This is a genomic window from Ruminococcus sp. 1001713B170207_170306_F1 (assembly GCF_015668065.1).
In the GTDB taxonomy this organism is placed as follows: domain Bacteria; phylum Bacillota; class Clostridia; order Lachnospirales; family Lachnospiraceae; genus Blautia_A; species Blautia_A faecis.
This window is the reverse complement of sequence record NZ_JADPEX010000023.1, coordinates 1-57,531: the sequence shown is the minus strand read 5'-3', so window position 1 is coordinate 57,531 and position 57,531 is coordinate 1. Positions and strand designations below refer to the sequence as shown.

57 protein-coding genes, 1 tRNA gene, 3 pseudogenes and 1 riboswitch (1 of these 62 only partly in view) are annotated in these 57,531 nt (G+C 42.9%); of the genes and pseudogenes, 44 read left to right on the top strand and 17 right to left on the bottom strand.

The window, feature by feature from the left end; translation table 11 throughout:
* The 7 genes from I4V84_RS13970 to I4V84_RS13940 all read left to right on the top strand — a co-directional run.
* Positions 1-150 carry the end of a carbohydrate ABC transporter permease gene (locus I4V84_RS13970; RefSeq protein ID WP_173736465.1) on the top strand. 690 nt of this gene lie to the left of the window's left edge, so only the last 150 of its 840 coding nucleotides appear in the window; its start codon lies off the left edge, out of view; its stop codon occupies positions 148-150.
* A 22-nt stretch (positions 151-172) separates the two neighbouring features.
* Positions 173-1,387 carry an enolase C-terminal domain-like protein gene (locus I4V84_RS13965; RefSeq protein ID WP_173736466.1) on the top strand — a complete coding sequence of 405 codons (1,215 nt, stop codon included), beginning with the start codon at positions 173-175 and terminating at the stop codon, positions 1,385-1,387.
* A 118-nt stretch (positions 1,388-1,505) separates the two neighbouring features.
* Positions 1,506-1,970, top strand: coding sequence for a RidA family protein (locus tag I4V84_RS13960; RefSeq protein ID WP_173736467.1), 465 nt, complete (start codon positions 1,506-1,508; stop codon positions 1,968-1,970).
* Between the two features lie 36 nt (positions 1,971-2,006).
* On the top strand, positions 2,007-3,596 hold the full coding sequence (locus I4V84_RS13955) for an amidohydrolase family protein (RefSeq protein WP_173736468.1): 1,590 nt from the start codon (positions 2,007-2,009) through the stop codon (positions 3,594-3,596).
* Positions 3,597-3,598: 2 nt separating this feature from the next.
* Complete coding sequence (locus I4V84_RS13950) at positions 3,599-4,738, top strand: aminotransferase class V-fold PLP-dependent enzyme (RefSeq protein ID WP_173736469.1); 1,140 nt, start codon at positions 3,599-3,601, stop codon at positions 4,736-4,738.
* A gap of 219 nt (positions 4,739-4,957) precedes the next feature.
* A complete protein-coding gene (locus tag I4V84_RS13945) occupies positions 4,958-5,308 on the top strand; it encodes a GGDEF domain-containing protein (protein WP_207748679.1) in 351 nt (116 codons plus the stop codon).
* 201 nt (positions 5,309-5,509) lie between these two features.
* Positions 5,510-7,195, top strand: a complete 1,686-nt coding sequence (locus I4V84_RS13940; RefSeq protein WP_195391713.1) for an AAA family ATPase — start codon at positions 5,510-5,512, stop codon at positions 7,193-7,195.
* A gap of 62 nt (positions 7,196-7,257) precedes the next feature.
* Here the strand turns inward: I4V84_RS13940 and I4V84_RS13935 are convergent, their stop codons facing one another.
* Complete coding sequence (locus tag I4V84_RS13935; RefSeq protein ID WP_195391712.1) at positions 7,258-8,385, bottom strand: glycerate kinase; 1,128 nt, start codon at positions 8,383-8,385, stop codon at positions 7,258-7,260.
* Positions 8,386-8,584: 199 nt separating this feature from the next.
* On the opposite strand from I4V84_RS13935, the gene I4V84_RS13930 reads away from it, so the two are divergent.
* From I4V84_RS13930 to I4V84_RS13890, 9 genes are all read left to right on the top strand, one after another.
* The gene (locus tag I4V84_RS13930; RefSeq protein ID WP_118583213.1) at positions 8,585-9,541 is read left to right on the top strand and encodes a 2-dehydropantoate 2-reductase; all 957 of its coding nucleotides are present in this window, start codon (positions 8,585-8,587) and stop codon (positions 9,539-9,541) included.
* A 327-nt stretch (positions 9,542-9,868) separates the two neighbouring features.
* Positions 9,869-10,333 (top strand): DUF3990 domain-containing protein, encoded by a 465-nt coding sequence (locus tag I4V84_RS13925; protein WP_243284110.1) that lies wholly within the window; start codon positions 9,869-9,871, stop codon positions 10,331-10,333.
* Positions 10,334-10,340: 7 nt separating this feature from the next.
* Positions 10,341-10,952 carry a helix-turn-helix transcriptional regulator gene (locus I4V84_RS13920; protein WP_243284109.1) on the top strand — a complete coding sequence of 204 codons (612 nt, stop codon included), beginning with the start codon at positions 10,341-10,343 and terminating at the stop codon, positions 10,950-10,952.
* A 496-nt stretch (positions 10,953-11,448) separates the two neighbouring features.
* Positions 11,449-12,837: an alanine/glycine:cation symporter family protein gene (locus I4V84_RS13915; RefSeq protein WP_055174131.1), complete on the top strand. Its 1,389-nt coding sequence runs from the start codon at positions 11,449-11,451 to the stop codon at positions 12,835-12,837.
* Positions 12,834-13,256 (top strand): hypothetical protein, encoded by a 423-nt coding sequence (locus I4V84_RS13910; protein WP_195590890.1) that lies wholly within the window; start codon positions 12,834-12,836, stop codon positions 13,254-13,256. The genes I4V84_RS13915 and I4V84_RS13910 overlap by 4 nt, the downstream gene beginning before the upstream one ends.
* A complete protein-coding gene (locus tag I4V84_RS13905; protein WP_118583219.1) occupies positions 13,253-13,714 on the top strand; it encodes a hypothetical protein in 462 nt (153 codons plus the stop codon). Before I4V84_RS13910 ends, I4V84_RS13905 begins: the two co-directional genes overlap by 4 nt.
* Before the next feature lie 220 nt (positions 13,715-13,934).
* Entirely contained in the window at positions 13,935-14,120 is a 186-nt protein-coding gene (locus I4V84_RS13900) for a hypothetical protein (protein WP_195992624.1), read from the top strand.
* A 429-nt stretch (positions 14,121-14,549) separates the two neighbouring features.
* Positions 14,550-14,828: a type II toxin-antitoxin system Phd/YefM family antitoxin gene (locus I4V84_RS13895; RefSeq protein WP_118583221.1), complete on the top strand. Its 279-nt coding sequence runs from the start codon at positions 14,550-14,552 to the stop codon at positions 14,826-14,828.
* A 2-nt stretch (positions 14,829-14,830) separates the two neighbouring features.
* Complete coding sequence (locus I4V84_RS13890; protein ID WP_118583223.1) at positions 14,831-15,148, top strand: type II toxin-antitoxin system RelE/ParE family toxin; 318 nt, start codon at positions 14,831-14,833, stop codon at positions 15,146-15,148.
* A gap of 329 nt (positions 15,149-15,477) precedes the next feature.
* Here the strand turns inward: I4V84_RS13890 and I4V84_RS13885 are convergent.
* Positions 15,478-15,549: transfer RNA gene (locus I4V84_RS13885), tRNA-Gln, on the bottom strand.
* A 430-nt stretch (positions 15,550-15,979) separates the two neighbouring features.
* Here I4V84_RS13885 and I4V84_RS13880 point away from each other — a divergent pair.
* The 4 genes from I4V84_RS13880 to I4V84_RS13865 all read left to right on the top strand — a co-directional run bounded on the left by I4V84_RS13880 (position 15,980) and on the right by I4V84_RS13865 (position 20,185).
* Complete coding sequence (locus I4V84_RS13880; protein WP_118583227.1) at positions 15,980-17,455, top strand: nicotinate phosphoribosyltransferase; 1,476 nt, start codon at positions 15,980-15,982, stop codon at positions 17,453-17,455.
* A gap of 156 nt (positions 17,456-17,611) precedes the next feature.
* The gene (locus I4V84_RS13875) at positions 17,612-19,039 is read left to right on the top strand and encodes a hypothetical protein (RefSeq protein ID WP_195992622.1); all 1,428 of its coding nucleotides are present in this window, start codon (positions 17,612-17,614) and stop codon (positions 19,037-19,039) included.
* 1 nt (position 19,040) lies between these two features.
* Complete coding sequence (locus tag I4V84_RS19995) at positions 19,041-19,544, top strand: leucine-rich repeat domain-containing protein (RefSeq protein ID WP_195992620.1); 504 nt, start codon at positions 19,041-19,043, stop codon at positions 19,542-19,544.
* Between the two features lie 29 nt (positions 19,545-19,573).
* Positions 19,574-20,185 (top strand): type II secretion system protein, encoded by a 612-nt coding sequence (locus tag I4V84_RS13865; RefSeq protein WP_195992618.1) that lies wholly within the window; start codon positions 19,574-19,576, stop codon positions 20,183-20,185.
* A gap of 149 nt (positions 20,186-20,334) precedes the next feature.
* On the opposite strand, the pseudogene I4V84_RS20760 reads toward I4V84_RS13865, so the two are convergent.
* Positions 20,335-20,541: pseudogene (locus I4V84_RS20760) on the bottom strand (DUF6783 domain-containing protein); the annotation flags it as partial.
* Between I4V84_RS20760 and I4V84_RS20755 the strand changes: the two are divergent.
* From I4V84_RS20755 to I4V84_RS20750, 4 genes and pseudogenes are all read left to right on the top strand, one after another.
* A complete protein-coding gene (locus I4V84_RS20755) occupies positions 20,479-20,628 on the top strand; it encodes a DUF6783 domain-containing protein (protein ID WP_319017297.1) in 150 nt (49 codons plus the stop codon). The pseudogene I4V84_RS20760 and the gene I4V84_RS20755 sit on opposite strands and share 63 nt — an antisense overlap.
* A 101-nt stretch (positions 20,629-20,729) precedes the next feature.
* On the top strand, positions 20,730-22,136 hold the full coding sequence (locus tag I4V84_RS13860; protein WP_195992616.1) for an MATE family efflux transporter: 1,407 nt from the start codon (positions 20,730-20,732) through the stop codon (positions 22,134-22,136).
* Positions 22,137-22,142: 6 nt separating this feature from the next.
* Positions 22,143-23,411: an ATP-binding protein gene (locus I4V84_RS13855; RefSeq protein WP_195992614.1), complete on the top strand. Its 1,269-nt coding sequence runs from the start codon at positions 22,143-22,145 to the stop codon at positions 23,409-23,411.
* Positions 23,412-23,414: 3 nt separating this feature from the next.
* Positions 23,415-23,933 (top strand): annotated as a pseudogene (locus tag I4V84_RS20750) (GTP-binding protein); the annotation flags it as partial.
* Positions 23,934-24,268: 335 nt separating this feature from the next.
* Here the strand turns inward: I4V84_RS20750 and I4V84_RS20745 are convergent.
* Positions 24,269-24,577: a DUF6783 domain-containing protein gene (locus tag I4V84_RS20745; protein WP_334285139.1), complete on the bottom strand. Its 309-nt coding sequence runs from the start codon at positions 24,575-24,577 to the stop codon at positions 24,269-24,271.
* On the opposite strand from I4V84_RS20745, the gene I4V84_RS20740 reads away from it, so the two are divergent.
* Positions 24,476-24,793 carry a DUF6783 domain-containing protein gene (locus I4V84_RS20740; RefSeq protein WP_334285138.1) on the top strand — a complete coding sequence of 106 codons (318 nt, stop codon included), beginning with the start codon at positions 24,476-24,478 and terminating at the stop codon, positions 24,791-24,793. The two genes, I4V84_RS20745 and I4V84_RS20740, sit on opposite strands and share 102 nt — an antisense overlap.
* Here the strand turns inward: I4V84_RS20740 and I4V84_RS13845 are convergent.
* Positions 24,678-25,826, bottom strand: a pseudogene (locus I4V84_RS13845) (amidohydrolase family protein); the annotation flags it as partial. The gene I4V84_RS20740 and the pseudogene I4V84_RS13845 overlap by 116 nt on opposite strands.
* Positions 25,827-26,134: 308 nt before the next feature.
* A riboswitch (purine riboswitch) is annotated at positions 26,135-26,231 on the bottom strand.
* A gap of 229 nt (positions 26,232-26,460) precedes the next feature.
* On the opposite strand from I4V84_RS13845, the gene I4V84_RS13840 reads away from it, so the two are divergent.
* The 3 genes from I4V84_RS13840 (at position 26,461) to I4V84_RS13830 (ending at position 29,042) form a co-directional block, all read left to right on the top strand.
* Positions 26,461-27,171 carry an acyl-ACP thioesterase domain-containing protein gene (locus I4V84_RS13840; protein ID WP_195992601.1) on the top strand — a complete coding sequence of 237 codons (711 nt, stop codon included), beginning with the start codon at positions 26,461-26,463 and terminating at the stop codon, positions 27,169-27,171.
* 122 nt (positions 27,172-27,293) lie between these two features.
* Entirely contained in the window at positions 27,294-28,262 is a 969-nt protein-coding gene (locus tag I4V84_RS13835; protein WP_173716963.1) for a Gfo/Idh/MocA family oxidoreductase, read from the top strand.
* Positions 28,263-28,343: 81 nt separating this feature from the next.
* Positions 28,344-29,042 (top strand): L-ribulose-5-phosphate 4-epimerase, encoded by a 699-nt coding sequence (locus tag I4V84_RS13830; RefSeq protein WP_118583558.1) that lies wholly within the window; start codon positions 28,344-28,346, stop codon positions 29,040-29,042.
* A gap of 133 nt (positions 29,043-29,175) precedes the next feature.
* Here I4V84_RS13830 and I4V84_RS13825 read toward each other — a convergent pair whose 3' ends face one another.
* From I4V84_RS13825 to I4V84_RS13810, 4 genes are all read right to left on the bottom strand, one after another.
* On the bottom strand, positions 29,176-31,347 hold the full coding sequence (locus I4V84_RS13825; protein ID WP_195992599.1) for a glycoside hydrolase family 3 C-terminal domain-containing protein: 2,172 nt from the start codon (positions 31,345-31,347) through the stop codon (positions 29,176-29,178).
* Between the two features lie 134 nt (positions 31,348-31,481).
* Positions 31,482-32,336, bottom strand: a complete 855-nt coding sequence (locus tag I4V84_RS13820; RefSeq protein WP_173769643.1) for a carbohydrate ABC transporter permease — start codon at positions 32,334-32,336, stop codon at positions 31,482-31,484.
* Between the two features lie 12 nt (positions 32,337-32,348).
* Positions 32,349-33,236: a sugar ABC transporter permease gene (locus I4V84_RS13815; RefSeq protein WP_195992597.1), complete on the bottom strand. Its 888-nt coding sequence runs from the start codon at positions 33,234-33,236 to the stop codon at positions 32,349-32,351.
* A gap of 217 nt (positions 33,237-33,453) precedes the next feature.
* The gene (locus I4V84_RS13810) at positions 33,454-34,746 is read right to left on the bottom strand and encodes an extracellular solute-binding protein (RefSeq protein ID WP_195992595.1); all 1,293 of its coding nucleotides are present in this window, start codon (positions 34,744-34,746) and stop codon (positions 33,454-33,456) included.
* A 420-nt stretch (positions 34,747-35,166) separates the two neighbouring features.
* On the opposite strand from I4V84_RS13810, the gene I4V84_RS13805 reads away from it, so the two are divergent.
* The 3 genes from I4V84_RS13805 (at position 35,167) to I4V84_RS13795 (ending at position 38,075) form a co-directional block, all read left to right on the top strand.
* Complete coding sequence (locus tag I4V84_RS13805) at positions 35,167-36,051, top strand: AraC family transcriptional regulator (RefSeq protein ID WP_148463309.1); 885 nt, start codon at positions 35,167-35,169, stop codon at positions 36,049-36,051.
* A 436-nt stretch (positions 36,052-36,487) separates the two neighbouring features.
* Positions 36,488-37,342, top strand: coding sequence for an alpha/beta hydrolase (locus tag I4V84_RS13800; protein WP_118583547.1), 855 nt, complete (start codon positions 36,488-36,490; stop codon positions 37,340-37,342).
* A gap of 259 nt (positions 37,343-37,601) precedes the next feature.
* Entirely contained in the window at positions 37,602-38,075 is a 474-nt protein-coding gene (locus tag I4V84_RS13795) for a hypothetical protein (protein WP_118583545.1), read from the top strand.
* Between the two features lie 421 nt (positions 38,076-38,496).
* Here I4V84_RS13795 and I4V84_RS13790 read toward each other — a convergent pair whose 3' ends face one another.
* The 3 genes from I4V84_RS13790 to I4V84_RS20735 form a co-directional block, all read right to left on the bottom strand.
* Positions 38,497-38,703 (bottom strand): PTS ascorbate transporter subunit IIC, encoded by a 207-nt coding sequence (locus I4V84_RS13790; RefSeq protein ID WP_195992586.1) that lies wholly within the window; start codon positions 38,701-38,703, stop codon positions 38,497-38,499.
* Complete coding sequence (locus I4V84_RS13785; RefSeq protein ID WP_195992584.1) at positions 38,703-39,722, bottom strand: SPFH domain-containing protein; 1,020 nt, start codon at positions 39,720-39,722, stop codon at positions 38,703-38,705. Before I4V84_RS13785 ends, I4V84_RS13790 begins: the two co-directional genes overlap by 1 nt.
* Positions 39,723-40,064: 342 nt before the next feature.
* Positions 40,065-40,223 (bottom strand): DUF6783 domain-containing protein, encoded by a 159-nt coding sequence (locus I4V84_RS20735; RefSeq protein WP_334286111.1) that lies wholly within the window; start codon positions 40,221-40,223, stop codon positions 40,065-40,067.
* Between I4V84_RS20735 and I4V84_RS20730 the strand changes: the two genes are divergently transcribed.
* The 11 genes from I4V84_RS20730 (at position 40,170) to I4V84_RS13735 (ending at position 49,758) form a co-directional block, all read left to right on the top strand.
* Entirely contained in the window at positions 40,170-40,292 is a 123-nt protein-coding gene (locus I4V84_RS20730; RefSeq protein ID WP_334286106.1) for a DUF6783 domain-containing protein, read from the top strand. The two genes, I4V84_RS20735 and I4V84_RS20730, sit on opposite strands and share 54 nt — an antisense overlap.
* Before the next feature lie 11 nt (positions 40,293-40,303).
* On the top strand, positions 40,304-41,632 hold the full coding sequence (locus I4V84_RS13780) for a glycoside hydrolase family 3 protein (protein WP_195992582.1): 1,329 nt from the start codon (positions 40,304-40,306) through the stop codon (positions 41,630-41,632).
* Positions 41,629-42,441, top strand: a complete 813-nt coding sequence (locus I4V84_RS20175) for a glycoside hydrolase family 3 C-terminal domain-containing protein (protein ID WP_195992580.1) — start codon at positions 41,629-41,631, stop codon at positions 42,439-42,441. Before I4V84_RS13780 ends, I4V84_RS20175 begins: the two co-directional genes overlap by 4 nt.
* Positions 42,438-43,616, top strand: coding sequence for a glycerate kinase (locus I4V84_RS13770; protein WP_195992579.1), 1,179 nt, complete (start codon positions 42,438-42,440; stop codon positions 43,614-43,616). The genes I4V84_RS20175 and I4V84_RS13770 overlap by 4 nt, the downstream gene beginning before the upstream one ends.
* A 67-nt stretch (positions 43,617-43,683) precedes the next feature.
* Positions 43,684-44,622, top strand: a complete 939-nt coding sequence (locus tag I4V84_RS13765) for a carbohydrate kinase family protein (RefSeq protein WP_195992578.1) — start codon at positions 43,684-43,686, stop codon at positions 44,620-44,622.
* A complete protein-coding gene (locus I4V84_RS13760) occupies positions 44,619-45,098 on the top strand; it encodes an ureidoglycolate lyase (RefSeq protein WP_195992577.1) in 480 nt (159 codons plus the stop codon). Before I4V84_RS13765 ends, I4V84_RS13760 begins: the two co-directional genes overlap by 4 nt.
* Before the next feature lie 11 nt (positions 45,099-45,109).
* Complete coding sequence (locus I4V84_RS13755) at positions 45,110-45,568, top strand: ureidoglycolate lyase (protein WP_195992576.1); 459 nt, start codon at positions 45,110-45,112, stop codon at positions 45,566-45,568.
* 317 nt (positions 45,569-45,885) lie between these two features.
* A complete protein-coding gene (locus I4V84_RS13750) occupies positions 45,886-46,938 on the top strand; it encodes an extracellular solute-binding protein (protein WP_195992575.1) in 1,053 nt (350 codons plus the stop codon).
* A 73-nt stretch (positions 46,939-47,011) separates the two neighbouring features.
* Positions 47,012-47,878 carry an ABC transporter permease gene (locus I4V84_RS13745; protein ID WP_195992574.1) on the top strand — a complete coding sequence of 289 codons (867 nt, stop codon included), beginning with the start codon at positions 47,012-47,014 and terminating at the stop codon, positions 47,876-47,878.
* A complete protein-coding gene (locus I4V84_RS13740) occupies positions 47,875-48,672 on the top strand; it encodes an ABC transporter permease (protein WP_195992573.1) in 798 nt (265 codons plus the stop codon). Before I4V84_RS13745 ends, I4V84_RS13740 begins: the two co-directional genes overlap by 4 nt.
* Positions 48,673-48,690: 18 nt before the next feature.
* Positions 48,691-49,758, top strand: a complete 1,068-nt coding sequence (locus tag I4V84_RS13735; RefSeq protein WP_195992571.1) for an ABC transporter ATP-binding protein — start codon at positions 48,691-48,693, stop codon at positions 49,756-49,758.
* Between the two features lie 35 nt (positions 49,759-49,793).
* On the opposite strand, the gene I4V84_RS13730 is transcribed toward I4V84_RS13735, so the two are convergent.
* The gene (locus tag I4V84_RS13730) at positions 49,794-50,552 is read right to left on the bottom strand and encodes a GntR family transcriptional regulator (RefSeq protein WP_195992569.1); all 759 of its coding nucleotides are present in this window, start codon (positions 50,550-50,552) and stop codon (positions 49,794-49,796) included.
* A gap of 234 nt (positions 50,553-50,786) precedes the next feature.
* Between I4V84_RS13730 and I4V84_RS13725 the strand changes: the two genes are divergently transcribed.
* Entirely contained in the window at positions 50,787-52,070 is a 1,284-nt protein-coding gene (locus I4V84_RS13725; RefSeq protein ID WP_195992567.1) for an amidohydrolase family protein, read from the top strand.
* A gap of 21 nt (positions 52,071-52,091) precedes the next feature.
* On the top strand, positions 52,092-52,835 hold the full coding sequence (locus I4V84_RS13720; protein WP_195992558.1) for a creatininase family protein: 744 nt from the start codon (positions 52,092-52,094) through the stop codon (positions 52,833-52,835).
* A gap of 123 nt (positions 52,836-52,958) precedes the next feature.
* On the opposite strand, the gene I4V84_RS13715 is transcribed toward I4V84_RS13720, so the two are convergent.
* Genes I4V84_RS13715 through I4V84_RS13700 form a run of 4 tightly spaced genes read right to left on the bottom strand, consistent with a single transcriptional unit; the run spans position 52,959 to position 57,325 of the window.
* A complete protein-coding gene (locus I4V84_RS13715) occupies positions 52,959-54,320 on the bottom strand; it encodes an 8-oxoguanine deaminase (RefSeq protein ID WP_195992556.1) in 1,362 nt (453 codons plus the stop codon).
* A 27-nt stretch (positions 54,321-54,347) separates the two neighbouring features.
* A complete protein-coding gene (locus I4V84_RS13710) occupies positions 54,348-55,235 on the bottom strand; it encodes a nucleoside phosphorylase (RefSeq protein WP_207748678.1) in 888 nt (295 codons plus the stop codon).
* Between the two features lie 15 nt (positions 55,236-55,250).
* Positions 55,251-56,393, bottom strand: coding sequence for an SIS domain-containing protein (locus tag I4V84_RS13705; protein WP_195992554.1), 1,143 nt, complete (start codon positions 56,391-56,393; stop codon positions 55,251-55,253).
* A gap of 8 nt (positions 56,394-56,401) precedes the next feature.
* Complete coding sequence (locus I4V84_RS13700) at positions 56,402-57,325, bottom strand: PfkB family carbohydrate kinase (protein WP_195992553.1); 924 nt, start codon at positions 57,323-57,325, stop codon at positions 56,402-56,404.
* Positions 57,326-57,531 lie beyond the last annotated feature (206 nt).

Here is a 57,531-nt window from a genome sequence, read left to right as displayed (position 1 = left end):
GGAATCGTGTCCCTGAATACACAGAACCAGGTACACTGGAATGATATGATGGCTGCTTCTTCTATGTCATGTCTCCCACTTATCATTTTATTCCTGTGCTTCCAGAAATACTTTATCGCTGGCATGACAAGCGGTGCAGTTAAGAGTTGATAAATTTAGGAGGAAAGAGATTATGAAAGCCATTACAATCAGAGACATTAAAGCATTTGTAACAGCACCTCATGGAAATAACCTTGTAGTAGTAAAAGTAGAAACTTCAGAGCCGGAATTATACGGAGTTGGATGTGCCACCTTTACATGGCGCTATAAAGCAGTTGTAACTGCAATCGAAGAGTACCTTCGTCCATTCCTGATCGGACGTTCTGTACATGATATAGAAGATATCTGGCAGTCCATGATGGGAAGTTCTTATTGGAGAAACGGTCCGGTTTTGAACAACGCATTATCCGGTGTAGATGAAGCACTTTGGGATATCAAAGGTAAACTGGCAGGAATGCCGCTGTACAGCTTATTTGGAGGAAAGTGCAGAGAGGGAATCGCTCTTTACCGTCATGCAGATGGAAATAGTCCGGAAGAAGTTGAGGAGAAAATCCATGCATTTATGGAACAGGGATTCCGCTATATCCGCTGTCATATGGGAACTTATGGTGGAAACTTCGACGGAACTATCCAGAACATGGTTCATCCGGAGAATGCACCGAAAGGTGCTTACTATTCATCCAGAACTTATATGCAGAGCGTTGTCAAATTGTTTGACAGAATCCGTACAGATATTGGCTGGAATCTGGAAATTATGCATGATATCCATGAGAGACTTTCTCTGGCAGATACACTGAGTTTTACAAAAGAGCTGGAGCAGTTTAAACCGTTTTTCATTGAGGATGCACTTGCTCCTGATCAGGTTGGCTACTTCAAATATTTGAGAGAGCAGACCGCAGTTCCGCTGGCAATGGGTGAGTTATTTACACATCCGCTTGAGTGGAAGACAATTGTACAGAATCAATGGATTGATTTTATCCGTTGTCATCTCAGTGACATCGGTGGATTAACACCAGCAAGAAAAGTTGCTGCATTCTGCGAGCAGTATCAGGTTCGTACCGCATGGCATGGTCCGAACGATCTTTCTCCGATTGGTATGGCAGCACAGATGCATCTGGATCTTTGCAGCCCGAACTTCGGTATTCAGGAGTTTGCCGGATTTAATGAGGCAGAGGAAGAAGTATTCCCAGGATGCCCACAGGTTCGTAATGGCTATGCATACTTAAATGATAAACCGGGAATCGGCGTAGATTTCGATGAAAAAGCTGCGGCAAAATATCCGGCAATCGATATGGATTTCAGCTGGCTCTTCAGCCGTCTGGAAGATGGAACAGCTGTAAGACCGTAAAGTGATTTAAGCCGCCGGGTTTCTGCTATGGCAGAGACTGGCGGCTTCATGTGGTTATATTCAAACAAAGATGTTGTCAGCTGGTGGCATCACCAAAACGAAAAGGAGAATAAAAATCATGACAATCGAAGAAAAACTGGAAAAAATGGGTTTAACACTTCCACCTGCACCTGGAAAAGGTGGTGTTTATGCAAGCGTAAAATCTCTTGGAAATAACTTTTATTATATTTCAGGCTGTGGCTCCTACATTGAGGGAGAAGGTCCGCAGGGAAAACTTGGACAGGATCTTACAATCGAGGAAGGCCAGGAAGCTGCAAAGAGAACTATTTTAAATTATCTTTCCGTGATCAAGGCACACATCGGAAGCCTTGACAAAGTAAAATCTTTTGTAAAAGTACTTGTTTTTGTTGGCTGTACACCTGATTTTTACGAGCAGCCGCAGGTAGCAAACGGAGCAACACAGCTTCTGGTTGATCTATTTGGAGAGGAAATCGGAGCGCCTTCACGTTCTGCAATCGGAGCAGTAGCTCTGCCGGGAAATACTCCTGTAGAGATTGAAGGCATTGTACAGATGGAGGACTAAATACTTTTTCCAGTAATCAGAGAGGATGGCGGAATTATGGATATACTGATCAAAGGTGGTCTGATCGTTGATGGAACTGGGGAAAAGCCTTTCTATGGGGACATTGCAATCGATCGTGATATGATCACTGAAATAGGAGAAAACCTGGATGCATCCAAGGCAAGAAAAGTTGTGGATGCCAAAGGACTTACCGTGACACCGGGATTTATTGACGGACATACACATTCGGAATTAAATATTTTGAAGAACAGACAGCATCCAAATGCTCTTTATCAGGGGATCTCAACTGTAGTGACAGGTCAATGCGGTCTTGGTTTTGCACCGATGAAACCAGAGCAGTTTGAAGATTCCATCAAAATTAATTCCGGTATTTTTGGAGATTACAGACATTATCTGAAAGGCTGGACGACCTTCGGGGAATTCCTGGACCAGCTGGATGGTTCCGGTGTAAATGTGGCAGCAAACGTATCCCACAATGCTATCCGTCAGATGGTAACCGGATTTAAAAATGTAGTATGGAGTGAAAAAGAGCGTCGTGAAGCACAGGAAGTGATTCGCCAGACTATGAAGGAAGGTGCAGTGGGATTTTCCGTCGGCTTATCTTACTATCCAGGTGGATACAGCGATACAGAGGAACTGATTGCATTGTGCCAGATTGTACAGGAATATGATGGGCTTTTCTGCGTACATCAGAGACTGGATGACGGACAGGTTCCCCTTCGTCCAAGATATGAAGCGGCTGAAATTGCGAGAAAAACAGGGGTAAGGCTGAACATGCTCCACTATCGTACTGGCAGTATGGAGGAAGATTACCGTACTCTGTTTGAGCCATTTAAGGACATTGAGGCTGCTGGAAACAAAGTTTATTACGAATATTATCCATATATGGTTGGTGCAGGACTTGTACTTGCGCTGGTACCTGGATGGGCACAGCAGGGGAGCTATGCAGAGATTATGGAAAGACTTACATCCAAAGAACTGCGAGGCAAACTTCTGAAAGATATGGATGAGAGACATAAATATTTCTTTGGACCAGATCAGACTGCAACTGTTATTCTCACAAAGGATCCGTATAGCCGCGATCTTGGCAAGACTTTTGCCCGGATTTCTGAAGAAAACCATGAGACATTTTCTGAGACAATCATTCGTCTTCTGGTGGAGAATGAACTGCAGGTTGGTTTCGCTGGTGTGGAAAATCAGTCCGAAGAGCTGAAGAAAAAGCTTTATGACGACCAGTACAAGCTGTTTATGGATGACCGCTACACCATCGGAAGTGATACGATTCCTGCTGGAATGCTTTGCCATCCACGTGGATTTGGTTCTTTTGCAAGGATCATTGCCTATATGAGGGAAAGAAATGTACCGGTTGAGTATATCGTGAAGAAATTAACATCTATGCCGGCAGAAATGTACCGTTTGGAAGGACGTGGAGTTCTGAAGGCTGGAATGAAGGCAGATATTTGTCTTATGGATTATGAAAATGTGAAAGATCAGGCGACCTTCGAGGATCCCAGACAGCGTGCGACAGGTGTGGAGGCTCTGTATATCAATGGTCTTCCGGCTCTTGAGCATGGCAATATTACAGGAATTCTGGCAGGCCATGCCTTAAGAAGAGGGGAAAAATAAAAATGAGTGAGCATACATCTTTTTATGAAAAAATAGGGATCACTCCTCTGATCAACGCCAGTGAGACATATACGAATCTTGGCGGATCACTGATGGATGAAAGAACCGTAGAAGCTATGCGCCAGGCGGGAGAGCATTTCGTGGATTATCCGTTGCTTCTTCAGAAAGTAAGTGAGCGAGCAGCGGAGCTTACCAATAATGAGTCCGCTTTTGTGACAACTGGGGCAGCAGGCGGAGTAATTCTTTCCGCTGCTGCTGCAATGTGTGGACCAGATGAAAAGAAGCTGGATCAGTTGCCTCATGTGGAGAGTTTTGAGAAAAATGAGATTCTCATGTTTGATGGAAAGTTTCGGGAGATTATTCCTTATTGGAGACTTACAGGTCTGACAGGAGCAAAAATTGTTTCTGTTGAGCCAACTGTTGAAGCTATGGTGAATGCGGTAAATGAGAAAACAGCTGCGGTATTTCTTTTCCCGGCAACACTATATGAGGAGGGAATCCCCACCTGCGAGGAAGTGATCCCGGAATTGAAAAAGACCGGAGTTACCATTGTTGTGGACGCAGCTGCACAGCTTCCGCCAAGCTCTAATCTCTGGTATTATACGAAGGAACTTGGTGCTGATCTGTGTGTATTCAGTGGTGGAAAGCATATTCGTGGACCACAGAGTACGGGCCTGATCGTGGGACGAAAGGATCTGACTGAGGCCTGCCGTATGGCTGCAAGCCCCAATGCAAGGATCGGACGTGCATTTAAGACTGGAAAAGAAGAACTGGCTGGTTTTATTACAGCACTTGAATTGTTTGTCACAGAGAAGCCAGAAGACGGATTTGCCCGTCAGGAAGCTCTTTTGAAGAAGCTGGAGGACAAGCTTGTGAGCCGAGAACCTGAATTGAAAATGGAATTCCGAAATGAAGGACGTCTGGGAACTTATCAGCCGCTGCTTCTGGTGACACTTCCAGAGGGAAAGACTGCCGAGGCCTGCAACAAATACACCAGAGCGTTGCCGCAGCCCATTGATATCGGTGTTTATCCGCCAGAATTCCGCATGCCGGAGAATGTGATATTTTTAAATGCCTATAATCTGAAACCGGGTGAGGAAGATTTGGTTGCAGAGGGTGTACTTGGATATCTTGGAAAATAGAATTATGTAAATTGACAATAGCCGGAAGGGGATGAGAGAATTCTTCCGGCTGTTTTGTGTTGCTCATTTTGGGTTATTGTTTACGAGAATCGGAGTATAAAAGTCTGAATTTATGCGGATAAATTGATAAAACTATCTGGAGGCGTATAATAAACTTATGTTTTTGCACTATTGAGAGAGTGATAGAAAATGCATCTGGGAAATGTGCAAGCTGTGATCATGGCAGATTGCAATTATCTGAAACAGACGAACGATACAAAGGGGCATGAATTTGGAGATATGCTGTTGCAGAGCGTGGCAGATGGAATTAAGGCAGTATTGCCGGAAAAATGCATTGCCATGCGTGTTGGTGGAGATGAAATTTTTATGGTTTGTCCACATACTTCCAAGGAAAAAGCGGAGGTGCTGGTTCAGAAAATGAAGGAGCAGATGGTGAAGCGCAGTGATGAGATACTGCAGGTGAGTGTTTCCTTTGGCATCAGCACTGTGGAGAATGGGGAAGCGACCTTCGAGGAAGCGGATCAGGAGATGTATAAGGAGAAGATGGCATCCCGGGTCGGGAGAGAGTAAATGGAGGAGACCATCGGTTGGCAATATTTTGTGGCTACCGGTGGTCTTGTTCTTGTAAAGCATTCAGATGATAGTGTATAATGAAGTAATAATTTAAGGCGTAGCATCAAATTATTACGCTACGCAAACGTAGCCGCAGGCGGAGTTCGCGGTTCCACGAGAATTAATTTGAGACGTAGCATTTGAAAGCGAGGGTGAGGTATGGGACAGGTTATCAGTATTGGAAAACAGGATTATGTTTCTTTAAGAGAAAACCACTATTTTTATATTGATAAAACGGATTTCATCAGGCAGTGGTGGAAAAATGCAGATGATATTACCCTTATTACCCGTCCGAGGAGATTTGGAAAAACACTGAATATGAGTATGCTGAACTGTTTTTTTTCAAGACAGTATGCAGAAAGGGGAGACCTTTTTGAGGGACTTTCCATTTGGGAAGAGGAGAAATATCGCGAGCTGCAGGGAACCTATCCGGTGATTTTTATTAGCTTTGCAGATGTGAAGCAGAATAATTATGAGGATGCGGTTCAGAAGATTAAAAATATTATTGTGGATGTGTATAGACAGCATCGCTATTTGGAACAGCAGGAGTGCTTTTCTGAAAGCGAGAAGCAGAATATATTGTCTGTCACGGAAGAAATGAATGATGTGACAGCACAGGATGCGCTGAAAAATCTCTCCAAATACTTAAAATTATTATATGGAAAAAAGGTTTTGATTTTTCTGGATGAATATGATACGCCCATGCAGGAAGCGTATATACATGGATATTGGGATGAATTTATCGGATTTATGAGGGGGCTTTTTAATGCAGCCTTTAAAACAAATCCTTATCTGGAAAGAGCGGTGATGACTGGGATTACCCGTGTGTCAAAAGAATCCGTATTTTCGGACTTAAATAATCTTGCGGTGATTACGACTACATCAGAGCAGTATGCAGATTGCTTCGGTTTTACAGAAGAAGAGGTCTTTTCAGCCTTAGATGCGTTTGGAATGTCTGAGAAAAAACAGATAGTAAAACAGTGGTATGATGGATTTATTTTTGGTCAGAGGCGGGATATTTACAATCCCTGGTCAATTACGAATTATCTGAAGGAAAAGAAACTAAAGCCATATTGGGCGGCAACAAGTTCTAATGCACTTATCAGCAAATTAATCCAGACGGCTTCGGCTGACATGAAAAAGCAGATGGAAAGGCTTTTAAATGGAGAACTGATTACTGTCAGCTTTGATGAGCAGGGTGTATTCAGCCAGTTAGAGCAGGATGAAAGTGCAATATGGAGTCTGCTTGTGGCAAGTGGGTATTTGAAAGTGGAGGACGTGGAATATCGGGGAATGACGCTGGAGCCATGGTATCATCTGGATATAACAAATCTGGAAACGGTAAGCATGTTTTCTAATATGTTTAAAGGATGGTTTGCTCCGGTAGCATCAAATTATAATGAATTTATCAGAGCCTTACTTGAGGGAAATGTTAAGGCTATGAATCTGTATATGAATGATGTTGCACTTGCAACGTTCAGCAGCTTTGATGTTGGAAAATATGTCTCTGAGAGAACACAACCGGAACGTTTTTACCATGGATTTGTGCTGGGGCTTCTGATAGAAATCAGAGATCGTTATGCTGTTCGTTCTAACAGAGAAAGTGGTTTTGGAAGATATGATGTAATGCTGCTTCCCAAGAGCAAGCGGGATAATGCAATTATTTTGGAATTTAAGGTGCGTGAGCCAGATTCGGAAAAAACACTTGAAGATACTGTGGAATCTGCACTCGATCAGATAATAGAGAAAAAATACGATGCAGAGCTTCTGGCACTGGGGATTACACAGGAGCGGATCAGGCATTATGGGTTTGCGTTTGAGGGGAAGAAAGTTTTAATAGGATAAATGGAGAAAGGCGATATAATGGTTTAATTCGGTTTACAGCCAGAATTAAACCATTATATCGCTTAAAGCAGCCGGAAGACCTGCTCGGCAGTGGCAGTCATATTGTTTTTTGCAGTGGCAGGATCCATAGCCTCCGCAAGTGTGCAGACATTTCGTAAAATTGGAAAAAAAGCATCAATTCCCTCTTTATTGCAGGCGGCAGCTTCCTTTGTGACACTTCCGGCAAATGCGATAACCTTTGCATGGTGCTTTTTTGCCAGCTTTGCCACGCCTACAGGGGCTTTTCCCATGGCTGTCTGAAAATCCAGGCGGCCTTCACCGGTGACTACCACGTCCGCATCAGAAAGTTCCTGCTTCAGTCCTACAGCATTCAGAATCAGTTCGATCCCAGGCGTCAGCGTCGCCCCCAGGTAGGAGAGAAAGGCGAAGCCAAGCCCTCCGGCAGCACCGGCACCAGGGGTATTGCAGTAATCCGTTCCCAGAGCTTGGGAAGTGATTTGCGCAAAATGTGCCATATCTTCATCTAATTGCTTTTTCTGATTTTCTGTCACACCTTTTTGCGGACCGTAAACATATGTGGAACCAATTTCCCCGCAAAGAGGGTTATTCACATCGCATGCCACCTGAATATGAGCTTCTCTTAAAAGCGGATTCAGGCCGGAAATGTCGATTCTGGAAACCTTCGCCAGTGCCTGTCCGCCTTCGCCTGCATCCACATCATTTTCATCCAAAAAACGTACGCCAAGAGCTTTTAACATACCGATGCCGCCGTCGTTGGTGGCGCTTCCGCCGATTCCAATGATAAAATTGCGGCAACCCTTTTGGAGGGCATGGTTTATCATTTCGCCCACACCGTAGCTGGTAGCAAGAAGAGGATCCTTTGCATCATCTGGAACCAGTGTGATTCCGGCAGCGGAAGCCATTTCCATGACAGCGGTATTGCTGTCTTTCAGATATCCATAATGAGCCTTGACCGGAGTGTGCATGGGTCCGGTGACGGTCAGATCGATCCGCTCTCCGTTCATGCCTTCGATCAAGGCGTCCGTAGTGCCCTCTCCGCCGTCTGCGAGAGGTTTTACGATGACTTCTGCATCCGGCTTTGCCCGAAGAACTCCTTCCCTGATGGCCATTCCGGCTTCTATTGAGCTTAAGCTTCCCTTTAAAGAATCAATTGCGATGACAACCTTCATATGAAAAAATCCCCCAAAAAATAAATGGTAAAATATGTTGCGAAAAGATTCTCAATCTTATGTCTATTTAAAGAATAGACCGCCTGGATTGTGGAGTCAAGTAGAAAAAAGCAAGAATTTTTGTATGGAGTTTTTATCAGATAATGATAAAATAGTAATATCTGTCTAGAAGGGAAAATATACATGGGAGGTTAAGACAATGAAGATAAAAACAGTTGCAGTTCTTGGCGCAGGTGCGGTTGGGTCTTATGTGATATGGGGGCTTTCCAGGCGGAAGGATATCCGGCTGGGAGTTCTTGCAGAGGGTAAGCGTGCGGAGAAATTGAAAAAAGGCTGCACGATCAATGATGAGGTTTATCATCCGGAAGTATGGACACCCCAGGAAGCAAAAGGGATAGACCTGCTGATCGTATCTTTGAAATATGGAGCGCTGCCAGGTGCAATGGACAGCATCCGCCAGGTTACAGGAGAGAATACCACGGTCATGAGTCTTATGAACGGCGTGGACAGTGAGAAATTGATTTCCGATGAAATTGGAGCTTCCCATGTGATCTATTCGGTAATAAAAGTTGCTTCCCATAAAGAGGAAAATGGATATTGTTTTAACCCGGAAACCACCATTGGCATTATTTTCGGAGAGCCTTGCGCACCCTATGACAGTGAACGTGTGCAGGCCATTGAGGCTCTTTTTGCAGATACCGGACTGCATTATCGCTCTACAGAATATATCAGGGAAGAAATGTGGAGCAAATTCCGACTGAATGTATGCAATAATCTGCCCCAGGCAATTCTAGGGGCAGGAGTTGGCTGTTACCAGGACAGCGTTCATATGAAAGCAATCAGCGACGGACTTAGAAGAGAACTGGAAGCCATTGCTTCTGCAAAAGGAATCGATATAAGTAAGGCTGCTGCATCCTCTGGACATGGAAGTGCCGTTCCCCCATCAGCCAGATATTCCACATTGCAGGATCTGGATGCGGGACGCCATACGGAGATTGATATGTTCTCAGGCGCGTTGGTCCGCATGGGGCGGGAACTTGGGATTCCTACGCCGTATAATGAATATACCTACCATATGATAAAAGCTTTGGAAGAGAAAAATGATGGGAAGTTTGACTATAGCAAAGAGGATGGAGAAGTAACCTGTTCCAGGTAAAGAATTACGGCTATTGAGAGGCGCAAAAATGAACGATAAATGGCTTGATTTTGCAATCCGTATTCAAAGCATCGGATGCACTCTCTTGTATCCACAGAGGCGGTTGGAGTCGAGAAAGCACATGAAGAAAAATGACGACATTATTGCATTTGTTAAAACAAAATGTTCGTAGTTTTTTGAGTGATTATAGAAGAATGGAAGAGACTGGAAATTTGAATTCTGGTCTCTTTTTTTATATCTTCAAATCTGTAACAAGGTGTAAATATTTAGATATGCTCATAGAAGGGAGAATTGGAACCAGAGCAGGTTCGGAACATTATGGACAGCATGATAAGAAAATTGTATGACATGGAACTGGAAGAACAGGGACGGAGCGACTGGCAGAATGGAAGCATTGCAGAAGAGGGGAAAAGATATCTGAAAGAACATTTTTTGCTGGATATTTCAGAATATGATGTGATCATAGGATATCGGGCGGATGATTCTTATTTTTCGTTTGCACAGGATTTTGTGGCAGGGGTAATCTCGTTACAGAAGCTTTCGGAAGCTATGCAGCTTGGGAAACTTGGTGAGCAGATTGTGTTGAAAAGTCCGCAGGCATTTGAAAAAATCCAATATGTAAAAAGTGAACCGGTTGACATGCAGGCGTACTATATAAAGAAAATAGAGCGGGAGCGTGCCGCCAGAAAAGAATATCGAATGAGTAAACGACAGAAAGCAGATTTAAACGAACTGTTTATATTGGATATTATGCGAGAGGAAATGGAAAATGATGATCCACGCTTATTCTGAAGATTATTTGAATAATGCACAAAAAATACTTGGAGATATGATGGATTATGCGGTAAATACGTATGAGTTTTCTCCGAATCAGTTTTATGAGATGTTTCTGGTATCGGATGTGTCAATGCAGTTTCAGACAGGAAATCCGACTTATGTGGCAGGAAAGACCGGGTGTGAACTGGTAAAAGAAGTAATTCGGAAATCAGGTCTGTTGATTCCAGAACTGGAAGATGAAATGTATCTGGATAAATCTCCGGAGTACTGGTGTGGTTGGGCACTGGCCTATTATCAATGGTACACAGGGCGAAGCTTCATAAAAATCTATCATGCGGTCTCAATCGAAGAGATTTTAAACATGTATCCAGTTTATCACGAAATGGATATTTCCAGATTTGTAGAAACCATAAATGAAAAATGGGATCAGTACTATGTGGAAACCAATTTGAAGCGGCTTCGGATGTTATCCGGTCTGTCCCAGAGCGAGCTGGCAAAGAGGAGTGGTGTGGCACTTCGTCAGATCCAGCTTTTTGAACAGCGTCAGAGGGATATCAACCATACAAGGGCGATTGATGTGTTAAGTCTGGCAAGAGAAATCGGCTGTAAAAGTGAAGAACTGCTGGAAATTTAAAAGATGTAGTAATACGAAAAAAGGGGATGTGAAATAAGTCCCCGCGCCGCAACTCTCGGGTTTTCTGTGAACTTTGTTCACAAAAAACACCTCGCGGAATGTTACCAGTGAACCAATGGTATTTAGATAATGCAAACAATACTTGATGAAATTCCATGTTAAACGATGCTGTAGGCTTCAAACATAGTTGAAAGCTTGATTGCCAGTAAATAAACTATTTATTTTCAACGACAAATTTAAAAGGAAGAGTTTCGCCGGCGGATATGAATATGGCGGTAGAGGAAGCAAGAAAGTTTACACTGGATATATGTGAACAGTTTTGGTAAGGTGAAAGATTTAATTATTTAAAGTTTTTGACTTTAAACCCTAAAAGTACTTGCGTTTAAAGGTTAATATGGGCTATACTATTATGGTATCTGTCCGGGAATCAGGCTGTTGTAGATGACGTGAGCAGCATGTATCCCGGATGTTGTGAGTATGGAAGAGGGTTTAAAGTATGATAGTTACTCTGATTGAGAAAGTATATAGTTTTCTGTGGGGAGATCTGGTGCAGATTCCACTGCCGGGCGGCAGCACTCTGGGGATTTCGCTTCTGATTATATTACTGATTCCTACAGGAATTTATTTTACGGTTCGGACGCGTTTTCTGCCGATTCGCCTGTTCCCGGATATGGTGCAGGCACTGGTTGAGAAGAAACAAGAAAAAAACAGTCTGTCTTCATTTCAGACACTGATCGTTTCGACGGCAACTCGTGTCGGTATGGGAAATCTGGTCGGTGTTGTTGCGGCAATTTCGGCAGGCGGCGCCGGTGCGGTTTTCTGGATGTGGGTGACGGCAATTATCGGTTCATCAACAGCTTTTATTGAAGCGACACTGGCACAGCTTTATAAAGAAAAAGATCCGCTGTACGGAGGTTACCGCGGCGGTCCGGCGTATTATATTCATGCATATGTAGAAGAAAAACAGAAGAAAAAGAGAAACAAAGTGGTGATTTCTGTGTTGTTTGCAATCTCCGGTCTGATCTGCTGGTGCGGTATCAGTCAAGTGATCAGCAATTCTGTTGTTTCTTCATTTAAAAATGCATTTTCCATTCCGCCGATCTATATGACGGTAGTACTTGTTGCTGTGGCTGCTGTGATAGTGCTTCGTAAAGATGCGACAGTTAAGATCCTGGATATGGTAGTGCCGGTCATGGCGGTATGCTATTTTGCAATCACGATTCTGATCATTGTGATGAATCTTGGAAGTTTGCCGGGTGTTTTTGCAAGAATTTTTGAGGAAGCATTTGGATTCCGACAGGCAGCAGCCGGCGGTTTTGGCGCAGTCCTAATGAATGGAATCAAACGTGGACTGTTTTCGAATGAAGCAGGTTCCGGATCTGCTCCGTGTGCGGCAGCAGCGGCAGAATGTGACCAGCCGGTCAAAGCCGGATTGGTACAGGCGCTCGGGGTATTTGTGGATACGATCGTGATCTGCAGCTGTACAGCATTTATCATGCTGCTTGCGCCGGAAGAAAAAGTTACAGGACTTTCCGGAATGGATCTTCTGCAGACAGCAATGGAACATCATCTTGGCCGTTTTGGTGTGATCTTTATTGCGGCGACGCTGTTTTTATTCAGTTTTTCGACGTTTCTGGGCATCCTTTTTTATGCGAGATGCAATGTTGCATATCTTTTCGGAGATAACTGGGCTTCACAGACTGCATACAAAGTACTGGCGCTTGTGATGCTGTTCATCGGCGGCCTTGCAGCATATACATTTGTGTGGGATCTTGGTGATGTTGGAATCGGACTGATGACGATCTTTAATATCATCATTCTTTACCCACAGGGTGAGAAGGCTCTGAAAGAACTGAAAGAATACGAAAAAGAAAAAAGAAAATGAAAAACACAAAGAGGAAGCATTTGAAACTATGTCTGTTGTTATTGTTTATGGTTCTGGGATGTTTTGCGATAACCAATGTCAGGACGACAACGGTGCAGGCATCATCGCGGACGTTCAAATCAAATGGCAGAACCTATATGGAAAAGCATAATGACAATACACTTAATACGGTATTGTATCAAAAAGTTTCCGGACGTTACAAACAGGTTGCGAAATCGTCAAGATATCTCATCTACAGATTTTCTTATGGAAAGAAATTGTATTTTTCAAGTGCTGACGATGAAGGAACAGGTATTACCTGCACATATACGAAAGGCAAAAATGGATTTAAACTTGAACGAAGCAAGATGGTACTGACAGAACGCAGTGGAAGATATGCAGTCGGATATATCTGTATGATCGTGTATACAATTTTATGATCCCGTTTGTGGATGTTGTTTACGACGGGGATGATTATGAATTTGAAATTTCCCTTGAGCCAAAGGATCCGTGCTGCTTTGGATTTAAAGTAGTATATCATAACGGTTCATTTTTACTCCTGCAGAATATTGAGTCAATAGACATCTCCTGTGTCCCGGGAATGGAATATATTGAAAACGATGAAGAACTGTATGACCGTGAACCGTTTACGGTAGAAGTTGGAAATACAGAAGACATTGATAAAATCGCAGATATTCTCCGTGAGCTTGGAGACCATTATCTGGAAGAAGATGTAGCATCTATTCCGTTATCACTCACTGCTTATATGAAAGTCACATCTTTTAATCCAGTTGTATATGAAGTTTGCTACATGGATAAAGAAAGAAAACAGAGGACAGTAGAAGAGGAGAAACTTCGAAAAGAAGCAGTACAGGAACTTCTGATATACCAGGGGTAATTTTCGAACATTTTTTGGGGATGTGAAAAAACTCAATCGAGTTTTTTCACATCCCCTTTTTTCACGTTCAAATATATCAGAGAAAGGAGCTATGCCAATGGATTTTTCATGGGAGCTGTTATTTGAGCTGCTGGGTAAGGTTGCAGATACAATCGGTAATGTTCTCGGCGGTACAAAGAAAGATTAAATTAAGGTAAATGCAAACAGGAGGTGATGAAACGTGGGAAAACCTACGGTAATGCAGGAGGTACGGCAACTCTATTGTATTTATAAGATACAGCTAAGAGAAAGGAAAGCACCTGTATATCAGCAGATCAGCGGTACAGGGCAAAGGCGCTGGAGAATGATAAAAGAGGCTGAACGCTATCTGAACTATGCGCGGGTTGATTGGGAGTATAGGAAATGAGCTAAAAGTGATGGAGAAGAGAACAAAAAATATTATCGAGTAAAGATCAATCGAATACCACCATATTACCCTATAAACGCAGCTTACGACTTTGAAGAGGATGTGTGGGCTTACTCAGACAAGGGAGCAGAAAATAAAGTAAAAGGGCAGTATAAGAAATGTTACGGAAGCCATGTTATAGAAAAAGTTATAGAAGTGTCTAAGGCTGATTTCCGTGGAGACAAAAAAGTTGTGATGTAAGAGAAGAAGAGAAAATTCTATGTTCAATTACTACTGGGGATGTCGAAATGAGGTATTAATCGACATCCCCTTTTGGGGTGCTAGAACAAATGAAGAATTCTAAAATTTATGAATGGAATTGACTAAGAAGTTGAAAGTATAGACATTAAATGATATAATTTTCATATATAACAACAGGAGGTGCGTATTATGTTTGCTATGCAGGAAACTATCAGACCATCAGCGGATTTAAGAAATCATTATAATGAAATCTCAAAGCAGTGCCGTGAGGGAAAAGAAGCTGTTATCATAACTGTAAATGGAAGAGGCGATACAGTGTCTCTGTCCTATGAAGAGTACAAGAACATGAAATCAAGAATAGAATTGCTTGAAATCCTTACTGAAGCAGAAGATGATGTAAAGAATGGTCGCGTTGCGCCAATCAGTGAAACTTTTGATGATTTACGTGCTATGCTGCAGGAGGGCTGAGTTTGAAATACAATATTGTTCGTACTGATACCGCGGATGCAGGTCTGAGAAAGATTGTATTATATATTGCGCAGAATTTCGGCAATGATGTGGCATTGAAAAAGTTAGACGAAATAGAAGATCGTATACGACAGCTGGGAGAAAATCCAGATCTTGGAATTGATCCAAGATACCTGGTATTAAAGCGTCAGGGCTATAAGGTATTGATTCTTGAAAAAGACCTTGTATTTTATAAAGTTAATGAAGCCCGAAAGGAAGTGATTATATATGCTGTCGTAGACCAGAGACAGGATTATTTGAACATTATCCGAGGGCTGTGAGGCAAACGCCGAAATATAACTGACCAAGTAAGTCAATTAAGGTTCGCCTTCGGACAGAAGAATAAGCGGTGGGAGTACTAAAATGGATTTGTGCACTTGAAGCGTGGAAACTGTCTTGATTATGAGGCGAAAATATCACAAAAGTAAACATAATTTTTTGTGCAAAAGGTAGAAAAAATCAGTAAGCCAAATAAGGAAAAAATCGCCTTTCAGAGCCACGAAAAAGCGTTTCAGAAAAAATTTTAAAAGTCCCGCAAAGCCAGTAAATACGCGGCTTCCGGAAATTTCATAATACGAAAAAAGCACCTCATCTGAGGTGCTCCACTTAGCAGGGCTACAAGGATTCGAACCTTGAAATGACGGAGTCAGAGTCCGTTGCCTTACCATTTGGCGATAGCCCTATGTGTCTTAGCAAGTCGTTTCTCGCTTGCGACATGTTGTATTATATATCAATGCATATATAAAAGTCAACCCCTTTTTTCAAATTTTTTTAAAAATTTATTCAATTTCTGTGAAGCCTTGATTTTTCGGGGAAAAATTAAGATTTCGCTTTTCTTTTTCCTGTGCATTTTGAGATGAATGTGTTATAATCAAGCAAAATATACGGAATCGCATAGGTCGCTGGCGGGAAGCTTTTGGAGTTTTTTTCGACACACTCTAAGGTAGTAGTGCCAGAAACTTTTTTACTTTATAAGAAATTACTTCGCTTTGTTCCTGTGAGTCTATGGTTACCGTATAAAATTTTTATAATTAAACAGCCTGTCTGGAGCCTGTTTAAAATTATTCAGGTAATTGGTTCTCAGACTGGCCTCATTAATAAGGAGAATAAACATGAGAGCAAATAACCTGACTCTGCTCACGGATCTCTATGAACTTACCATGATGCAGGGGTATTTTAAGAACCCAACTGACCAGACTGTCGTATTCGACATGTTTTACCGTGATAACCCATGCGGAGGCGGTTTTGCTATCTGTGCAGGACTGGAGCAGGTAATTGAATATATTGAGAATCTGAGATTTACAGACGCAGACATTGAATATCTTCGTGGTCTTTCCATTTTTGAGGAAGATTTTCTGGAATATCTTCGCTCTTTCCATTTTACCGGAGACATTTATGCCATCCCAGAAGGCACTGTTATTTTCCCAAGAGAGCCAATGGTGAAAGTGGTAGCACCGATTATGGAAGCTCAGCTTGTGGAAACTGCGATTTTGAACATTATGAACCATCAGAGCCTGATTGCTACCAAGGCAGCACGTGTCTGCTATGCGGCGAAAGGTGACGGAATCATGGAGTTCGGTCTTCGCCGTGCCCAGGGACCGGATGCCGGTATTTTTGGAGCCCGTGCAGCTGTGATCGGTGGTTGTGTCGGAACCTCCTGCGTGCTTACTGGTCAGATGTTTGACGTGCCAGTGCTTGGAACCCATGCACATTCCTGGATCATGAGCTTCCCGGATGAGTACACTGCATTCAAGACATACGCAAGAATGTACCCGGATGCATGTATCCTTCTGGTAGACACTTACGACGTGCTGAAATCCGGTGTTCCCAATGCAATCCGTGTATTTGAGGAAATGCGGGAGGAGGGAATCCAGCTGAAAAAATATGGTATCCGTATCGACAGCGGTGACCTTGCTTACCTTTCCAAAGAGGCATATAAAATGTTATCGGCAGCTGGTTTTGATGATGCGACCATTTCTGCATCCAGTGACCTTGACGAATATCTGATTGAGAGCCTGAAAGCCCAGGATGCCAAGATCAATTCCTGGGGCGTTGGAACACGTCTGATTACTTCCAATGATAATCCGGCATTTGGTGGTGTATACAAGCTGGCAGCAGTGAAAAATCCTGAGACAGGTGAATTTGTTCCGAAGATCAAGCTTTCTGAGAACACCGCTAAGGTAACAAACCCTGGAAACAAGACAGTATATCGTATTTACAGCAAGTCCACAGGAAAGATTAAAGCTGATTTGATCTGTCTTGCTGACGAGAAGCTGAACCCAGATGAAACTATGGTAGTATTTGACCCGGTTGACACCTGGAAAAAAACTAAGATTCTGGGTGGTACTTACGAGGTTCGTGAGCTTCTGGTTCCGGTTATTAAGGAGGGAAAACGCGTTTATACGTCTCCTTCAGTAATGGAACTTCGCGCAATCTGCCAGAAAGAACAGAGCACTCTCTGGGACGAGTCCAGACGATTCTCCAACCCACAGAAGGTTTATGTGGATCTTTCTCCGAAGCTTTTTGAGGTGAAGAGAGAGCTGATTGAGGAGATGAGCCGTAAGGATCTGGAGTTTGAGGAAGAGTAATTTAATAAGAAAATAAATGGGGCGATGTATCAGCGGAAACGATACATTCGCCCCATTTTTTGTTGAAATTAATCAGAAAAGTGCAGAAAAAAACATAGTGTACAGAATGTAAAAATGGTAAACTGTAGGAAAGGAAATTTTTTACAGGAGGAGTGTATGAAAAAAAGAAAATCCATTGGTCTGTGGGTGGGAATCTGTCTTCTGTTTCTGGGAATATTTGGCAGTGTAAACGTTTTAGCTGCAGTGACAGAAGGAAAGGCAGGGGAAACACTTACTGGGGAGTATGCAGTGATTATTAATACGGATACATCTGATTCGAGGAGTACAGGCACACTGATCTTTGATGACAGTGGAAGTACTGCATCCGCTTCAAGTGGAAGTGAGCTTCCCGCAGCTCAAAGCCTGGCCGGGCTGAATACAGGGAGCACCAGCTCAGTCACTGCGCTGAATGAAAAAAGCGCCATTTCGTCCGTTGCATCGGCAGATGAGACTGACGATGGTATATCCGTTCAGGCAGCGGTTACCACTTATGCAATAGGAGAAGAGAAATATATTTACAGAAGCAATGGCAGCGGCAAGACCTATATATGCATTGGGATTGGCGAACATTGCTATATCTGGATGGACAAAAATATGAAAGCGGATTATGATGCCGCTGGAAAAACATCTCTCATAGCATCAGACATGGCGAGTATTTATGACAGACAGCCCTATCAAATCCTGAAAACACTGGCAGGAGGCGATCTTCCCTGGGAAGATGGATCCGGCAAGCTCTCTATTGTGCTGGAAACCTTAAGCGGCGCAAGTGGTCAGTTTCAGTATGATGAGGGAATTACAGCAATCCATATCAACACTCCGGCGGCAGCATCCTATGTCTCCGGTGAAATGACCAGAAGAAACGGTCTGCTGGTTCACGAGGGACAGCACGCAGTATTCTGGCTGAAAACAAAATTCAATGCCTCCGAGAAATATATGTGGATAAACGAAGGTCTTGCAGTAACGGTCATGGATTATCTGTGGGGCGGTACGGACACAAATGGCTGGATGAACGGAATTGCAGGAAGTACCGCTATTCGTAACGGCTCTTCCTTGATGTATAAGAGTTATCGCGATGATATTGCCCAGGACTATGGAATGCCATACCTGTTTGTCAGATACGTAATTGACCGTATGGCAGGAAGCTATGAGCCTATGGCTGTGTTGCCGAGATTTTATACAGTAGATGCTTCCTCCCTTACCTGTGAAGCTTATCTGGAGAAGGTAACAGGAATTCCGTTTAAAACACTTCTTTCAGATTTTTATACAGCTGTGGCAGCAGGAGAAGCTTCTGGTGTATACAGTTTTCCAGGTGATCGGATAGCTGCAAAAAAGGCATCTGCATTTCCGGTATTTTCCGGAGACAGTGGCTCAAAATATTCCATTCCGGCAGCTTCCGCGATCCTTGTGAAACTGAAGGATGGAAAATTTACAGTCCCATCTGATGGGGAAAGCGGAATTGTTTATCGTGTAATAGGAAACCGGACTTCAGAATACGCCAGTGCCGACGGCGCCACCGACGAACACACCTGCTCCGATTGGATATAAAGTGGGTACAACAGTGAAACATCCGGCGACAAACGGATATTATAAAGTTACCGCCACCGACACGGTAGAATATATAAAACCGATAAAGAAAAAGGTAAGCACTGTTACAATTCCAGACAGCGTAAACCTAAAGGGCGCGAATTACAAAGTAACCTCAATAGCCTCCAAAGCATTCAAGGGCAATAAATACCTGAAAAAGGCTATCATAGGAAACAATGTAATCCAGATTAAAAGCTATGCCTTTTATAAGTGCATGAAACTCTCTTACGTACAAATCGGCGGCTCAGTAAAAGCTATCGGAAAACAAAGCTTTTATGGTTGCAAGAAGTTAAACGAAATGAGAATCTACACCTCCCGCCTGAAAGCCAAATACGTAGGCTCCAATGCCTTCAAAGGCACTCCATCCAGGATGAAAATCTACGTCCCCAGGAAAAAGGCAAAGAGCTACAAAACGGTTTTTGTAAAACGAGGCATAAGCAAAAAGATTGTAATAAAGAAGATGTAATATTTGTTTGCGTTATGGGGAGGTCTTGTATGAAATACCGAAGCAAAAACGGTTTTACACTAGCGGAACTATTGATTGTAGTTGCAATTATTGCGGTATTGGTTGCTGTTTCAATCCCGATTTTTAATGGACAGCTGGAAAAAGCACGCAGGGCAGTGGATATGCAAAATGCGCGAATTATTAAGTCGGCATTGACGAATGCATATAATGAAGGACGAATGGATATTCCAAAGAAAGCTGTAGGACAAGAAAATTCAGGCTGTGGTGTCTGGGTTGTGATATGTCGTAGCACAAGTGAACTGCCAGACGCATATACTTCAGATATGTTAAAAGGAAAAAGTATCTATTGTGGAGCAAATTCCGGAGTTACAGTAAACGGTGTAAAAAGCAATAATTGGAAGTCGTATAATACTGGTGTTGAAGCCGTATTAAAGGAGGCCGGTTTAAATTGTGATACTCTGAAAATTAAAAGCAGAAACGATAAGGAGAAAGGCTGGGATTGGATTGTTATAGAAGTCGGGTTTGCAAAGGAGCAGTTTTACTCACGTATTTATAGTGGCTTTAAAGGGGATAAATCGGGTATGGAAGTTGTAGAAGCTGGATCTTCAAACATCGAAAAAGCAATAGGCGGATCAAATTAATGTAACAAGAGAATATATAAGGGACTGTAATAGATGCGTGCTGCGTATGAAGTGACATTCATCTGTTATAGTCCCTTTTCTCTTGACATTTTTCCACGTAATGTGCAAAATAAACCTATAAAGTTCAAACAATTTCAGGAGAAATTATATCATGAGACAGGAGTTTTTACACTTAAAGGCACCGGAAAACTGGAGTTAGAAGACACTTTCCGGCCAGGATGCCCTACGCAGCAGTAACCCATTCTGCATAAAAACAACCTTCTAGAGCGTGTTTGAAAAAGGCTTTCTGCAAGATGTGCGTCACAATTTGTGGGAGATTTCGCCCGGATGAGGGCGCCGTAGCGGGCTACGGCAACCGAATTCGGGTGAAATTTCCCGCAAAGTGGGGCGTGCAGATTGCGGGAATGATTTTTCAAACACGCTCTAAAATGGGGACTGTCTGAATGTCGAAGATTACCAGATTTCCATAAGAAATGGAACAATTTGTACTGACAGAACAAGAGTATTATAAAAATATGAATTAAAAAGAAAGTTGTGAAACAAAATGAAACGAATTGATTTTGAAAATGGCACGGTAACCAGAAACATTTTCAGCGCTGCAATCCCCATGCTGGTGGCGCAGATACTCAGTCTTTTATATAATATTGTAGACAGAATCTATATAGCCAGAATCCCTGAAGTGGGAACTACGGCGCTTGGCGCAGTCGGTTTATGTTTCCCGTTAATCGTGATTATCACTGCCTTTGCCAATCTGTTTGGCAGTGGCGGCGCGCCTGTTTTTTCTATAAACAGAGGTATGAAAGACAACCAGAAAGCGCAAGAGGTGATGAATACTTCCTTTACTATGGTGTGCGGAAGCGGGATCATTCTGATGATAACAGGTATGCTTTTTGCAAGACCTCTGCTGGTACTTTTTGGAGCATCTGAGGATGCTTTGGTTTATGCATATCCCTACATGATGATCTACCTGATCGGAACGGTTCCATCCATGATCGCCACAGGAATGAACCCATTTATCAATGCACAGGGATACGCGACAACTGGCATGCTTTCTGTAGCAATTGGTGCAGTCGCCAATCTGATCCTGGATCCATTATTCATTTTTGTGCTTGGTTTCGGAATCAAAGGAGCTGCCATTGCGACTGTTCTTTCCCAGTTCCTATCAGCTGCTTATGTACTACTTTTTCTTGAAAAAAGAGCGGAAATGAAAGCTCGGCTTTTGAAAAAAACAGAGCTGAAAAGCTGCAAAGAGAATGCAAAAAACATTGTCAGTCTTGGTACTGCAGGCTTCATTATGCAGCTGACAAACAGCCTGGTAACCATCTGCTGCAACAATGTTCTGGGGGTCACCGGAGGGGATGTTTACATATCTGTTATGACTATCGTATCCAGTGTCCGTCAGATGGTAGAGACGCCGATTTATGCTATAAATGAAGGAACATCACCTATTCTGAGCTATAATTATGGGGCAAAAAGACCGAAGCTTGTCCGCAAGGCAATGGTCACTCTGGCAGTAATGGTTCTGGTTTATACAGCAGTAATGTGGAACGTGATTATCTTTGTTCCGGATTATCTGATTGCCATTTTCAGCTCCGATAAGCTCTTGATAAAGGATGCAGTTCCGGCACTGAAAACCTACTTTGCAGCCTTTATTTTTATGGATCTGCAGTACATTGGACAGACTGTTTTCAAGTCTTTAAATAAGAAAAAACAGGCCATTTTCTTCTCGCTTTTGAGAAAAGTTTTTATTGTAGTTCCGTTGACATACCTGCTTCCCTACGTGTTTAAAATGGGAACTCACGGAGTATTCCTGGCAGAGCCGGTATCTAATGTAATTGGCGGAAGCCTTTGTTTCGTTACAATGCTGCTGACTATATTGCCGGAATTAAAGAGGCTGGAAAAGAAAAACGGAGAGGCAGACCGCCTCTCGGGGGACTTTAAAACGAGGTAAAAATATATGGAAAATACAATTATAATCGCAATTGTAAGTTTTCTCTGTATCCTGGCTCATGTCCCCACTCTGATCCTGCGAATTGTTCCGTTTCACGAAAAAATCTCAGATAAAGACAGGATCAGACTGACTGTAATCTATGCAATTGGTCTGGCTGTGGACTTCGGAATCTGCATGTGGGTGGGAAATTACCGGGAAATTGACGTGCCGTTTTATAAGATAAATCTGATTGCTTTCTGTATTGTAATGGCTGCTGTAAATATCTGGCTTGTCCCTGGATACACCAAGGTGCATTTGTTTGTATTTGGAATTGTGGCAGATATTGTCATGATTGCACTGTCAATCGGAGCTTATGTCAGTTCACTTTTGGGAATGCAGGGAAATGCGATTGGAATTGCAGAAACCAGCGCAATTGCAATTGTAGTGTATGCGCTTCTATATCCGCTGCTTAGCAGCCTGCTCCGTTATACAGTAACACCATTCCTTGAAATTGAATGCCAAAATTATTGGGAGACCTTATGGTTCATTCCTATTGCCATGTTTTTTTCCAGTATTTTTTCAGAAGGAGTGGATGTCTACACTACCACTTTTCCCCAAATGTTGAGTAAATGTCTGATCGGCGTCGCCACATTGCTGATTTGCTTTGCGGTGTCTTATGATCAGCAGAAAGGCTACTATCATGCGCTCACGGAGCAGGTTCTGGCAGAACGTGAAGCACGCCATAATTTTCGTCATCAGGTAGCAGCTATTAAAGGTTTTCTTGATAAAAATGATATGGAGGGCTTGCGGGGATATTGTGATGATCTGGAACTGGAAGAGATGGGAAAAGTAACAATTCCATATACAGGAAACGCTGCGGCAGACGGCGTCCTTTATCATTACGGCTGTATTGCCAGGGCGAAAAATATCGAGTTTTCCGTATGCTGCTATCTGAAAGATATTGCTGTTCCGGACACTGATTTTTGTACAATTCTGGGCAATGCCCTGGATAATGCGGTGACTGCCGCCGGTCAGTATGAGGGAAAACGCTTTGTTGAAGTTGCTACGGAGAAGAAACACGGCATGCTTCTGATTACGGTAGACAATTTTTTTGATGGAATATTATTCCAGGAAAATGGGAAAATTTACTCAAAAAAACGGCAAAACAAACAGGAAGGAATCGGCATTCTTTCCATGAAAAAACTTTGCGAAAAACATGGCGGAGCCAGTCGCTTCGAAGCGGTCGGCAACAGGTTCCAGGCCAGCTTTATATTGAAAAGTGAGGTTGAAGATTAAAAAATGGTTAAAGTTGATTTAATTACAGGCTTTCTTGGCTCAGGAAAAACGACTTTCATAAAGAAATATGCTGCATGGCTGATGAGTCAGGGGCAGAATATTGGAATTCTGGAGAATGATTTTGGTGCAGTGAATGTGGACATGATGCTGCTTCATGATCTGGAAGGTGAGAACTGCGAGCTGGAAATGGTTTCAGGTGGATGTGATGCGGACTGCCACAGAAGACGTTTCAAGACCAAGCTGATCGCAATGGGAATGTGCGGATATGACAGAGTTCTCATTGAGCCTTCCGGGATTTTTGATGTGGATGAGTTTTTCGATGCCCTTTATGAAGAGCCGTTGGATAAGTGGTATCAGATTGGAAATGTGATTACCATTCTGGATGCCAGACTGGAGGAGAAGCTGCAGCCACAGGCAGAGTATATTCTGGCTTCAGAGGCGGCTGATGCAGGTTGTATTGTTCTGAGCAAGAGCCAGGAGGCATCTGAGGAAGAGATTAGTGGAACTGTGAAACATCTGAATCGCGCACTGGAAAGCGTGAAATGCAAACGACGTTTTACGAAAAATGAGATACTGAATAAGAATTGGGAAAAGTTTACAGATGAGGATTTTCAGAAGATTTTCAACAGCGGGTATGTGATGGAAGATTTCGAGAAACAGTGTTTTGATGAGAAAGAAGGGTTCCAGTCATTGTATTTTATGGAGCTGAAGATTTCCGAGACACAGTTGGAGAAAGCAGCGCATCAGATTCTGGATGATCCGGAATGTGGGGATGTTTTCCGAATTAAGGGCTTTGTGAAATTAGAAGAAAATGCTGCCGCGGTAACCGAAAACGAAAAAATGAATTCGGGCTCCGCTCAGAAAGTGTCCGCCGACAATAACTGGCTGGAATTAAACGCCACCCGTAAAGAATTTTCCCTAAGGCCCATTTCCGCAGGCCAGGAAGTCGTGATCGTGATCGGGGAGAATATGAATGAGGCGCGGATACGGGAGTATCTGGGGACAGCGAATATTAAGTAACCGCCATATTGACTAGAGCGTGTTTGAAAAATTATTCCCGCAATCTGTACGCCCCACTTTGCGGGAGATTTCACCCGAATTCGGTTGCCGTAGCCCGCTACGGCGCCCTCATCCGAGCGAAATTTCCCACAAATTGTGACGCACATCTTGCAGAAAGCCTTTTTCAAATACGCTCTAGATTACCATTATTTAAGAAGATATCAAAGCGTAATTTTGAAAATCTGAAATTTAAATTACTTTCCGTCCCTGTACATATTTCCCAACCAAATTGCGGTCGTCGGACAGATAAACAAGCCTTTCCAGTCTGTCACGGGTGGAGATTTCCTGAGGATGACGGATATTGCTGTCGTCCAGAATCATAGCGTCGAATTCATAGCCTTTTTCGAAGCTGCCGACTTTTCCGAAGAAGGAGCCACCACCGATCGTGGCCATGTAAAAAGCTTCTTCCAGAGTAACCGGGGCCTGGGTCTGGTCCATCAGGCGCCAGCGGAGCTTGGAAACCTGGATGGCATCGGCAATTGCGCGGAACATGGAAAGGGAAAATCCACCGGCAACATCAGTTCCAAGACCTACGTGAAGTCCCATGTCAAGATAACGGCGGATGGGAGCGATTCCGGAAGCAATGTCGGTGTTGGATTCCGGGCAATGGGCGATGTAAACACCCTGGTCTTTGATCATCTGGATTTCCTCATCTGTGGAATGAACACAGTGGGCCATGATAGTAGGGCATGTATTGCTGCTTGCAGAAGCAGGATTGGAGACTTCTTCATTTGCTGCAGGTTTCGTTCCAAACAATCCAAACATATCATACGCATCCCCATAAAATCTGCTTGTGGGACAAAGCTCCTTTACCCATGCAATTTCCCCGAAATTTTCAGACAGATGAGACTGAATTGGAATGTGGTATTCCCGATGGATTTTTCCCAGCTCGGTCATCAGCTCATCAGTACAGGATGGGGTAAAACGTGGGGTTAGGATCGGGTAGGTGTGGTCGTAACGTCCCTTGATCTCTTCCAGCCACTGGCGTGTATCCTGTGCAGAAGCCTGTGCGCTTTTCTCCTGAAGCTCCGGTGCTCCATTGCGATCCATATTTACTTTTCCAACCATAGTTGTCAGGCCGCTTTCCTCCAGCATGTCCATGAGAAGCTCCGTTGCCGGACGGTGCAAGGTGGCGAAAATGCAGGCTCTGGTGGTGAAGCTGTGCTTTAAGTCATCCACGAAAATGGAGTAAGCCTTTTTCGCATAGGACAGGTCAGCGTACTTGGCTTCCTGCGGGAAAGTGATGGTGTTTAGCCAGTCCAGCAGCTCCAGATCCATGCCGGTTCCGCGGTAAGCGTACTGGGGAGCATGCAGATGAAGGTCAGTGAATCCTGGGATGATCAGTCGATCACCCATGTCTTTTACAGGAATATCTTTATATTTCTCTGGAAGCTGGAAAAAAACACCGGCACAGAGCCCGTTTTCACAGACAGCATAAGAGTTTTCTGCAAAAACAAGTTCTTTCTGATTCTTGCTGTAACAAATTGTACCTTTCAAAGCAAACAAATCTTTTTTCATATCAGACCATCCTTTCTGCCAGAGGCGAGGCAAAGTAAAACTCCGGGATAGTTTGCGGCTGAGAACGTACTGCCGGAAACATGCAAAATGTGATTTCGGGCTGATTCAGCAATAAAAAAACCACCCGGAAAATGCCATACCTGCACACCTCTTCGCATGCAGCTTATAGACAACTATTAGGGTAGTTGGTAGAAACGTCCAACCAGATTATGGACATATATAAGCGTTTGCTGTTTTTATTTTTATATCTTTATTGTACATGGTAAAGAGTGCAGAATCAAGGGGATTTTCACAAAAAAATCTACATTTTCATATCTTTATTGCTGGATTTGTTATATAATGAAGTAAAATTTGCGGACAAGAAATTAGAGCGTGTTTGAAAAAGGCTTTCTGCAAAATTTCCCACAAAGTGGGGCGTGCAGATTGCGGGAATGATTTTTCAAACAGGCTCTAGAATGGAGATTGACATAACATGAGTTACAGTTTTAAAGGCCGTGTCAGATACAGTGAAATAGGCGAAGATGGTTGCCTGACTCTTCCTGGAATTCAGAATTATTATCAGGATTGCTGCACCTTTCAATCTGAGAATATAGGGCAGGGAATGAAGGCGCTGGAGGAACGCCAGAGAGCCTGGGTGTTGTCATCCTGGCAGATTGTGGTGAACCGATATCCGGGATTGGGAGAGACGATTGTGGCATCAACGGCGCCATATGGCTTCAAAGGCTTTCTTGGAATGCGTAACTTCACTCTGAAAACAGAAGATGGAGAGCTTTTATCCTATGCAAACAGTATCTGGACCAATATTGATACAGAGACCGGTCTGCCGGCCAGACTTACAGACGAAGACACCAGAGGATACGAACTGGATGAAAAGCTGGAGATGGATTATGCGCCACGTAAGATTGCCCTTCCGGAAGGGATGGAAGCTCAGGAGTCTTTTGCAATACAGAAACATCATCTGGACACCCATCACCATGTTAATAATTGTCAGTATATCCGCATGGGGGCAGACTATCTGCCAGAAGGCTTTGAAATCCGCCAGATGAGGGCAGAATATAAGAAGCAGGCACTGCTTGGAGACGTTTTTTATCCGGCAGTGAAGCTGGAAATGGGAAAGGTTACGGTTGCGCTTTCCACGGAGAATGGCGAACCTTATGCGATTGTAGAGTTTATGTCTGCATGAGGTGAGACTATATGAATATCATGTGAGCGAAATAACTGTATCGCTTTAGAGATATCTCCATACAGGGAGGTCAGTTGAGAATGGCGAAACAGGAAATTTTATTAGAAAGGCGGTTTACATAAATGAAAATTGGAATACTTGGAGCTGGAGGAATTGCAGTTCAGATGGCGAAAACAGTAGCTGGAATGAAGGATGTGGAGAATTACGCAGTGGCAGCCAGAAGCTTTGAACGGGCGCAGGCTTTTGCCGAGAAATACGGTTTTTCCAAGGCTTATGGCTCTTATGAGGAAATGCTTGCAGACCCGCAGGTGGATCTGGTTTATATTGCAACCCCTCATTCCCATCATTATCTTCATGCAAAGATGTGCCTGGAGGCAGGAAAAAATGTGCTTTGTGAAAAGGCGTTTACTGTAAATGCAGACCAGGCAAGAAAGCTTTTTGCCCTGGCGAAAGAGAAAAACCTGCTGATCACAGAGGCAATCTGGACCAGATATATGCCATCCAGAAAGATGATCGATGATATTATTTCAAGCGGTGTGATCGGTGAGGTGACAGCTGTTACAGCCAATCTGAACTATGCCATCAGTGAGGTGGAACGTATCCGTAAGCCGGAGCTGGCAGGCGGTGCGCTTCTGGATGTTGGTGTTTATACCATTAATTTCGCAAGCATGGTTCTTGGGGATAAGTTGAAGGATGTACAGGCAACTGCTATTTTCCGTGAAGGTGTGGATATGCTGGATACGATTGCTATGGTATTTGAAGGCGACCGCATGGCTACCTTGCAGTGTGGTGCCCGTGAAATTTCTGACAGAATGGGAAGTATTTTTGGAACCAAAGGTTATATTCAGGTGCAGAATATTAATAATCCGGAGAAAATCACAGTGTTTGACAAGGAGCATAAGGAGGTTGCAGCTTATTTGCCTCCGGCACAGATCACAGGCTATGAGTATGAGGTTGAGGCCTGCGCCAGAGCAATCGCACAGGGCGAAAAGGAATGCCCGGAAATGCCTCATGATGAGACTGTGCGTGTGATGGAGATCATGGATGGAATCAGGAAATCCTGGGGCTATGAGATTCCGCTTTATGAGTGATGAAATTTTATGAAAACTATAAGATACAAGTTTTTATGAAAAATATAAGATATTTGCATGTATAAAAAGGAGGATACAGCTATGCTTGAAAAATTAAAAGAAGAAGTTTACAAAGCAAATATGGACCTGCCGAAATACGGCCTGGTTACTTTTACCTGGGGAAATGTAAGTGGAATTGATCGTGAAAAAGGTCTTTTCGTAATCAAGCCAAGTGGTGTGGAATATGAGAAACTGACACCGGAAGATATGGTAGTTGTAGACCTGGAAGGTAATAAAGTAGAAGGTAAATATAACCCATCATCTGATACTCCGACCCATGTAGTTCTGTACAATGCTTTCCCGAAGATCGGTGGAATCGTACATACTCATTCCTCCTGGGCTACCAGCTGGGCACAGGCCGGCCGCGCAATTCCATGCTATGGAACCACTCATGCTGATTATATTTACGGTGAGGTTCCATGCGTCCGTAATCTGGATAAGAGTGAGATTGCGGAAGCTTATGAGAAGAATACTGGTATTCTCATTGCCGACTATTTCAAGAAGAGAGATTATGAGGCTGTTCCGGCTGTTCTTTGCAAGAATCATGGTCCTTTCACATGGGGCAAGGATGCGCACGAGGCAGTGCATAATGCAGTAGTTCTGGAAGAGGTTGCCAAGATGGCTTCCCGCTGCGAGCTGATCAATCCGAATGTGAAACCTGCTCCGCAGGAGCTTCAGGATAAGCATTACTATAGAAAACATGGTGCAAATGCTTATTATGGACAGGAAAATATTGAGTGAAAACTGAGATGAATTGCGTGACCGCTGTTTGTACCTTGAGATAGGTATGAATGGCGGTTACTTAATATTCGATGCTTTTAAAGGAGGAAAAATATAAGACGAACAACTAAGATAGTAGTTCGCCTTATAAAGATTATTTACTATATTCAATTTCCACTGGTTTCACACCTGCAAGTTCCATACTTCTCTTGTCCGGCTGTGTACAGCCAACGTAAATATGGAAGTGGCTGCCGTCCTCTGTTCTTGCTCCAGTTTCATCTACTACGGTGAAGGCCTTTGGAGCAATGGAAAGTGTGACGGTTTTTGTTTCGCCTGCTTTCAGGAAAACAGGAGTGAAAGCAGCAAGCTCCGGGTTTGGAACGGCCAGAGAAGAATCTGCATTCTTTATGTAAACCTGAACCACATCCCGGGTATCAATTGCGCCCTGGTTGGTGACAGTGGCCTGGATTGTAACTGGTGCTGCTGTGGTATTAGTGCCGCTTTCGAAACCTGCCTTGCCGGAAACACTTGTACCATTTGTGTCGGCTGCGCTGTTTTCACTGACAACTGCATCTGTCACTACTACCTTCCCATAAGTCAATCCATATCCAAATGGGAACTGCGCCTTATTCTCCATATAGCGGTAAGTACGTCCCTTCATGGCATAATCTGTAAAATCCGGAAGCTCTTCCAGGGTATTGTAGAAGGTCACTGGTAATTTGCCGGATGGGGAGACATCTCCGAACAGTACTCTTGCGGCGGCTTTTCCACCTTCAGCACCTGGGTACCACAGAACCATCACTGCATCAAAATGTTCTTCTGCATAAGAAAGATCAATGTCACTTCCTGCCATCAAGCAAAGAACAACCGGTTTGCCGGATTCAGCCATGGCTTCCATCAGATCCAGCTGAACCTGTGGAAGCTGCAAGGTCTCTTTGTCACCGGAAGCATAGCTGTTTCCGGTATCTCCTTCTTCACCCTCCAGTGTTTCATCAAGTCCTACACAGAGGATTACCACATCACTGTTTGCGGCAACAATCTTGGCCTCGGCCAGTCGGTCCTGGGTAAGTGCCAGATGCTCAGTACGGTCGCGGAAAAGATCACAGCCCACGGAAGCAAGCACCCGGACATCGCTTCCGGCAGCGCTAAGATAATCCTGAATGCCTTCCTGAATGGTACAATAACGGGATGCGGTACCGTGATAGTTTCCTACCAGTGCCGCGCGGCTGTCTGCATTTGGTCCCACGATTCCAATGGTTTTGATCTTCTCTTTCTGTAATGGCAGGATTCCGTTGTTTTTCAGAAGCACGAAGCTTTCTTCGGCGGCTTTTCTGGAAAGTGCCAGATGCTCCGGGGATTCTACCTCTGAATATGGAATCTTGTCATATTCTGTTTCTTCAAATAATCCCAGCATATATCTGGTTGTGAAAAGACGGATCGCAGATTCTGTGATAGTTTCTTCTGAAATCAGCCCTTTTTCATAAGCTTTCAAAATATGAAGATAAGTGTTTCCACAGTTCAGATCGCAGCCGTTGTTTAAGGCAAGAGCAGCCGATTCAGCGGGTGTGCTGGTTACCATGTGGTGCTCATGGAAGTCTTTGATCGCCCAGCAGTCGGAAACGAAATATCCCTGGAAGCTCCAGTCACCGCGCAGCTTTTTCTGAAGAGTAGGACTTCCGCAGCAAGGTTCGCCGTTAGTGCGGTTGTAAGCACCCATGAAGCCTTCCACGTCTGCTTCTTTTGCCAAGGCTTCAAAAGCCGGCAGGTAGGTTTCTTCCATATCCTTCGGGGTAGCAATGGCGTCAAATTCATGGCGGATCGCTTCCGGTCCTGAGTGGACTGCAAAGTGTTTCGCGCAGGCAGCGGCTTTTATAACTTCTCCATCACCCTGGAGTCCTTTTACAAAGGAAACACCCAGCTCTTTGGTAAGATAAGGATCTTCACCATAGGTTTCATGTCCTCGTCCCCATCTGGGATCGCGAAAAATATTTACGTTTGGGGACCAGAAAGTAAGCCCTTTGTAAATATCACGGTCCTCTTCCTGGGAATAAGCATTGTATTTGGCGCGGCCTTCAGTGGCAGTCACATCTGCGATTTCCTCTAGAAGCTCTGTGTCAAAAGTAGCTCCAAGGCCGATTGCCTGTGGGAAAACAGTTGCCTGGCCGGCGCGTGCGACTCCGTGGAGAGCTTCGTTCCACCAGTTGTAAGCCGGGATGCCCAGTCGCTTGATCGCCGGAGCGTCATAACGCAGCTGGCTTGCTTTTTCCTCCAAAGTCATCTGATTGACCAGTTCGGTCGCTTTTTTTCTAGCCTCTCCTCTGTTCATAATGTTTCTCCTGTTGTTGTCATAAATTCATGGTGACTATAAAACACAATGTTAAATCGGGGTATATAAACTCTGTGACCTGCATAAATACAGGTCACAAAGTTTAGTAAATGAAAAGGTTTCAATGTTATGTATCATCCCTTGACTGCACCTGTGGTAAGACCTTCTACGATCTGGTTACTGAACAGTGAGTAAACAACAACGGTAGGTGCGATTGCGATAATGATCGCAGCAAACATCTGCACATAGTTGGTTGCGTAAGGACCAACGAAATAGGTCAGTGTAACCGGCAGTGTCTTTTTCATAGGATCAGAGATAAATACCATGGCAAGAAGCAGCTCGTTCCAGTTGTTGATGAAGGTCATCAGACCGGATACGAAGAAACCGGTTCTGCAAAGTGGCAGTGCGATCCGGAAAAAGCATCCGTAGATTCCGCAGCCGTCAATGGCAGCAGCCTCGAACATTTCTCCTGGCATGGAACGGAAAAATCCGGTAAGCAGGAAAATGGTCATTGGCAGGGAGAAGGTAATATAAGGAATCATCAATCCGCCCTGGGAATTGGTAAGACCAAGTTTTGCAAATCTTACAAAAAGAGGAATCAGAACACAATGTACTGGAACCATCATTCCGATGAGGAAGAAGGTGTGCATGAATTCCGATAATTTCCAGCGCATTCTGGCGATGGCAAAAGCTGCCATAGCGCCGAAGAAAAGACTGACAATCAGGGTAGCGCCGCAGACGATGACAGAGTTTATAAGGGCGGTGCCAAGTTTTCCCATCTGCCATGCCTGCGCATAGTTTTCAAAATGAAATACCTCTGGCAGGGAAAATGGTGCGGACATAACACCAGCGTTATCTTTCAGAGATACGGACAGCATCCACAGAAGCGGAGCCAGATAAATAACTGCCAGGATCACCAGCAGGATATAAATCACTACGATTACCGGTTTTACCGGCTTTTTCGGAGCTTTTACTTTTACGTTGCTCATTTTCCCACCTCCTTATGACTCGTAAGTTTCAACTTTGATGACTTTCTTTACCAGAAGGGTTACAAGCAGGCAGAGCACCAGGAGAACTACGGAAATGGCGCTGGCGTAGCCGTATTTGAAATAGTTGAAACCTTCTGCATAAAGTTCAGTTGCAAGGACTTCTGTTCTGTGGTTCGGACCACCCTGAGTCATGTTGTAAACCAGGTCGAAGAACTTCAGAGAACCGATACAGTTCAGGGAAAGTGATGTGATCATCATTGGTTTGATCAGCGGAAGGGTGATATAGCGGAATGCTTTTACCTTTGACGCGCCGTCTATATAGGAAGCTTCATAAATATCACGGGAAATTCCGGTGATCTGTGCCATATAAAGCATCATGTTCTGACCAAGGTACTGCCACAGGGCAACAAATGCGATAACCCACATGGGAAGTACAATAAATCCGGTAGATTCCATCAGCCACAGAGGTCCTTCAATGCCGAATTTTGCAAGCAGATTGTTGATACCAATTCTCGGATTGAAAAGGAAGGACCAGAGAAGTCCAAGTGCTGCTGAGGAAAGTACGCATGGAAGATAATAAATGTTCTTGAAAATGTTGCGGCCTTTCGGGATGTTGGTGAGCATAACAGCAAGTAAAAGACCGAAGATCTGCTGTGTGACTGCTGAAAAGATCATGAAAAAGATGGAGTTTTTCAGGGCAATACGGAATGTGGCGTCACCGAAAAACAGTTTCTTATAGTTTTTTAATCCCACAAATTCAGGGGGTGTAAGTGCTGCGTAATCGCAGAGTGAGTAGTAAACCATTTGTATCGTCGGGATGATCAGGACCAGAAGGAACATGATCAGCGCCGGGGCGATAAATACGAAAATGGCTTTTTTGTCGCGCAGAATTTTATCCATAATATCTCCTTCCGTCAAATGTGTGCGGTTTTACTACTAAAGAAAACCGAATGATAGCAAAGAATAAGCCGTTGTCTGCATGAGTATTGTATTGATTTTGGTGGGCTCGCTGACTGGCGATAACCTTTTTAGTAAAAAGACTGCCGCGGAACATGCCTTAGTCCGTTCCGCGGCAGCCATGTGCCTGGGTTTATAACTTATTTTTATAAGGGAGGATTTATTCCCAAACGTTCTCCTCATAGAATGTCTGTACGGTCTGGAATGCTTCTTCAGGTGTCTGGTTTCCAAGGAAGATGTCAACCATTGCGTTATCAAAGCAGTCACCAGCTTCTACAGATGCAAGGGACTCATTGTAGAATCCGAATGTACCAGTTGCTTTGGCCATGATATCCTGAACATATTTCAGCTGTGCAGGAGCTTTGTCATAGTCGATCTCAAGGTCTTTGACGATTGGGAACTTGCCGCCGACTTCTGCTGTATATTTCTGAGCTGTCTCGTCTGTGAACATCTTCATAAGAGCGATGGCTGCGTCCTGATGCTCTGTTGTGGAGCTCATAAGCAGGTTGTCTGTCTTAACGATCATACGGTTCGGGTCATTTGCACCGTCAATTCCAGGAAACTGGAATACACCACATTTGGACTCGAAGTCTGGGTTGTTACCATTGATCTGTGCGATTGCCCAGGAACCCTGAACCAGCATAGCTGCTTCGCCGTTGTAGAAAGCTGCTGTAGCCTGGTCGTTGGAATCTCCGGCTGCTGTAGCCTGGAAATACTGGGAAAGGTCTTTTAACTTGGTGCCTGCTTCGATACAGTTCTCGTCTGTCCAGTTAGCGGTATGGTCTGCGATAGCTGCAAGGTCAACGCCTTGACGGTCACACAGATAACCAGCGATCATAGATAAGCACCATGCGGTACCTGCGGAGCAGGAGATTGGTGTGTAGCCAGCATCCTGAAGCTTCTGGCATGCAGCAATCAGTTCGTCGTATGTGGTAGGAACTTCAACTCCGGCATCTGCGAACATCTCTGTGTTGTAGTAAACGCAGGCTGCTGCGAAGTTGGTAGGAACTGCCATGATCTTTCCGTCATAGGTCATTCTCTCGAAGATACCATCTGTAAAGAATGCGTACCAGTCTGCTTCCTGATTCTCAAGGATATCGGTAAGATCAGCTGCTGCGCCTGCATTTACATATACGTCCATGTTTGGACCAGGGTTACAGATGTAAACGTCCGGTGTCTGTCCGGCTGCGATCAGTGCGTTCAGCTTGCCATCATACTCTTCCAGGTTGGTGGTGATCGGAGTTACGTGATATTTGCCATCGTACTCTTCGTTGAAACGATCAATGACTTCTTTGTAACCTTTGGAAATAAGATCTTCCGTAGCTTCCAGGTCATCCCAGAACATCCATGTGATTTCTTCAACATCATCAGCATAAACCGGTACAGATGTAGCCAGAGTTCCAGCTGCCATTGCTGCAGCTACTAATATTGAAAGTGCTCGTTTCTTGTTCATATTGAACCTCCTTTTAAAAATTTAGATCTCGTATTTGGTAATTCTTACTATAGCAGAGATTGCCTGGGTTTTCTTTCTAATTCTTGTTTGTTTACTATCAATTATTGCTATCTAAAATTGTACAAAAACAAGTACATGTCAAAGTATATAATTTAGAACATAGAAAATTATGCAATATAGACAAAGATAAACGATGCTTATTTAGATTTAAAATATAAATTTGGCTATATATTGATAAAAAAAGCAACATTTGATACAATACAAACATATTGAAAAACGCAATATTTGAGAACTAAATGACAATATTTGATACTGACCGTCGGAAAATGATATATGTTGGGAAAATTCAAACATGCTCTGGTAAAAGGGTGAAACTCAGGAGCATTATAATAAGAATATACAGGGAAGGAGCATGGGGAAATGATACATAAGCTTAGTGGAATACATGAAACAGTAGATTTCCGGGAGGATGAGCAGGTTTGTCTCTATTATAATGATGAATACGAGAATTACCCACCGCACTGGCATACCTCCTTCGAGGTACTTATGCCAATCGTAAATGGCTATAAGGCACTGTGCGGTGGAAAGGAATACAATCTGCGTGAGGGGGATGTGCTGATTATCGGTCCGTGTATGCTTCATGAGCTTTTTGCTCCGGAAAGCGGAGAGCGGATTATTTTTCAGCCGTGTCTGAACAATATTTCTACCAAGGAGCTGAACTTGCTTACTATGATTATAACCCCGGCTACTTTGATTACACCGGAGGGGTATCCGCAGATTTATGAAAAAGTAAAAACGCTTATGCTGGAAATCAAAGAGGAATATTTCGGTGAGTCTCCCTATCTGGAAACTATGATTATTTCGAAATTCCTTGAGATTCTTACATGCGTTGGAAGACAGCGTGTAAATGCACATACTGTAGCGGGACAGCAGAAAGAAAACGGAGCAAACAGCAGGCAGAAGGAATATGTGGAGAAGTTTATCCTGGTTACAGATTATATTAACAATCATTTTGCGGAAGATTTGAGCCTGGAGGGAGTGGCTTCCCAGGCAGGATTCAGTAAGTATCATTTTTCCAGGTTGTTTAAGCAGTATACAGATTCTACGTTTTATAAGTATTTGAATCAGAAGAGAATTGAATTTGCAAAAACGTTGCTGCAGGATCCGGGAGTGAGTGTGACGGAGGTGGCATTTAAGTCAGGCTTTTCCAGTCTGTCGGCGTTTCTTAGGATGTTTAAGCTGATGAATAATTGTACGCCTACGGAGTTCAGGGAGATGTATGACAGGACGAAGATGGGGAACTAGAGCGTGTTTGAAATAGCAGGTGTCAATTTTATTTAGGTATTGATTTCTTATAGGAAGAAAATTATTATGGCATTAGAGCCTGTTTGAAAAAGCATTATTGCAAACTGCACGCCAAAATTGTGACGCACGTCTTACAGAAAGCTTTTTTCCAAACATGCTTTAGGGGATAAGCTGGTTATTCCTGACATTATAAAATGATATGAGTGTCAAAAGGTCTTTTGACACTCATTTGATATCCGGATTGCTACGCAGCTACGCTGCTCCCGCAATCCTCCAAATATTCGAAATCCGCTGATTTACTGCGTAAATCGCTACTTTCTCATATTTGGCGTGTCCCAAGTTCAAAAGCCTTATCGTGCAAGCACGAACAGCTTTTTGACCTTTTGACACTGGTATCATAAAATGAACGAAATATATACAACAGGAGGCTCGCGAAATGATTCACGAAAAAATAGAAATCCAATTGAAAGATTCTGAGTTTAAAGCAAATTTATTTACATATTTCCTGGATAATTCCCCGGAGATCGAGCCGGAGAGAAAGAGATCGGTTGTGCTGATCTGTCCTGGCGGCGGCTATCAGATGACTTCTGACAGAGAGGCAGAAGCTCTTGCTGTCAGATTTATGGCAATGGGCTATCATGCTGCGATTTTGCGCTACAGCGTTGCTCCGGCACGTTTCCCGGAGGCGCTTCTTCAGCTGGCTACAGCAGTTGCAATGCTCCGTGAAAATGCAGAAAAATGGCATATTGATACAGAGAAGATCGTAGTCCAGGGTTCTTCTGCTGGTGGACATCTGGCGGCAAGCCTTGGTGTATTCTGGAACAAGCCCTTTGTTGCAGAAGCTTTGGGCATGGACTCCGAAAAGTTTCGCCCCAATGGGCTTATGCTCAGCTATCCGGTAATCACTTCTGGCGAGAAAGCACATAAGGGTTCTTTTGAAAGCGTTCTGGGAGAGGATTATGCAGATGAAGAGAAACGCAGATTCCTGTCCCTGGAATATAATGTTACGAAGGATACCCCGTCGACTTTCCTGTGGCATACAGCACCGGATGATACTGTACCGGTAGAGAACTCCCTGCTGTTTTTCCAGGCACTTCACGCTCTGGATATTCCGGCAGAATTGCATATTTATCCAGTGGGCAGTCATGGTCTGGGACTTGCCACTGCAGAAACAGCATGCCCCAATGGCTATGGAATCCAGGCAGAATGTGAGAGCTGGATTCAGCTTGCCGGTGACTGGATGAAGCACCTGTTTGAAGCGAAGGAAGTCGTAAAGGCACCTTGGGAATAAAAAGATGGGGTGTTGGTGAAATTTCCACAGTTGGTAAGAATATGAAAGTAATAGAAAATATAGATTAGGTGAGTAGAAGCTTTAAAGTCCGTTGCCTTGGGGATTCCCAGACAGTGGACTTTTTTCCTGTTCTGAAATGTGTTGCTGCAAATCATGCGTGGCGTGATTATAGCACAGAACAAAATGTACTTCAAGTATTGTTTTTACATTATTTTGCTGATATACTTTTTTTATCTTAAATATACGGGAGGTGAAAGAAATGTTGACGAAAGAAGATCTACAGGCGATTGCAGGATTGCTGGTGCCCATTGAGACACGGATTGGGAATTTGGAAAGCCGTTTCGATAATTTGGAAAGCCGCTTCGACAAGTTGGAAAGCCGCTTCGATAATTTGGAAAGCCGCTTTGACAGCTTAGAAACTCGCGTTGACAACTTCGAAAGCGAAACCAAGAGGCGCTTTGAGAATCTGGAAGCGAACTTGCGCAGCGTAGACAAGCATGTATGTGAATTGGATGCATCAGTATCAGAATTGCAAAGAAGTGTAAAAGAACTCTGGCTTCATGTGGAGAACACTACAGACTGGAAGCTTCAGGTTGTAGCAGAGAATCATTCCAATCTTTTACAAAAGCTGGAAGAACAACAAAAGAGATGGGAAACGCAGGAAAGACTTTTATTTTACGTGAACAAACATGAGAAAGACATCACCGCGATAAAGCAGAGGCTGTGTATGTGATTGACAGAACCATTCATACATAAGAATGGCTGTAGAAATACTCTCAGAAAAAATGAAATATAAAATGCATCAGAAAAACGTAATAGAAAAACAAAATAGAAAAACGAAACAGAAAAATACATATAGAGAAAGCAAATTGCAAGTAATATATCATTTTATAGAATTATAGAAATACTAAAATACAAAAGATAAATTAACACAAAGAACGAAGAAAATAAGCTTAACAATTATAATTATAAGCGTTAAATACCATACAAAACAGAATTGGTGTTCAGAGCATTCAGAAAGTCATTACCCTCTGTGCACGAATAGATAAAAGCGGGGAGTACAGCACTGTTGTTATAACATCTGTACTCCCTGCTTTGTTTACTATGAAAATCCTGTGCGGCAGGCAGAATGCCTTTTTAAACAGAAGCAGGAATCATGAGATATCCAGTTCTGGCGGCTCATCCATAGTGTCGGAAACATATTTCCCATTCTTTTTACGCTGTCGGACGCATTCAGTAAGCAGATACTCGATCTGACCGTTGACGGAGCGGAAATCATCTTCTGCCCAGGCGGCAATCTGATCATAAAGCTTTGCAGAAAGCCTGAGCGGAATCTGTTTCTTTGGCCTGGTGTCTGCCATTAGTACAGACTGCCGGAATTAACCACCGGCTGGGCATCGTGATTGCCACACAGTACAACGAGAAGATTAGAAACCATGGCAGCTTTCCGCTCCTCGTCAAGCTCAACCACATTGTTCTCATTCAACCGCTCCAGTGCCATTTCAACCATGCCAACAGCACCGTCTACGATCATCTTTCTCGCATCAATAATAGCAGAAGCCTGCTGTCTCTGCAGCATAACGGCTGCAATCTCAGGAGCATAAGCCAGATAAGTGATGCGTGCCTCAATAATCTCAAGACCAGCCTCTGCAACCTTCTGCTGGATCTCATCCCGGATACGTCCGGCTACGATTTCGCTGGAACCACGCAGGCTGCCCTCATCTGCAACGCCATCCCCTGTGGTATCCACATTCGGAGCTACATCATAAGGATAAATCCTTACAATATTACGAAGGGCACTGTCACACTGCAGGGAAAGATATTCCTTATAGTTGTCCACGTTGAAAACAGCCTTCGCCGTATCTGTCACACGCCACATAACCGCAATTCCAATTTCTATCGGGTTACCCAGACAATCATTGATCTTCTGACGGTTATTGTTCAGAGTCATGATCTTCAGGGAGATCTTTTTACTTACATAAGAGCTATTGGAAGATCCGCCGGTGCCTGCCGCAGTTAATGTCAAAACTGATTTGGCGGCATTACCGCCATCCACATCGCCGCTCTGATTTAATTTCGTCTTAGCTGCCGGATTCACTGCTGTACAAAAAGGATTTACCCAATAAAAGCCGTCATCCTTCAGTGTGCCCACATAATTACCAAACAAGGTAAGAACCAGAGCTTCCTGAGGCTTCAATACTTTTAATCCAAGAAATGGAATCCATCCCAAAGATAACCAGATGAATCCGACTGCAGCCATTGGAATACAGTAAAAGATGGAACCGATTACAGCAAGTGCTGTTGCTGCCGCATACAGCAAAATGAAGAGAATCATCATTATCATGCCATTCTTCTTACTGCTTAAAACTTTTTCCTGCATAATAAACCTCCTGACTGGTATATGCATGATATGAGTGTCAAAAAGTCTTTTGACACTCATTTGATACCCGGATTGCTACGCAGCTACGCTGCTCCCGCAATCCTCCAAATATTCGAAATCCGCTGATTTACTGCGTAAATCGCTACTTTCTCATATTTGGCGTGTCCCAAGTTCAAAAGACTTATCGTGCAAGCACAAACAGCTTTTTGACCTTTTGACACTGGTATCATATGCATTGCTTTACCATAAAAATATGTATGAACTAGTTGATGTATAAATGATATCATTTTAATATCGAAATGTCAATACTGAAGAAGAACATTTGATGTGTGGAGAAAAAAATCAGTATAAAAATTCGTAATTCTCAGTTATAATTGAGCTAGAGCGTGTTTGAAAAATCATTTCAGCAATCTGCACGCCCCACTTTGCGGTATATTTTGCCCGAATTTGGTTGCCGTAGCCCGCTACGGCGCCCTCATCCGGACAAAATCTCCCACAAATTGTGACGCACATCTTACAGAAAGCCTTTTTCAAACACGCTCTAACACGTTCTGGATTAATGAGATGTGAGGGTGAATATTATGGATAATAAACGTGAGATGGTAATTGAAGAATTAGTATCCCGACTGACTCTGGACGAGAAAATCAGCATAATCCATGGGATCGGCCTGTTTCATAATGGCGGTGTGGAGCGTCTTGGAATCCTGGAGCTTGTAATGTCTGATGATCCCATGGGTGTACGAAACGATTTCGAGAATGCACAGTGGAGGGTAATCGGAAATACAGACGATTATGTTTCCTATCTGCCAAGCAACAGTGCGTTGGCAGCAACCTGGAACCATGATCTCGCCTATGAGGCCGGAACTGTTCTTGGGGAGGAAGCCCGTGGACGCGGAAAAGACGTGATTCTGGCACCAGGTGTAAATATTAAGAGAAGTCCCCTTTGTGGACGAAATTTTGAATATATGAGCGAGGATCCGTATCTTACCGGAGAGATGGCAGTGCCACTTGCAAAAGGCGTACAGAGTGCAGACACTGCCGCCTGCGTGAAACATTTTTCCCTTAATAACCAGGAAACAGAACGACTCTGGGTAGAGGTGAAGGTTAGCGAGCGTGCCCTTCGTGAAATTTATCTTCCCGCTTTTGAAAAGGTGGTAAAAGAAGGCCATGTTTACTCTGTAATGGGTGCTTATAACCGTTATAATGGCGAGCATTGCTGTGAAAGCAAAACTTTATTGAACGGTGTTCTCCGGGATGAGTGGAAATTTGACGGAATGGTGGTTTCCGACTGGGGTGGTGTGCATTTGACAAAAGAGGCTGCTACAAGTGGCCTGGATCTGGAAATGTCCGTTACCGATAATTTTGATGAATACTGCATGGCAGAGCCGCTGAAAAAAGCAGTGGAGAATGGCGAGATCGCAGAAGAGCTGATTGATAAGAAAGTGAAGAATATTCTGAGGCTGATGTACAGACTGAATATGTTAGGTAAAGTACTCCGTAAGCCAGGCTCTTACAATACTCCCGAACATCGCCAGAAAATCCTTGATACTGCCCGTGAATCTGTCATTCTTTTGAAAAATGATAAAAAACAGCTTCCGCTTTCTCAGGAAAAGACGAAGAAAATTCTGGTAATCGGCGATAACGCCAATCGCATTCAGTCCTACGGTGGTGGAAGTGCAGAGATTAAAGCCTTTTACGAGATTACCCCACTTCTTGGGATTAAAATGCTTCTTGGCGGAAATGCGAAGGTGGATTTCGTACCAGGTTACTATGCCGACAATTTTGACCATATGAATATGGAAACCAACTGGCAGACAGTCTGGAAAATGCCGGTGGTTTCACTGGAGCAAATGGCGGTGTCGCGCCTGAAATTCTGGAGAAACAAGACAAATATCGTGCGGAAGCAGTGAAAAAGGCAGCAGAGGGTGGCTACGACACAGTGATTTTCGTAGGCGGTCAGAACCATTTTCAGGATCTGGAAGGACATGACCGTCCGAATATGAAGCTTCTATATGCACAGGATAAGCTGATTGAGGAGCTTTTTGAAGTGGTGCCTGACATGATTATGGTTATGTTTTCCGGCTCCCCAGTGGAAATGCCATGGATTTCCAGAGTGCACACTCTCGTATGGAGCTGGTTTAACGGAATGGAAGGTGGAACTGCTCTTGCAGAGATTCTTTTTGGAAAAGTGAACCCATCCGGCCGTCTGCCGGAGACTTTTCCGATATCTCATCGGGATTGCTCCGCACATTGTATTGGAGAATTTCCTGGTGAAAAAACGGTAGATTACGCTGAGTGTATTTTTGTAGGTTACCGCTATTATGACACCAGACAGGTGCCGGTACTTTTCCCATTTGGCTACGGACTTTCCTACACAGAATTCGTGTACAGTAATTTGCGCGTGGAAGGTACTTACCCGAATTTCAAAGTATCCGTAGACGTTACAAACGATGGAAACGCAGCTGGAAAAGAGGTTGTCCAGATTTATGTAGGCAAACCGGATTCTCAGGTAGAGCGTGCCATGAAAGAACTTCGCGGGTTCACCAAACTGGAACTGCAGCCGGGAGAAACCAAAACGGCAGAAGTTACTCTGGATGAAGCTGCATTCACTTATTTCGACGAAAATCTTCGCCATTTCGTAACTGAATCCGGGGAATATAAGATTTTTGCAGGCAAATCTGTGGCAGAGATTTGTCTGGTGGAGGGTATTGATGTATGAAAGCTGTAATTGCAATCGATTCATTTAAAGGGAGCATGGATTCCATAGAGGCAGGAGTGGCAGCAGCGGAAGGAGTTAAGAGAGTTTATCCGGATGCGGAGACGGTGGTTTATCCGCTGGCTGATGGCGGAGAAGGGACTGTGCAGGCACTGGCGAAAGGTCTTGACGGAAAGCTAGAGCATGTGAAGGTCACAGGACCACTGGGAGAAAAGGTTGTCTGTGAATATGCAATTGTGGGAAAAACAAATCCAACGGCTATCATAGAAATGGCTGGTGCAGCCGGAATTACTTTAGTTCCGCCTGAACTTCGCAATCCCATGCACACTACGACTTACGGTGTCGGTGAAGTGATAAAAGATGCGATCACTAAGAACTGCCGGAATTTTATCATTGGAATTGGAGGAAGCGCCACTAATGACGGTGGAATTGGGATGATTCAGGCATTAGGCGCAGAGTTTCTGGATAAAAGTGGAAAACAGGTGCCATTTGGAGCCGCCGGTGTGGAAAAACTGTCTGCCATTAATTGTGAAAATATGCTTCCTGAACTAAAAGACTGCAATTTCCGCATTGCCTGTGATGTTGATAATCCCTTATGTGGAGAAAACGGCTGCAGTCACATCTTTGGTCCGCAAAAAGGTGCAACGCCAGAGCTGGTGGAGCGGATGGATGTGTGGCTGAATCGGTATGCAGAATTAAGTCGATTTTACAATTGCGATCCTGATTATCCCGGCAGCGGTGCAGCCGGAGGCCTTGGTTTCGCATTTCGCACTTTCCTTCACGGAAACCTGGAGCCTGGCATAAATATTGTCCTGGATGAAATCGGCATAGAATCCCAGATGAAAACTGCGGATGTGGTTATTACCGGCGAAGGTCGTCTGGACGGTCAGACCGTAAGAGGAAAAGCCCCCATCGGCGTTGCCAGACTCGCCCGGAAATACGGAAAGTCCGTCCTCGCCTTTTCCGGCTCCGTCACGGACGATGCTGCCGCCTGCAATCAGGCTGGAATTACTGCCTTTTTCCCTATTCTTCGGCAGGTGACCACCCTGGAAGATGCAATGCAGCCGGTCAACGCCCAGAAGAATATGTGCGATACTGTAGAACAGGTTTTTCGTCTGTTAAGACTTTATAATTTCCCTTTTTCCCCCTCTTGTGTAAGTTCACAATTCTGCAATTGACAAATTATTGGGACTATATTAATATTAAAACAACGTCGTATGTCGTACCTTTTATGGAGGGTGAAATATGAAGGAAAACTATGTAGTTGCTATTGGAGTTGCATGTATAGATGAATACTATGAGACAGACCACTGGATTCCAGAGGGAGAAAAATGTAATATCCGATGGAGAGAAAACCGAGTAGGCGGAATGATACCAAATGCAGCCTGTGTCCTGGCGGGATTGGGAGAAAAAACGTATCTGGTGACAGCATTGAACTCAAGCAGTGTCAGCGAAGTTATCAAAAAAAATCTGGAAAATTGTAAGCTTGATTTGTCTTATATGATCACCGATGATTCATTGTCTGATCCTAAATGTATTATAGTATCTACTCCAGCTGAGAGAAGTATTTTTGTGGTGGATACCAGCAATATACGTTATAAAGTAGACAAAGCTCTTTATGATCTTTTGATAAATGCCAGATGTATTTACACATCTATAATGGAATTTCACCGTTTGCAGAACTGGGAAACCCTTGCAAGGGAATTAACAGAGGCTGGCGTTGCGCTTATATTTGATGTAGAGACATCAACTTTTGACAGATGGGATGATCCATTGTTTTCTTATGCAGATCTTCTTTTCTTTAATGAAGAGGGATGGAAAAAATTTAAAAACGGACGTAGTGATGCGGAGACTGCACAAGGACTTCTGGAGGGAAATGTCAAGACTTTTGCAGTTACATTAGGAGAAAAAGGTTGTTATTGCAGAAATCGTGAATCAGAAATCAGACTTCCGGGAAATAAAGTGAATGTTATTGATCCTACGGGAGCCGGCGATACATTTAACTGCTCATTTACAGCGTGTTGGTTAAGAGGAGAATCTCTGGAATATGCTGCAGAATACGCAAATGCAGCAGCAGCGCACGCCGTTACAGTTGTAGGAGCCAGAGCAGGAATTGCTACAAAAGAAGAAACTGAGCAGCGAATGAGAGAATTTCGAAAAGAAAAGGAGGCTCTGGAGAAATGAAAAAGGGTACGATACAGCCGATAAGTAAAGAGGCATTTGCACCATACGGAGAATATTACAATCTGCAAGAAGAGCAGAATATTCAGAAAGAATTGTTTTTGAAATATAAGACAAAAGAATATATTGTAGGAAAACCTCTAAAATTTGGAATTACAGTCTGCAAAAATGAAAAAAGTTTTGTTGTAGACAGTATGGAAAGGCATCTTTCCTCAGAGGAAGTACAGTTTGCTGGAAGTAAACCGATAATTTTAAGCGTGGCAGACAGTGACCCGTGGGGGAATCCGAAAGAAGATGATGTGGCATCCTTTCTTTTGAATCCAGGCGATGCGATTGTGTTAAAAAAAGGAATTTGGCATGATGCCTGTCATTGTGTAGATGGTGAGACTATGTATTTTTTTCTGTCATATACAAATGGAGAACCCAGTGAAACAACCTGGCTTTCTGTAGTTCCAGATCCGGTATCTGTTGATTTATAGGGAGGTTTGACATGAAAGAAATCAAAGTAGAAAATCCTACGGTAAAAAGTTGTGCTCCTTATGGCACCTTTACCAGGCTTACAGATTATGAAGCGTTTCGTGGGGATGGCTGGGAATGCTGGATGACAGAAGGACTGTGTATGGATCAGCCTGGAAAATTAAGCCGGTGCCAGTGTGAATCGACGATTCCTTTTACATTGAATAAAATGTATAAAAGTTCTGGTCAGAAACTGCTGATATGCAGTCAGCAGGAAATGGTAATCACGGTAGCTTCCAGAAATGACGGGATGAGGCCGGAAGAATCGGAGATAAAAGCTTTTATCATGAAGCCGGGGGAAATATTACTATTACAACCGGGAATATGGCATGACATCTGCAGCGGAGCAGAAGTACCAGTAGAATACTATGAACTGGTATCTGAAGATGAGGAAACAGACGCAGAAATAGAAGAAGTAACAATAATCAAATAACAGATACAGATTGTTAAAAATTTACAAAGAGGTAAATATTCTCAGAGGGAATTATTTGCCTCTTTGTTTTTGTACTGCAAAAATATTCTGATTATTAGCGCAAAACTAAAAATATAAGTACTGAATTGGTAAATATTAATAAATTTAGCAAATTTAATTTGATTGTATTGACAAATTAAATGCTGAATGATATTTTATAAATATAACGTACGTCGTACCTTTATACACCTTAAGATTCTTGTCAACAGGATCTATATCCCTTACCACAGCGTCATATTGATGCATTACATTTATAAGAAGAATAGGAGGAGCACCAAATGAGAAAAAGATTTTTTGGTCTATTACTGACAGCAGCGATGGTTGCTTGTACAATGCCAATGACTGTAATGGCAGCAGACGGAGATTCCCAGGATTTTAAAGATGAAAATCTGGTAGTTGGTGTTTGGGGAGGTACAATAGAAGAAGTACTCCGTAAGAATGTAGTAGACCCGATGGAAGAGGAATACGGATGTAACATTGATCTTGTTTTGGGTGGAACCAGTGAACGTAAGGCAAAGATGTATGCAGAAGTAGACAATCCTTCTATGGATGTACTGTTTCTGAATATTTATGAATCAGCACAGGCTATTGCAGATGGTGTTGCACAGGATGTGGATCCATCTTTGAGTAATTTTGATTCATTATATGATTTTGCGCAGACTGGTGGATATGGAATGTCAATCATGGGACTTGGTATCGTATATAATGATGAACTGGTAACAGATCCTATCACTTCCTGGAAGGATCTCTGGAGAGATGATCTGAAGGGAAAAGTTGCTCTTTCCACATTCCCGAGTTTTGAGGATGATGCATTCGTAGACATCACTGCACAGGCATGGGGACTTGATCTCAAGACTCAGGAAGATGAAGTGTTTGATAAAATCGCAGAACTGGGCTCTTTCCCGTTATTCTACAGTGACCTTGATGAACTATTCCTTGAAATGAAACAGGGTACTGTAAAAGCAGCAGTTATGTTTAACAGTTACAGTAATGATTATGTTGAGCAGGGATTCCCAGTTAAATTTGTATATCCATCTGATCCAGGTGCTGTTCTTGCAAAAGATACTATTGTAATTGCTAAGAATACAAAACATGAGGCTCTTGCAAAAGAGTTTGTCAACCGTTGTCTCAGCGTGGAAACACAGACTGCATATGCAGAAGATATATATTTTTCACCATGCAATAAAAATGTTAAAGTTGATGACGAAACAGCTTCAAAACTTGTATATGGCGACGATGTAGATAGTCTGGTTTCTCTTGACTGGACGTATATCCTTGAACATGAAAGTGAATGGACAGATAAGTATAATAAACTTATTGAAGGTAATTGATAAATTCATTCTGAAGGGGGGATATGGAGAATGCCCGTATCCCCCTTTTTTAGGTACATGGGAGGTGAGGGAAATGAAGAAATCAACTAATAGAGCGAACATAATGTTGATTCCGTTGACAATCATATTTGTGATTCTTTTTGTAGTCCCTTTTATAGTATTACTATATTATAGTTTTCTGACATATAAGTCGGGGCAGGTAATTCCTACCACTCCTTACACATTAGGAGCTTATGCAAAATTCTTTTCGGACAGTTTTTATCCCAGAGTTGTGGGAAGAACTATTGTAATCAGCCTGGTCACTGCACTTATCTGTTCGGTACTGGGATATCCGGTTGCATATTTTATTTCAAAAAGTAAAGGGTATTTGAAAACAATCCTTTTGGTAATTGTAATTCTTCCACTCGTAGCAGGAGTTATGGTTCAGACATTAGGTTTATATGGAATACTGACCAGTTATGGTCCTGTAAACAATTTTTTACTTACATTGGGAATTATAGATGAGCCTATAGAGTTTCTGGGGACAGAAACCGGTGTTATCATTGGTTTGACTCAGGGATTTTTACCATATATGATTTTACCTGTAATGAATTCTATTCAAGCTATTCCGGATAATGTACTGGAAGCAGCAGACAATCTGGGGGCTAACAGTGTACATCGTTTTCTGAATGTAACATTCCCCTTAAGTAAGACCGGGGTTATTTCGGGCTTTGTACTCGTATTTGGATGTTGCCTGAATTCTTATACAACACCATTACTTCTTGGAAGAGGTAAAGTTTCTGTGATTGGTACAGCTATTTATCAGCAGGCTATGCAGCTTTATAACTGGCCATTTGCGGCAGCTATTGCAATGATATTGATTGCTCTTGTATTAGTTGTATTTACAATTACTACTCTTTTACCGAAGAAAATCCATAAGAATCAGGGGGGCGTGGCATGAAGAGAAGAAAATTTATTACAAAGATGATTTATTCTATAATTGTTATACTGATCCTTCTGTTTATTGTTTCTCCGATGGTAGCTGTTGTGGGGGCATCTTTTAGCACTACGAAATATTTTCAGTTTCCGCCACAGGGGTTCAGCCTTAAGTGGTATCAGGAAGCAATGGGAAATAAAGAACATATCAACGCACTGATGATCAGTTTAAAAGTTGCAGTCTGTGCCATGATCCTTTCTAATCTGGTCTGTCTTCCGGCATGCTTCGGTTTAACAAAAGGAAGTGGCAAAATTGCAAAAAAAGCACAGGCACTTTTTACAGCTCCGTTATTCCTTCCGATGATCGCTCTTGGCGTAGGGTTAATGCTATGGCTTGCAAAATTAGGAATTAGAGGTAACTTCTGGACCTTGGTGCTGGCACATGTTATTGTTGCAACTCCTTATTATATAAGAGTGGTGGGTGCGTGCCTGGCAGAATTTGATCATGGTCTGGTAGATGCTGCAAACAGCCTGGGAGCTACTCCAGGAAAAGCATTTTTTTATGTAACACTTCCATCTGTTGCTCCTGGAATTATTGTTGGTTCTATGTTTGCATTTATGCTTTCTTTTTCAGAATTGATCATTACCTTATTTATCAGTGCAAGCAATATGACAACGTTCCCTGTCAGAGTTTACTCATCCATGGTAACAGAGGGATTGAATCCTATGATTTTAGCATATTCCACTATAATCATTATCGTTGTTTTGATCGTTTCAATTCTTGCTGAGAAATTTGCTCACTGGTCGAAATATTTTTAAGGCAGGAGGACAAGAATTATGCTTGAAATTACTAATTTATCGAAATCATATAAGAAAAATCAGGTTTTAAAGGATACAAATATCACCGTTAATGATGGAGAAATGGTGGCTCTTCTTGGACCAAGTGGTTCGGGAAAGACTACAATCCTTCGAATTGTTGCAGGATTTATTGAATCGAATGGCGGAGATGTAAAAATTGACGGAAAAAGCATATTAAATCAGGAGGCCTACAAAAGAAATATTGGTGTTGTATTTCAAAATTATGCTCTGTTTCCGCATATGACAGTAAAACAGAATGTTGAATTTGGACTTAAGATGCATAAGGTTCCTGTTGAGGAAAGAAAAAGCAGAGTTGAGGAAGCGTTAAAAGTTGTTGATATGCTCCCGTATGCAAACCGTTATCCAAATCAGCTCTCCGGTGGACAGCAACAACGTGTGGCAATTGCAAGAGTGGTTGCAATACGTGCAAAATTGATGCTTCTTGATGAGCCGTTATCAAATTTGGATGCGAAGCTGAGACGGCAGGTTCGAGTAGAGATTAAAGAACTTCAGCGAAAACTGAAGATTACAACGGTTATCGTAACCCATGATCAGGAAGAAGCAATGACATTGGGAGATAGAATTGCAATCCTAAACGAAGGAAGGATTCAGCAGATTGGAAGCCCGATGGAGCTTTATGAAAAACCGGCAAATCAGTTTGTGGCAGGCTTCCTTGGCACTCCGTCTATTAATTTTATGAATATGGAAATTCAGAATGGAAAATGTTTTATAGAAGGAAGTGCTGTGGAAGATAAATATAAGACAACGGCTATGAAGAAGCTTTCTGATGGTAAATATACAGTGGGTATCAGACCGGAGCATATTTCAGTTATCGAAAAAGAAGCAGAACATTTCCTGGTGGAAGCTCCTGTGACATTGGTTGAAAATCTTGGTTCTGAGACGTTGGTCTACTTCCATATTAATGAAAAGAAATATTGCAGTAAAATGGCGCGCACCATAAGAATGGAGCCGGGGAAAAAAGTGCAACTGTCATTGGAATTGGAACATGCTACTCTGTTTGACGCAGATGGAAACAGCATATTATAAAGAGAAAAACGCGGCTTAAAAAGTCGCGTTTTTTGTCAGGAATAAAAAGGGGCCACAAGGGACATTACCATATTGTCCGGATGAACAAATACTTCACCGACACCAACGACCCTGTCGCTTATATTATAGATCACTTCATCAAAACAGAGAAGAGGGGTACCTTTAGGAATATCAAGCTTCATGCAGGCCTCATCATCAAATTTAATGTGGCATTTCATAGAACAGTAATCAATATAATTGCTTTCTTCATTTGATCCCTTAAGCATGTATTTCTGACTGAATTCAGGAAGACTTTCAACATGAATCTCAGAATCCAGGGTCTGAGTAATAAGCTCTTTGGGAAAATAAAATCTGGTATAAAGACGTCTCAGATTATCAGCAGAATAAATCCAGCAACTACGCAGAGCCTCGGTATCCTGAAAGAATCCCTGAAAAGCATTGCTTCCGTGTTCCTGATATTCCCAACTTGTTTCAATGGTTACATTTTTATACTGTTTTTTTAGCATTACACCAAAATCAGTATCCTGGTCAATTCTGTTTTCGAGTTGGAAAACAGAAGGATGCCCATAAGTTCCAAGTCCCTGATGAGATGTGATGATACGATTCATGCGAAGCCGGACGAGAGCGTCACGGACAGTTGCGCGGCTTACACCAAACAGAGAGGAAAGCTCTTCTTCTGATGGGAACTTATTATTGCCAGGAGTCATATGGGTGATATCTTTATATAAAGATTCATATGCCTGTTGGCTCTTGGTACTGCTTTTTAAAATTCTTTTTGCGTTCATTTTCTTCATACAGCATTCTCCTACATCCATATACATAATACAACATAGTTGCGTATACTTAATTATAATATGTAATGCACAAAAAAACAAGCAGAATGATGAACATAGTACGTCGTACAAATGAATAAAAAGTAATTTTTTTTTATTAGAAAATATTGAAATTGCAAAGGTTTCATGGTATTATATTAAACAAGGTAAGACGTACGACGGAACAATAAGCTAATGCATAATGGAGGTAATACAATGGTTAAAGGAAATAATATTATTCTTAAGAACATTGATAAGATTGTCAGTGGTGATATTAATAAAGGAATACTTCCTGGTGATACGATTATAGTCAGAGATGGACTGATTGCCGAAATAGGTTTTGAAAAAGATCTTAATCTGGATGGCATTGAAACTGTTGTTGATGTAGATGGACAGATTGTTTGTCCCGGATTTATTGACTGCCACATTCATAACACACTGGATGACTACGCTCCTCAGAGAGGCGCTGTTGGATGTTATTCTGATGCATTATATTATGGAACAACATCCATGGTATCCGAAGGAGAACAGGGACCAGGATGGCCACGTTTTTACGATGATCCTATAGGCTGTAAAGCAGCAGCTATTTTATCAAAGAGAGTATTTGACCGTTTTCGCCCGGGTGGAGCACTGAAGTTTCATGGCGGAGCATTGGTACTTGTTCACGGGCTTACAGAACAGGATTTCAAGGAAATGCATGAAGCAGGTGTGTGGTTGATAGCTGAGATTGGCGGTGGTGGTCTCTGCGATCCGGCAGAAGTAGAACCGATGCTTGAGTGGGCAAGAAAGTATGATTTCTTCTTCTCAGTACATCTTGCACCGCCTTCTATTCCAGGTTCTTCTTGGGTAACATCAGAAAATATCCTGAAGCTGCGACCGAATAAGGTTGCACATACTAATGGCGGATCTACAGGTGTGGAGTTTTCACATATCCAGAGACTTATGGATGAGTGTGATATTCCACTTGAATTGGTTGTAAACGGAAATTTTGTGAACTTTAACAAGATGCTGAAACATATGGATAAGAAAGGTGAACTTAACCGTCTTGTAATGGGAAGCGATTCACCTACAGGACAGGCATCTATGCCAGGAGCAATGAACCGTTGTATCGTAAAGGCATCTTCCCTCAATGACATTCCGGCTGAAAAATGTATTGCTATGGCGACGGGAAATACAGCAGATCTTTACGGACTGAATACTGGTAAGATTGAGGTTGGGCGTGAAGCTGATCTTCAGGTAATCGACAATCCTCCGGGTTCTTGCGGTACAGATGCTCTTAAGGCAATTGAGTGTGGAGATCCGTTTGGTAATTCACTGGTTATTGTGGATGGACGCATTATTGCATATCGTGGAAAAGATTCCAGACCAACTGCCCGTACATGTAAACTTGAAGGAATGCCAGATTTTGTTACTGGAATTACAGAGCACCTGTTCTTCCCTCCACAGCTTGGAAGACATTATGAAGGCATCAGTGCACAGACTGGTTTTAAAGTATTATAATAAAAACGGGAGGTAGTGACAATGCTCCATTATTATCGTGAACTTAGCTGGAAGCAACATCAGAATCTTCAGAAAGAAAATCTGTATGCAATGCTCTGCATAGGTGCTATTGAACAACATGGTCCTCATCTGGCAGTAGGAACAGATGATATGATCATTGAATATATTTTGCGACGGCTCATCGGAGATGAAGAGATCGTTCCGGAAGTTTACGTGCTGCCTCCTCTGCATTTTGGTTTAAGCCCTGAGCATATGAACCTTTGCGGGACGATAACTCTGACACCGGAGACTTTGATGGCTGTCATGGGAGATATTCTTGCTTCACTGAAACAGCATGGATGGGAAAAGCTGGTGATTCTGAACAGCCATGGTGGAAATAAAGGCTTTCTTCATGGAATGGCACAAGAATGGAAAAGACGATATGGTCTTGAAATATATGTTCTTGAAACGATGCATCCTATTTATTATAACAAGGCGCAGACAGTAATGGAGACTGCTACGGATATGGAGGTGCATGCAGGAGAGGACGAAACGTCACAGATGTTGTATGAATTTCCGGAGACTGTAAATATGAAAGCATTGGAAAACGGATTTGATCGGAAAATCCCTGCACTTCCCCTTCGCAGAGATTCCTGGTTTACGAAAGAAATGAATTCTTCCGGAATCATTGGAGGAGCACATCTGGCTACTCGCGAAAAAGGAGAAAAGCTTACAGCATTTATGTGTCAGAATGTAAAAACGCAGTTAAATTCTTTAGAAGATTGAAAGCTGCGAAGTAGCATTCGGTGTAGAGCCGCGTAGCGAAGCGGATTGCGAATATCTGCTTGACTTTTAAAAGCAACTTAAAACCCGGTATTCTGAAGCTTCAGGATACCGGGTTTTTATGACTTACAGATTCTTCAAATACCGGGTTATTTCTGTTTCGGAATCATATACAAGCTTTTCCTCATCTATAGAAACAAGTTGGCTGTTTTCTACGGTTATTTTACCATTTACAACTGTATAATCAACAGGCCCTTTTAAGCCTACAGTGCCGAATACAGATAATGGATCACGACAGGCACCTACAAGCTCCAGGCGGTTTTGACGTATCATAAAAAAGTCTGCACATTTTCCGGTTTCAAGACTTCCGATTTCATTTTCTCTTCCAAGGAGACGTGCACTTCCTATTGTTGCCATCTTTAAAATGTCATATCCGGAAGGGGCTTTATCGCTGGAGTTCAGACGATGAAGTAAGAAACACATACGGATTTCTTCAAGAAGATTAGAACCGTCATTGCTGGCACTTCCGTCTACACCAAGTCCAACCGGAACTCCAAGTTTCAGCATTTCCGGAATTCTTGCAATACCAGAAGAAAGTTTCATGTTGGAAATCGGACAGTGACATACACCGGTTTGAGTGTCAGCGAGAAGCTTTAACTCTTCATCATTAAAATGGATACCGTGTGCATACCATACATCATTTCCAATCCAACCGAGCTTTTCCATATAAGCGAGTGGGCGTAAACCAGTAGTTTCAATGGTAAATTTTTCCTCATCCAGAGTTTCGCAGAGATGTGTGTGCAGTCGGACTTTGTACTGTCGCGCAAGCTTTGCACTTTCTTCCAGAAGTTCAGCTGAAACGGAAAATGGAGAACAAGGAGCAAGTGCTATACGTTTCATGGACTGGAAAGAAGTATCATTATACTTTTCAATCAGCCGTACACTGTCCTTCATAATTTCATCTACTGTCTGAACGACGGAATCAGGTGGAAGACCACCATCTTTTTTTGAGCGATCCATACTTCCTCTGGAGAAGTGCATACGTACACCAAGTGTTCGGGTGGCTTCCCATTGAGCGGCAAGAAGATCTCCGGCATTATTTGGAAAAACGTAATGATGATCAAAAACAGTTGTACAGCCATTTTTCATCAGTTCACCCATTCCGGTAAGAGAGGAAAGCCGAATAGTATCTTCATTCAGATTTTTCCATACTTCATATAAAGTAGTAAGCCAGTCGAAAAGTTCAAGATTCTGCACCTGAGGAAGATTTCTTGAGAAAACCTGATACAGGTGATGATGTGTGTTTACAAGGCCTGGATAACAGATCATGCCCGTTCCGTCAATGACAGTATCAGCAGTATCAGGGAGATTATTTCCAATGGATTTGATAAGCCCATTTTCACAATAAAGGTTTACATTTGTATACACATGATCCTGTGCATCACAGGAAACTAGAGTGTCAACGTTTTTAATCAGTAAAGTGCTCATATGTATATCCTCCGTATTATCATATTTTTATAAATCCGGAACCCAGTATTTTTTACCGGATTTTTTGGTTGCTTCGTCCATTTTGTGAAGATTGGCAAGACCGTCAAAGGCAATATCAATTGCATGATCCTGTCCATCACCGGCAGAAAAAGATTCTCCGGTAACAAGATTATTATCAACAGAAACGACAGCACCGCCTCTGCGTCCAAAGAGATTACAGAGTGTGACGATGCCGGAAGATTCGCGATCCCAGTACATAACCCGCGCACGATTATAATAATCAATAATCTCTGCGTGACGTGGCTGGAAATATCCTCCTACAGATGGGCGTCCACATCCTACGTGCTCGCTGTCCTGAGAACGACCTATGCCGATATGGTATGAATAATTATGGTCATCTGCGGATTTTGCAAGTGCTGCGACAAGATCATAGCTACAGGAGGCCGGGTAAGATGGAGTAACATATGATTGACTCATACCCTCGTCACGGACAACACCATTGGCTATTACACAGTCACCGGAACGCACATCTTCATGTACCCCGGCAGCACCGCCAAGCCGTATAAATGTATTAGCTTTTGTATAATGCATAAATTCTACAAGAATCAGTTCTGCCTCAGGACTTCCGCTTCCACCGGATACAATGCTGATATGTGCGCCTTTATAATATCCGCTATAAGTAGTGAACATGCCTGATCTGCCGGCGAGAACTCTGTTTTCAAGTCTTTGGGAAAGAACTTCAGCCGGATCGCCACCATATACAAGAAGTGGATCTCGTACTACCATGATAACGTAATCTCCAACAAGTTCTGGATCTATCTGTGTCAGGGCTGGTTTTCCGTCAATGACAAAACCACCTGGTTTTAAGCGATCTGCATAATCATAATTTGTAATGATTTTTTTAAAACAATCCATTTAATATACCTCCTTTTACAGTGTGATTTTACTTTTCATGATAGTCGGGAAACCCTCACCATCTTTAAAAGGTCCTTCGAAATATGGTCCTCTGTGCCCATGCATGTAATCGTCGCCTTCTTTCAAAGGCATATAAGCGGTAAGGGCAGCTACGAGAAATGAAAAAACGAGAGGCGCAAAATACTCTTTTAGTTTATACGGAACAAAAACAGTATGAGTTCTGTCAGCTTCAAATTCAGTACTGTCAGTAATAATGAGACATGGACGTTTCTGGTGCTTCATTGATTTTTCCATTTCTAGGCAACGAGGATAACATCTTGCATCTTCTGAACATATCAGGACAGTTGGGATATGTTCTGGATAAAGAGAGAAGAAATTCATGTGAGCAAATTCCTCTAACTCAGGACTGAGAGCTGTATAACCGGTAGCTTCTAGTGTTTTTGCCATGCCAAAATCAGAGGAAGCACGGCAGGGACCGGCTGCCAGAAATTCAACTCTTTCTTCTCTGGCGCAAAGTTCTGCAAATGACTGTAATTGAATACGATTCTGATCAAGTGTGTCAGAAAGTTCTGTACAGAGCTGGCGGATCTGTGCGATGAGCTCTTTTTCATGATCAGAGGAAATTTTATCGGTTTCTTTTGCAAGATGTACGGCAAGAAGATATAAAGAAACCTGGGCAACTGCAAAACTTCGAACTCCGGGGATAGGTATTGGGTCGAAAGAAGGTACAGGTGCATTGAAAATATAGGAGGCTGCTTGGGCACCGGGGCTGTCTGGATTAGATGTGATCAAAACCGGATGATAACCGGCTTTGGCCATAGCCATGGTGGCTTCTACACCTCTTACCATATATCCGGAATTGCTGATTCCAATCACCAGTACAGAATCAGGTTCCGGCATACAATAACCCGGTGCATATCTTGACGCCTGCATGGATGTAAGAGCGAAAGAGGGAAGATTGCAGAGCTGCATAAATGCGCCTGTTGCGCCGAGAGCTGCAGACCAGGAATCACCACTGCCGTAAAGGTATACACATTTTAGTGGAAATTCAGAAACTTTTTTTGCAATACGGGCAGCTTCTTTATCTAAGGCAGAAAAAACTTCTTTCAATAAGGCTGGTATGCTTTCTATATGTTTTAAATAAAGATTTTCGTTCATATGACCTCCTAGACTAGTTGAGTAACACGGCTTCGTAAATTATTTAATTTCTGGTGTGCATCAGCCATAAGTGTTGAGTCTATAACAGGAGGAACACCATATTGCTGAAGAATATAAGAAGCGGAAATACCGGCGCAGAGCCCGGCTTCTACTATATCACCATCAGACTGGCAAAAACCTGTGACCAGACCTCCGGTAGAAGAGTTACCGCCACCAGTAACATCTACTACATTGGTAGGAACAGCAGGAATTAGGTATATTTGTTTCCCAGATGAAACCAGAGCTCCTTTGGCACCCATTCGGAGAATTACATTTTTAGCATTCAGCTTGAAAAGTTCTTTTACAATATCTACAGGATCAGATTTTCCTGTAAGGCGTTTTCCTTCTGTAAGATTAAAGGAAAAAAGATCGATATCGCGGAGAACATCTCCAATAAAATCACGATTATCCTGACAGGCAGATGCCCCGAAGATTTCCCAGCAGGAAACAGAAGAACCGGATTTCAGAAAAGGAAGAAGATCATTCCAGAAACTTTCTTCGCAGTCTTTGAAAAAGTACATTCCTTTACAATTTTTATAATTTGCCGGAATTTCTGAGATGAGAGGTTGTGATTCATGATGAGAAGCACAGTTAGGGAGAAGCAGTTCTTCACGTTCTCCATCAGGAAAATAATTCAGGCGTGCATGAGTACAATTTTTATCTCTTCGTCCACCGGAAATCTCAATCTGATTATTGATAAACCAGCTGTCATAATTTCCTTCATAGTCAGGGCCGGGAGCACAACAAAAGCCTACATGATTCGACCAGATACGCATTCCTGCTACGGCATAAATACCGCCACCAAGCTGATTTATATGATGTTCTCCTGATGGGAGATAAATATCATCAATCAGAAGTTGGGTAAGGACATAATAATCAACAGAAGATGCCATATTGTTTACCTCCTTTACTTAAAAAATATGTAGTACGTCGTACCTATATTTTACAGTGGCGAAGAAAAAATGTCAATGTATATAATTCATTGGGAAAATGAGAACTTTATAATTTCCCTTTTCCCCCTCTGTCAAGCGTTTTTGAAAATGTCCTAAAATAATTGAAGTATTAGCCCCGGCTTTTTGCTGGGGCTTGTTATATTGAT

What these genes read in the sequence shown, in the direction of transcription:
- I4V84_RS13715 (WP_195992556.1), bottom strand. Translation starts at nt 54,320, where the DNA reads ATGAGCACTTTACTGATTAAAAACGTTGACACTCTAGTTTCCTGTGAT.
- I4V84_RS13930 (WP_118583213.1), top strand. Translation starts at nt 8,585, where the DNA reads ATGAAGATAAAAACAGTTGCAGTTCTTGGCGCAGGTGCGGTTGGGTCT.
- I4V84_RS13940 (WP_195391713.1), top strand. Translation starts at nt 5,510, where the DNA reads ATGGGACAGGTTATCAGTATTGGAAAACAGGATTATGTTTCTTTAAGA.
- I4V84_RS13705 (WP_195992554.1), bottom strand. Translation starts at nt 56,393, where the DNA reads ATGAACGAAAATCTTTATTTAAAACATATAGAAAGCATACCAGCCTTA.
- I4V84_RS13760 (WP_195992577.1), top strand. Translation starts at nt 44,619, where the DNA reads ATGAAAAAGGGTACGATACAGCCGATAAGTAAAGAGGCATTTGCACCA.
- I4V84_RS13780 (WP_195992582.1), top strand. Translation starts at nt 40,304, where the DNA reads ATGGATAATAAACGTGAGATGGTAATTGAAGAATTAGTATCCCGACTG.
- I4V84_RS13810 (WP_195992595.1), bottom strand. Translation starts at nt 34,746, where the DNA reads ATGAACAAGAAACGAGCACTTTCAATATTAGTAGCTGCAGCAATGGCA.
- I4V84_RS13960 (WP_173736467.1), top strand. Translation starts at nt 1,506, where the DNA reads ATGACAATCGAAGAAAAACTGGAAAAAATGGGTTTAACACTTCCACCT.
- I4V84_RS13820 (WP_173769643.1), bottom strand. Translation starts at nt 32,336, where the DNA reads ATGAGCAACGTAAAAGTAAAAGCTCCGAAAAAGCCGGTAAAACCGGTA.
- I4V84_RS13720 (WP_195992558.1), top strand. Translation starts at nt 52,092, where the DNA reads ATGCTCCATTATTATCGTGAACTTAGCTGGAAGCAACATCAGAATCTT.
- I4V84_RS13910 (WP_195590890.1), top strand. Translation starts at nt 12,834, where the DNA reads ATGAAAAACACAAAGAGGAAGCATTTGAAACTATGTCTGTTGTTATTG.
- I4V84_RS13865 (WP_195992618.1), top strand. Translation starts at nt 19,574, where the DNA reads ATGAAATACCGAAGCAAAAACGGTTTTACACTAGCGGAACTATTGATT.
- I4V84_RS13790 (WP_195992586.1), bottom strand. Translation starts at nt 38,703, where the DNA reads ATGGCAGACACCAGGCCAAAGAAACAGATTCCGCTCAGGCTTTCTGCA.
- I4V84_RS13875 (WP_195992622.1), top strand. Translation starts at nt 17,612, where the DNA reads ATGAAAAAAAGAAAATCCATTGGTCTGTGGGTGGGAATCTGTCTTCTG.
- I4V84_RS13955 (WP_173736468.1), top strand. Translation starts at nt 2,007, where the DNA reads ATGGATATACTGATCAAAGGTGGTCTGATCGTTGATGGAACTGGGGAA.
- I4V84_RS13830 (WP_118583558.1), top strand. Translation starts at nt 28,344, where the DNA reads ATGCTTGAAAAATTAAAAGAAGAAGTTTACAAAGCAAATATGGACCTG.
- I4V84_RS13860 (WP_195992616.1), top strand. Translation starts at nt 20,730, where the DNA reads ATGAAACGAATTGATTTTGAAAATGGCACGGTAACCAGAAACATTTTC.
- I4V84_RS13840 (WP_195992601.1), top strand. Translation starts at nt 26,461, where the DNA reads ATGAGTTACAGTTTTAAAGGCCGTGTCAGATACAGTGAAATAGGCGAA.
- I4V84_RS13965 (WP_173736466.1), top strand. Translation starts at nt 173, where the DNA reads ATGAAAGCCATTACAATCAGAGACATTAAAGCATTTGTAACAGCACCT.
- I4V84_RS13785 (WP_195992584.1), bottom strand. Translation starts at nt 39,722, where the DNA reads ATGCAGGAAAAAGTTTTAAGCAGTAAGAAGAATGGCATGATAATGATG.
- I4V84_RS13740 (WP_195992573.1), top strand. Translation starts at nt 47,875, where the DNA reads ATGAAGAGAAGAAAATTTATTACAAAGATGATTTATTCTATAATTGTT.
- I4V84_RS13950 (WP_173736469.1), top strand. Translation starts at nt 3,599, where the DNA reads ATGAGTGAGCATACATCTTTTTATGAAAAAATAGGGATCACTCCTCTG.
- I4V84_RS13730 (WP_195992569.1), bottom strand. Translation starts at nt 50,552, where the DNA reads ATGAAGAAAATGAACGCAAAAAGAATTTTAAAAAGCAGTACCAAGAGC.
- I4V84_RS13710 (WP_207748678.1), bottom strand. Translation starts at nt 55,235, where the DNA reads ATGGATTGTTTTAAAAAAATCATTACAAATTATGATTATGCAGATCGC.
- I4V84_RS13905 (WP_118583219.1), top strand. Translation starts at nt 13,253, where the DNA reads ATGATCCCGTTTGTGGATGTTGTTTACGACGGGGATGATTATGAATTT.
- I4V84_RS20755 (WP_319017297.1), top strand. Translation starts at nt 20,479, where the DNA reads ATGTGCGTCACAATTTGTGGGAGATTTCGCCCGGATGAGGGCGCCGTA.
- I4V84_RS13755 (WP_195992576.1), top strand. Translation starts at nt 45,110, where the DNA reads ATGAAAGAAATCAAAGTAGAAAATCCTACGGTAAAAAGTTGTGCTCCT.
- I4V84_RS13855 (WP_195992614.1), top strand. Translation starts at nt 22,143, where the DNA reads ATGGAAAATACAATTATAATCGCAATTGTAAGTTTTCTCTGTATCCTG.
- I4V84_RS13770 (WP_195992579.1), top strand. Translation starts at nt 42,438, where the DNA reads ATGAAAGCTGTAATTGCAATCGATTCATTTAAAGGGAGCATGGATTCC.
- I4V84_RS13925 (WP_243284110.1), top strand. Translation starts at nt 9,869, where the DNA reads ATGATAAGAAAATTGTATGACATGGAACTGGAAGAACAGGGACGGAGC.
- I4V84_RS13725 (WP_195992567.1), top strand. Translation starts at nt 50,787, where the DNA reads ATGGTTAAAGGAAATAATATTATTCTTAAGAACATTGATAAGATTGTC.
- I4V84_RS13765 (WP_195992578.1), top strand. Translation starts at nt 43,684, where the DNA reads ATGAAGGAAAACTATGTAGTTGCTATTGGAGTTGCATGTATAGATGAA.
- I4V84_RS13835 (WP_173716963.1), top strand. Translation starts at nt 27,294, where the DNA reads ATGAAAATTGGAATACTTGGAGCTGGAGGAATTGCAGTTCAGATGGCG.
- I4V84_RS13935 (WP_195391712.1), bottom strand. Translation starts at nt 8,385, where the DNA reads ATGAAGGTTGTCATCGCAATTGATTCTTTAAAGGGAAGCTTAAGCTCA.
- I4V84_RS13795 (WP_118583545.1), top strand. Translation starts at nt 37,602, where the DNA reads ATGTTGACGAAAGAAGATCTACAGGCGATTGCAGGATTGCTGGTGCCC.
- I4V84_RS13800 (WP_118583547.1), top strand. Translation starts at nt 36,488, where the DNA reads ATGATTCACGAAAAAATAGAAATCCAATTGAAAGATTCTGAGTTTAAA.
- I4V84_RS13735 (WP_195992571.1), top strand. Translation starts at nt 48,691, where the DNA reads ATGCTTGAAATTACTAATTTATCGAAATCATATAAGAAAAATCAGGTT.
- I4V84_RS13805 (WP_148463309.1), top strand. Translation starts at nt 35,167, where the DNA reads ATGATACATAAGCTTAGTGGAATACATGAAACAGTAGATTTCCGGGAG.
- I4V84_RS13750 (WP_195992575.1), top strand. Translation starts at nt 45,886, where the DNA reads ATGAGAAAAAGATTTTTTGGTCTATTACTGACAGCAGCGATGGTTGCT.
- I4V84_RS13895 (WP_118583221.1), top strand. Translation starts at nt 14,550, where the DNA reads ATGTTTGCTATGCAGGAAACTATCAGACCATCAGCGGATTTAAGAAAT.
- I4V84_RS13880 (WP_118583227.1), top strand. Translation starts at nt 15,980, where the DNA reads ATGAGAGCAAATAACCTGACTCTGCTCACGGATCTCTATGAACTTACC.
- I4V84_RS20745 (WP_334285139.1), bottom strand. Translation starts at nt 24,577, where the DNA reads ATGTGCGTCACAATTTGTGGGAAATTTCGCTCGGATGAGGGCGCCGTA.
- I4V84_RS13915 (WP_055174131.1), top strand. Translation starts at nt 11,449, where the DNA reads ATGATAGTTACTCTGATTGAGAAAGTATATAGTTTTCTGTGGGGAGAT.
- I4V84_RS13700 (WP_195992553.1), bottom strand. Translation starts at nt 57,325, where the DNA reads ATGGCATCTTCTGTTGATTATTATGTCCTTACCCAACTTCTGATTGAT.
- I4V84_RS13745 (WP_195992574.1), top strand. Translation starts at nt 47,012, where the DNA reads ATGAAGAAATCAACTAATAGAGCGAACATAATGTTGATTCCGTTGACA.
- I4V84_RS13945 (WP_207748679.1), top strand. Translation starts at nt 4,958, where the DNA reads ATGGCAGATTGCAATTATCTGAAACAGACGAACGATACAAAGGGGCAT.
- I4V84_RS13815 (WP_195992597.1), bottom strand. Translation starts at nt 33,236, where the DNA reads ATGGATAAAATTCTGCGCGACAAAAAAGCCATTTTCGTATTTATCGCC.
- I4V84_RS13825 (WP_195992599.1), bottom strand. Translation starts at nt 31,347, where the DNA reads ATGAACAGAGGAGAGGCTAGAAAAAAAGCGACCGAACTGGTCAATCAG.